Below are 55521 nucleotides of genomic sequence, written 5' to 3' on the forward strand. Positions count from 1 at the left end.
GGATGATTTCTCCTGATTTTTGAAGCTCGTAGGCCATACCATTTCGGGCAAAAATGACGTTAACATTTTCGAGAAATTCATTTCTTCCAGTATCAACATCAAAATCGTGAATATGAGTGTGACGGTAGAACGAGTGGTAATCATTGCCTTCTATAGGAGCTGCAACTTGTTTATAGCAAAATTGAAGTAAATCCATAACGACCACATAGTCTGGTATGAACGTAACTTGTGTTCTTGACCTGTAGCCATACCAATCTACATCTTCAGGATCGACTCCCAATGGCCATCCTATATTTGGTATCTCTGCCTGTAGTGCAGCTTTGAAAGTATCTTCATTTGTACCAATGCACCCTTGTCCGTCAGGGCATTCTTCTGGAAAATTTTTCCCAAAATAACCCTTCTTTACCAGAACATTGATGTATGAGACAAGCCCGGTCCAGACGGTCATAGAGACATCATTACTCGTTCTCGGTACAGAGCCTTTCTCTTTATCGCTAAAATATTCCACGTTCACCCCCGGAAGTTTATGACTTTCCGAAAATCTATGGCTGATTCAATTGTTGAGCAAGCATAATTGAGTAAATGCATTGAGATCGACGGAAAAAAACTATCCTGCACCCATTTTCGCTTCTCGCTCAAAGCCGACTGTCAGTTCAGGTCTGAGCTAATCCGCTTATGCTACACGGTGCCACAGCATTTGCAGCTTGTGCCGCTCAACGATGCTGATCTCCTGCCCTTGGCCCAGCGCGTCAGTTTTCCCCGCAACGGGGTGGCCGTGCGGGCCTAATTCCATTTCGTGATCGTGTTCGCCGGCTTCGTCCGTTTCGCCTTCCTGATAAGGGTCGAAGAATACCCGATTGTTACCGCCCAACTCATAATTACTGTTGCGTTTAGGTACGCCATGATGAACGTGTTTACCACCAGGCTTGGTGCGCTTCGTCCCAAGGTCGGTATCTTGTGCCGTCCCTGACACGCTGATTTCTTCCGCCGGCAGATTGGCACGCGCAATTGTCACGGTGTCGCTGCCACCCTGGGTGCCAACATCGGAGCCGTCTGCTTTCGCCGTTCTGATTGTCAGGTGTTCGCCGGCATACTCCCACGTTGACCACGGCCAACGTTCATTGGGATTTAAGTTCTGGTTGAACAGACGAGAAGATCCTACCGGGTTATCCAGCTCCCACGCCTGGCTCACTGCTGCGGCGACTGCGGCTTTGATTGCCGCTTTGATTGCTGCCGGCGTTGCGGCTAAGTCTTCGCTATCACTGTCCGTGTCATTGCTCAACTGGGTAAAACCTTTGGCTTTCAACGTAGCGTCCGGGTGATTGCGCGAGTGTTCATGGTCTGACAGTTGGTCATCGGTATAGTCTTTGACCTTTTCTTCCAGGGCATTAATGTCTTCGACCGTTGCCAAAATAACAGACGGATCAGCAATCAGTTCCACACTCGCTGTGCTGCTGACTTTCAACTGCATCCTGATGATTTGGAAGCGGCCAGAGCCTTCGGCCAGCAATGGCTTATAAGTTTCCGGCATATTGCCAACCGCGATGCATTCGCCATCCTCGGCGTAGAGCGCTAACTCGCGAAGCCAGAAGCCGCCAATTTGTGGCGGCATAATCATTTCAGCTTCAATAACGCTGGCGTCACTGTCAGCGATCACCAGCTTATTCAGTTCAGCCCGATATTGCTCGCTGACGAGTCTGGTATTGATAGCACTCGGCTGCGGTAGCCGTCCGCCACCGTCGCCGACGGCCATCTCTTTAATCGCTATTGGCGTGCCCGTGACGGCCGCGTTTGCCAGCCGTTCTGCGCCAGCATCGGTGATCACTGCGCTGTATTTTTTATCGTTCACGCTCAGGCCTCCATTATCCAGTTGTTTTCTCACGATTCATTAAATGGAGATCCCGCGGCGGCTGTAATATCCCTTGAAATACAGGTAAATCTGCATCAATTCTTCATCGCTCAGTACGCGATCAAAAATCAGGTCTGCATACTGGAGGTGCTTTGGTGAACCCTCAACACGACTTTGGCCGATGAAATAAGTGAGCGCCGGGTTTGCGAAAGAGGTTATCGGTAAACCGGGTGCTGAAACTTTTGCTTTTGCGTTGGTCAAATCACCAAGGTGCAGAGCGTTACCCAGATCTCTGCCATAGAAAAATGCCGGACTGCGGTCAGTGCTCAGCGTATTTAAGCCGGCGCTGTATGCATTGCTCCACGGACTACCATCCGCGCCGGTTCCTTTATAGTGCGAATACATATAGAGCGCTGATGGCGTAGGCCCTTGTGTTACCAGTGACTTGCCAGCATCGGCGCTGCCTTTGAAGCTCGAAATCAAAAAGCAGCGGCTAGTTTGCGTCGAGTCGGTATTGGTGGCGATTGAAATCAGCGTGGCTTTCTCGCTGGTCGGTACGCGAGTATCCAGGTAATTGTTAGTCGAAAATTCGAAAGCCTCGCCTTTCTGCGTCGGGTTTCCGTAGGCAATTGCTGGCGCGCCGCCGGGTGCCAGGTTGGCCGTCAGGTTTCCTCGGCCAAAGATGTTGGCATATTTCAACCCTTCGGTGCTGAAAGGGGGATTCCATCCATCCGGTTTTGAAATAAACGCGCCGGCAACGTTTGATTTAATGACCATGACCATAATAATTATTCTCCGATCTCGATCGGCTCACAGAATTGCACCGATGGGTTATTTAATGGGTAAGGTTTACCAACCAGTTCAGGTATATTTTCATCAGCATATTGCCCAGAACCTGCCTTGTATTCGTAAGTTGCCAGTGACGCAAAAGGATCGCTGTCGAACACATTCCCGTTGCCGTTATGGGTTGTTTTATCGCCATACCATAGTTTTGCAGCGCCTACAGGTTCAGCCGCCAGGGTGATTTTTATGATGGTGTCAGCGGCAATTTCTACGGATTCAATCGGGACAGCCGAATCTGTGGAGTCTGTGACGCGGAAACCCTTATCTGCATATATCGTCGGCGTTCTTCCCACATACGCGGGGCGGAATTGCAGGGGTGGGCTGGGGACGTGATACAGCACATAGATGGTTCGACCGATACGGATGATTCGGATAGGGCCGAGTGCCTCCCATCCCTGGCCCTCGTTCAGCACGCGGTGCATGACCTTGGCAAATTGCATGTCCATCCAGCGGTAGCCATTACTGGTCAAATGACCGCCTTTATCCGGGTATGGATAAGATGGGGTGACAAGGTATGCATTCTTATTTTCCTTGCAGAATTCCCACTGCGCCATGCCGATAGCCAGATCGTATTTATCGACGGTATAGCCGCCGCCGGTCTGGTACATGAATATCGCAGGTGGGGATTTCTGGCCGGCAATACCATAGGCCATATTGTTGGTCATGTTCGGGAATAGCGTCTCTAGTTTCCCTCTGTAACCCGTCTTGGTTTGCACGCCGCCGCGTGTCCCGTTGTAATTCCACTCACCTTGGAGAAAGATAAAGGCAGCAATGGCATAGCTGACACCCATCTGATCGGCAATATTCTTGACCTGCTGAACCGCCTGTAGGGGACGCTGATAAAGTTCTGGATTTGCACCTTTTGATAGTTCTTCAATGGTTCGTCCATTAACGCCGGTGCTTGATACAACAAAACGCCGGGTTGGGTCTTGCTCCAGACAGTTCTTTTGCAGCCAAAGCTTGCGAAGGAAGTTCCCGAGTGCCGCGCCGCCTTCACCTTCATTACCCGCGCCTGGTTGCAAAGCGGCGGTTTCGTCATTGGTGATTACACGATCACCTGAGCCGGATTGCACCACAGCTTTTAATGGCTTCAACACCGCTTCGCCGAGTGGGACAAATTCGGGAGCGGTGCGGCTGGAAGGGCGCACGCTATCACCCAGCATCAAATTATCATACCCGGCGATCGGCTCATCGCTGAGCACGGGCCAGCCCTCCTGCTGCGTGCCGAGGCTTTGACTGTAGATCACCAGATGGTTTAAGGCGGAAACTAGGCGCTGAATGTCGGCGTTATACTGGTCGCGCACTGATTGCGAATAGGCTTTGTTTTGCGCGTCGTAAGCGACGAGATCAAACTCAGCCGCAGCACTGCCACCGCCGAGCAGGTTCCCATCGAGATCGATATAATCTTTAAAAAAACCGTCGACGTCTTCAAGCCGTAGCCAGGCCTCGTGCGTTGTTTGGGTTGAAAACGCACCGTGCCCTTGTAGCGCACCCGGTGCAACGTCGCCCGCAGCGCTGACAATCTCAACAATAAAATCATCGATGTCTTGATAGATCACACCAGGCCGATCGCCCACATGTGTTATTTTCAGGTCATCAAGAAAAATACCCTGGGGAGAGAGCAGGCTTTTAATTGTGCCAAATGCGCCATTATCAAATAAACGCCACACCGAAAAGTAATCATCATCAACAATATCTAGCAGAAGATTGCTGATTTCCTCATTAACGTGAAAGTAATCCGTGACCTTTTTTACCAGTTCACCTGACGGTAATGTTCTTCCGGTTGGCGTGGCTTGACCGTCAATATTTTTATATTCAGCTACCCAGGCATCGGCGTTTTCAATACGTACAGAGAAACGTGCGTTTAAGGTGATAATGCCGTCATTAATTTTGGCCTGCGCTTTTTCCTCATTATCAAAAGGCTGCTCGCCAACGGATAGCCCTTCAATAGCCTGTTTTAAATATTGGGTGCGATTCGCCAACTGCTGCGGCTGGATATTAGCAACACCGTCACGACCACCTTTTACTTTATCCCCACGCTGAATTTGATAAACGCTCTCTTCCCAGCGTCCACTTTCGGTAATTTTTGTCATATTACTCCCCGGAGTAGTGATAACTGCCGCTGAAATTTGCAACGCTGTTGTATTTAATGCTGTCGTCCGGCTCGTAATCGGCGGGGTAGACAGTGACGATATCGCCGTCATGCACAGAGACGGCGGAATAAATAAAGCCGCTGACCTTTGTCGCGATACTCAGTTGCGCAATGTGTCGGCTAACGGGTCTGGCATCACCGATCAACCGTTCAAGCTCACGGACAATTTCCTCTGTGATCCCGACGTCGTTCACGTCGATAGTGAGACGGAACGTGCCGCGCGGGTCGGCGACCTGCCACCATTCGGCGATTGACATTGAATAGCCCATGGCCTCAATCACGCGCCGGATGGCGGCGATCGTTCCCTTGCGGCGATGGATATAAAAGGCGTCTTTGACGGCCTTGCGCTTTTCCGCTGGCGTCCATTTCTCATCCCAGCGATCGACCGAAAAAGCCCAGGCCAGATAGGGCAGGAACTTGACCGGACAGCGGTCAGGGTTCCACAGGTCACGCAGTGGGGTATTCAGATCGCTGATGCCGGCGCAGGCTTGTGCCGCGCGTCGTTCAAGCGGGGTCGAACCTGACGGCAACAGGCTATTCATCGGAACCGCCGATCCGGATGCGGTAATCGGTACAGTTGGCCGCCTGGGTGCGGTCTAACACCACGTCAGCCAGGGGGGCCGCCAGTTCAACGCGTTGCACGCCCTGGGTATGCAGCGCCGCATAGATGGCCGACAGGCGAATATCTCGGCCTAGTCGGCGTTGCTCGTTGATGTAGCTTTTAAGGCGCAGTTCAGCATCGGCCATGATGGGTTCGATTGCCGGGCCGGGGTAGACATACAGCGTGGCGTCGATCTGGTAATTGACGATCTGGGCGGATTGCACGGTCAACCGATCAGCCACCGGGCGAACTTCCTCGTCATTCAATGCGGCGCTGACGGTGGCCAACAGTTCGGGGGATGCGGTGCCGTCACCGTCGCGAGACAATACGCTGATCGTGACTTCTGCCGGGGCGGGACTGATGGCGGAGGCATCCGCGACTTTGCCGTCCGCACTTTGTGCATGAAACTCATATGCCCCGGTCGGGCCGGCGACGCTCATCCCTTCAAAGGCCGCCGGGATGCGCTGGCGGTAATCGGCGTCCGACTCCTTCACTTCCTCAACTGGCGGGATAGCTTCGTCATCTGCCGGGACGATCGTTAATCGTGGCGTGTTGTTGTTTGCACCAAGCTGTTCAAGGTCATTGCCGATGGCGTAGGCCACCATGACCGCCTGCGCAGCTTCGTTGACGCGCTGGCGCAATAACATCTCCCGATAAGCTGACTCTTGCAGGATTTTGACGATCGGCTCGGATTCAAAACCCAATGTGCGGCGTACCGCCTCCCGTGCTTCTTCGGGATACAGGCTGATTAACCGCTCTTTTCGTTCGGAAAATAGCGTCTCAAAATCCAATGCCTCAATGACATTGGGGCGGGGGAGTTGGCTCAGATCAATGGTGGCCATTATTGCCCCCTGACAGGTAATGAGAACTGGATACGCCCGGCGGTGTCCGTTCGGTTGCCGACCAAATCAACCACCATTTCCCCGTTAACGCTGGAAGCGAGATTGATCGCAGTGAGGGAAATGCGGGTTTCCCAGCGCAGAACCGCACCATAAATGGCGGCCATCATTTGGAGGTTCAATGCGGGGTTTTGTGGCTGGTCAATCAGGGTCGATAGCTGCGAACCGTAGTCACGACGCATGACACGACTACCGACAGGCGTGATCAAAATATCGCTGACCGACTGACGGATGTGTTCGATCTCGCTGATAGCCTGGCCATCGTTACGGTTCATGCCGAGATACATCATGATGCTGGCCCCCCGGTGCTGCCGCCGCCGTTCTGCACGTTGCCGTGATAATGGATGTGGATGATCACGCCGTTGGAATTAAAGCTGCCGCCGGTGTGGGTGATATTCCCGTACATTTCGCCGCCGTATTTGAGCAACAGTGAGCCGGCAATCAATTTATTGGTGCATTCCACGACGGGCGCATCCAGGGTGATCATCTGGCTGGCCGTCACCATCACGACGTTGGCGGTGGCGCTGATTTTTTCAGAGGCCTGAATATCGGCCTGTTTCATACCTTTTGCCGTCAGCGTGCCGTTTTCTGGTTCGTACTCAATGACAGCGCCGTCCGGGAAATCCAGGCGGACAGCATCGGGTGACGCCGAGGCGGCGGGATACTGATCCGAAAATACCCCCGGCAGTACAAAACCGGTGGTCAAATCACCGAAGATGCTCAGCACAATTACCTGTTCGCCAACCGATGGGGCAGACCAAAAGCGCACGCGACCGGCACGCAGCGTCAACCAGTTCAGCCAGTCGGTTTCATTTTTCCCGATTTTCACGCGGCACAGGCCTTTGGCCGTGTCCACTTCGGAGACGGTGCCAATGCGCACAATGTTAGCCAGGAGGCGTTTTAGTTCGGCGATGGATGCTTTCATGCTGCCAGTGTGCCGCGTGCGGGCGCGTGGGGCATTTTGTGTGCCTTGTGCCAGCGATGGCACAAGGCGGTGACGTGGTCAGAAAGGCGGGGTGATTATTTGGCGATGTGCGTCAACGCCAGATCCTTAATCCATTCAATATCGGCATCGGTGAAGCCCAACAACTGCCGGCGCGCATAGCGCACGGTGGGGCCGTCTGGGCTGACTTTATCCCGCAGGCCGTAATGGTGGACGGCGGATAAATTGGTCACACCGGGGGCAAACGTTACGGCGGCTTCATCGGTGTTGGATTCTGTTTTCATAAAACGCGCAGTGCGCAGCCGGGTAAACATCTTGCGGCGGTTGCGCCCGTGCTTGTCCTGCCGTTTGTTTTTACGCGGTATGTACGGCGAACCGTCCGGGTTCTTCTGTTCCTGAATGTGCTTTTGCTGGCGCTGGCGCAGCTCTTTGGCCACCTGGCGGGTAAATACCTGGCGGGACTGCGGGGAAAGCTGCTGGAGCAATACGGACAGCGTTTCGTCCAGCGCCTGGAAGTCGCTTAAGCCGCCCATGCTGCCACCATGCGGCCTTCCATCCAGATTTCATAACTGCTGAGGTCGCTCGGCGGTGGCGGCGGTTCATCCACATGCCTGACGTTCAGCTTGCCGTTGTCCTCGCCGACGATCACACGTTCGGTCAGTTTCAGATCAATGCTGATATCCCGCGCGGCATTATTCAGGAAATCGGCTTCAAAGGTGAAGCCATCGCCGCGTTTATCCGGGTTGGCCATGATATCGGGCTGATGGGTACGCAACCAATGCAGGATGGGCACGATCAACAGATTGGCGTCATCGGCATAGCTGGTCACGATAAGGTTCAGCGTGTACTGATATTCAAAGGACAGCGACGGGGCCAGGGTGGAATAAATCACCCCTTTATCGATAAAAATGTGCAGGCAATCGGGGTTTTGCTTCACATACTTTACGGAACCGCTCAGGGCCGCGCGAAGTGAGTCCGGTTTTAACATGATCGCTCCTACGGTTGCGCCAGGCAGACGTTGTGGATGTAGTCTTGCAGGCCCGCTATTTGGCTGTGGGCGGTTTCAATTCGCTTTCTGAGGGTGTAATAATCCCGTTGAGCGGCGTCAGTAAGTCGGGGGCCGTCTGCATCAGCCAGGCCGGCGGCGGCGGCGGTTGGGCATGTGGCACTGAGCCGCAGCCGGCGACGGCCATCGGCAACATCACGCTGCAAATCATCAATTTTACTTTTCGCATCGGTTAATTCCCGGCTTCTGTTTTCGTCTATGGCAGCAACAGCACGCTGCGTCTTGTTTTGCCAATCAATCTGGCGGGTCAGCTTACCGTTGGCATCCTGCAATGTGTCGCGCACCTGGCGCAGCCCCTGATTGCTGTAGAGCAGGAAGGCCAGCAGGCAGAGCAGGATCAGGACGATGACGGCAATCATACGGGTCATTTTTGGCCCCAGGCGCAGACTTCATGCTCTATATCGCGGCGGTTCATCAGGCCTTTCCACGGTTTGCCGCCGGCGTAAATCCACTGGCGAAGGCCAGCACACGCGCCGGCTGCGTCGCCGGCATTCAGCTTGCGCAGCAGGGAGGAATGCTCAAAAGCGTAAACGCCCACGTTGTAGCTGAAACTGATCAGCGCGGCTTTTTGGTACTCCGTCGCCGGAACCTTTACCGACCGCTCAACCGAACGGGAAAAGGGGATCAGGTCTTTATCCAACATGGCCTTGCATTGCGCCAGGCTGTAGCGCTTGCCGGGGATAATATCGGCCCCGGTGTGGCCGTAGCAGACTGTCAACACGCCTGCGACGTCGCGATAGGGTTCAAGCCTGACGCCTTCCAGTTCGGGGATCATTAATGTGGCGATCGCCACTGCGCCAGTACCGGCAGCGCCAAGCAAGCTTTTCCGCAAGGTAGATGACATCGCCATTATTCGGCCTCCTTACGGAACAGGCGGCGCTTTACCGGCGGTTCAGTGATGATCCCGGCGCTCACCCCTTTCTCATAGGCTTTGGTGCGCCGCCAGTCGAAATAGGTCTGCGTGAGATAGGTGATCAGGCCCAGGATAAAACCGCCGATCACCGCAACCTGATTCCAGTCCACATGGCGGAACCAGTCGACCAGACCGCCGGTGCAGAGTCCGCCGGCAATGCAGTAGTTAAGACCGGCGGCAAGTTTTTCCGTCATAATTTTCATTCTCCACCTCCCGCCCGCAGGGGGTTAATCCCATAATTGAAGGGTTTGCACCGATGCGGCCTGAATGATATCCGGCATGTCTACCGGGCAACCGTGGGGCAGAATTGGCCCCCGATCGGCCAGGCCCGGATTACTCAGCAATACCTGCTCGGTGACACCCTGTGTTTTGCCGTAATAGCGCTGGCACAGTGCATCAACGGTGTCACCCTGGTGCGCATAGACTTTCATCAGATCAACTCAATCGTCATGCGCGGCAGTGCCTGGCAATCATTAATGGCCCAATCCGCATCGCGGCGCAGGTCGTCAACGGTTGGCTCCAGCGATTCGGCCCGCTTGTTGCCTGAATTGGTGGCGTCAAAGCTGCGAAATCGCTCGGTAAGGCTGGCCTGTGTCAGACAAAACACCGCACGGCGATAAAGCTGTACGCGGGTACTTTCATCATCCAGACGGTCGGCAGGAACCTGATCCAGCTCGCTATATCCCGCGCTTTGTTGCTGTTTTCGCCAGTTGGCCAGGCGATCGTTAACTTCATTGATGGCATTGCGGGCAGCTTCCAGCAGGCGCGGCTGTGTGATCGTGCCGTCCTGGCGCATATCTTCCCGGTACTGTTTCAGGTCGATATCCGGCCAGAAACCCGTATTTTTGATCACCGTGCTGGCCGGTGGCACGGGAGCCGGTGTTAAATCAATTTCCAGATTGTTGCCGGGGTTATGGTCGCCCGGTGCGGGTTCAATCGCTATGCTGACCATGGTTTTTTCTCTGTGAGTCGGGCGGTGGACGGGAGCGTTGATACGGTTAAAACCTGTCGCGGCTCCCGTGCCGCCCTCGCCGGGGGCGATTCGTTAACTAGCTGCTTTGATCTGTTTTTCCAGTTGCTTAATGTCAGATTTCACACCGGAATTTTCATCTTTCAGCAGGGCCTTTTTTAATGTGTCCAGGGCAAGCACGTTGTCACCGTCTTGACGCAGGGCATACCCGGCGAATTTATACAGCCGGGCTTTGACCTTGTCCGGCATATCCTGCCCTGTGAGCAACTGCTGAGCGCGGAGTAACTGCGCGGTATCCAGCGGCTTATTGGCCGTCATGCTGCGTTGTGCGGCGGCGGCCAACTCTTCGGCAATCAGGCAACCGGTAGAGCGTTCGAAGCCGTCCGGGGCAACCAAATCATGCTTGATGGCGTATTCACCGATATTCAGCGCGGTTTCCATGTCGCCCACGTCCAGCAACCAGACCAGCACGCGCATCAAAATGGCGTCCTGCCTGCCAGCATCACTTTGCAGCACACCGGCCACCCACGGCATGTACGTGGGGATCATGCTGCGTTTCAGTTCCGCCTTGGTGTCGTGGGACTCAACACCGCTCAGCCTGGCCAAGTCCTGCTGCATCTTGAACAGCAGCAGGTCATAGTTGCCCAGGTGGCTCAGGCTGGCCGCCTCACTCAGTGAGGAGGATTGCTGCGCTGCGATATATTGCTTATGCCTGCGTGCCGGACTGGTCATGGGTTAACCCTCCGTCGGTGCCGGTGCGGCTGGTTTCAGGATGTCGATGTTTTCGATCAGTGCGGCGCATTGGTAATCTTCCACCACATAGGCCTCGTTGACCGATTCGTAGTTTTCAATGCGATCGCGCTTCGGGTTGTCGATGATGTGGCGGAGGCGGGTGCCGTCCTGCCAGTAAATAGACAGGTTATCCAGACGGGTGATCAGAATGGTGTTATCCGGGAAGGAAGGGACGCGCACCGCCTGCAACCCACCGATGCGTTTTTGCGAGATAATGACGTCTGCCGCCAGCATTTCGCTGTTTTCCTGCTCTTTGTTGACGATAGGGAAGTATTTATCCGCCAGCAGGGAGCGCCCGACGATGGCGACCAACTCGGTGTCGTCCTGGAACCAGGCGGCGATCAGTTCGTTGACGGCATCCATAACGAGGGCGTCCAGGTTGTGATAGTCGCCAGTTTTGCCGATGCGGATTTTTTCTGACACGACAGCGCCAGCCTCATCCAAAATCTTTGACATCACCTGATCCGGCGCGCCTTTGCGGATTTTTTCCAGCCAGCCAATATTCACGTCCTGCAACAGCTTGTTGACGGTGAAATCGGACGTTTTTGCACGCTTTACACCGTTCCAGCCGATCATGATGCGATCCAGCGCCTGACGTTTCACAATCTGGTTGCGAATTTTGACCTGGAAATCCTTGAATTTGGCCCATGAATCCAGTTTTGAGTATTTCAGCGCGGTGTCAAAGTTGGTCTGGGTACACATGTAGCCTTGTTCATCCAGACTGGTTGGATCGATGGGTTCACGGTCTTTTTCATCGGTGTTGGTGGTGCTGGCAACCGGGCGATCAATCCCCAGGCCGATTTTGTCACCGCTTTGTTCATCAACCGGGACAATATTGATTGTTTTCAGGAAACCGCTGCTTTCCTGGATTTTTTCTTCCAGGGTTTGGCTGACGGACGGCTCCACGGTGAACTTTGCCGCCACATCCAGGGCATCAATGCCGTTGATGTTTGCAATCTGGTTCACATACTTCTTGTACTGCTCACGGGTTACCTTTCTCATTTCTCTTTTCCTTTAATCGGCTAGAACGGTGCTATCACCGCCTGTAATTGGTTGCTTAACAGTCGGTTAGCTCGGCGCTTTCGCCACCCGTTGACAGATCGCGGCGCTTGTCGCTGCGGTCGGTTGTGCTGAGTTTGGTTTCCAGCCCAGAAAATGCCGTCTCGCTGGCGGTCAGTCGGTCTGTCAGCTTTTGAATGGTGTCTTTCACGCCATCCAATCCGGAAAGTTTTTCCTCGGCCTGCTGCTGCCTTTCGGCGACCAACTCCACGGCCTGGTGAACATCGATAAAGCGCGCATCATCAGAGGCCTGCCGCTTGCTGAACATGGCTTTAATGCTGGCGAGCAGGTTCGGCTTATCGGTTTCCGGTGTTTCGAATTCGAGGGTGGTTTCTTCGGCGGCAGAGAAAAACAGGCCTTGCTGCGCCAGGTGGTTTGAGCTGAATTTCATTGCTTCACTGCCGAGTGACGCAGGGTTATCCGTGAATGCGAGGCCAGTCAGATAGGCTTTGTTGGTATCAGCGAATTTTTCGTAATACTCAATGCTGGTGAAAATCTTCTGACGCTTATTGTTCAACTGCACCAGGCCATCCGTCGCGTCAACCTGGGCGTAGAGCGCCAACTTGCCTTTTAGCGGGCCATCGTTGATTTCACCGGTACTCAGGGACAGCACATCACCATAAGCACAGAAGGTGCTGTCAGGAAAAATGCTCAGGTAATGCTCAAGGTTGACGCGTGCCGGCTTGAACTGTTGGTTATAGGTTTCGGCCATCTCTTTGATGTGCTGGCGCTGGATCTGACGGCCATCACTGGTTGCCCCCTCGACGGCGACACGGAAAGATTTTGAAATTGGCATTGGATAAGCCCCGATCATGTAAGCGAATGTGGCCGGTGTTGGCCGTGTTTGGCTTATGTTGGCGGGGGGCTGGAATGGGGACAACGCGGCGGCTTTGTGTGGTCAATGGCACAAGGTGCATTAAGGGTGTTGGCGGTAGCGGGTAGGTAGCCTTTCGGCATTGAAACGTTGAAATTCAGGCTGATTACGCATGAGTGCTATTACTATCAGTGCCGATTTGGATCCCCGTCGTCAAGCGATGTATCTCTACTGGCAGGGGCTGCGAGTGACCCGCATCGCCGAGATGATCGGGGAGAAGTCCGTCACGGTACACAGTTGGAAACGCCGCGACAAGTGGGACGATTACGGCCCGCTCGACCAGATGCAAATCACGACCGCCGCCCGCTACTGTCAGTTAATCCTAAAGCCGGAGAAAGAAGGGCGCGACCTTAAAGAGATTGACCTGTTGGCCCGCCAGGCAGAGCGGCACGCCCGCATAGGGAAATACAATGACGGCGGGAATGAGACAGTTCTGAACCCCAACATTGCCGCCCGTAACGCCGGCCCGCGCAAACGCACGCAGAAAAATGCCTTTACGGATGAGCAACACGCCCGGCTGAAAGAAATCTTTCTTGAACAGATGTTTGAGTATCAACGCAGTTGGTACCGGGCTGGGCTGTCGAAAGAATTCCGTATCCGCAATATCCTGAAAAGTCGCCAGATCGGCGCAACCTACTATTTTGCCCGTGAAGCCCTGATCGACGCCCTGGACACGGGACGTAATCAGATGTTTGTTTCTGCCTCAAAAGCACAGGCGCACCAGTTCAAAAACTACATCATGGCGTTTGCCCAGGAGGTTGATGTTGAGCTGCGCGGGGAAACTATCATCTTACCCAACGCGGCGGAAATGCACTTCCTGGGCACCAACTCCAACACCGCCCAGGGGCGACCGGGCAACCTGTATCTGGATGAATATTTCTGGATCCCGGGCTTTAAGAAGTTGCGCCGGGCCGCATCGGGTATGGCGTCGCAAACACGCTACCGTTCAACCTACTTTTCCACACCGTCCAGCATGACCCATGAAGCCTATTCATTCTGGAATGGCACGTTGTTTAACAAGGGCAAATCGAAAGACAGACGCCGGGAAATTGACGTTGGCTATAAACGCCTGGCCAGCGGCCTGCTCTGTGAAGATAAGCAGTTTCGCCAGATTGTCACCATTGAGGATGCGTTACGCGGTGGCTGTGACCTGTTTGATCTGGATGAATTGCGCGAAGAGAACAGCGATGAAGACTTTGAAAACCTGTTCATGTGCAACTTCATTGATGATACCGCATCGGTGTTCCCGATGGGGGAAATGCAGCGTTGCATGGTCGACAGTTGGGAGCATTGGACGGACGTTAAACCCTTCGCATTGCGCCCGGTGGCGGCGCGGGAAGTCTGGATCGGTTATGACCCGGCCAGTTCTGAAAACGGCGATAGCGCTGGCTGTGCGGTCATCCTGCCGCCGCTGATTGCCGGCGGCAAGTTCCGCGTGCTGGAGCGCCATCAATGGCGCGGCATGGATTTTTCCGCCCAGGCTAAAAATATCAAGGCGCTGACCGAGCGCTACAACGTGACCTATATCGGCATCGATAACACCGGCCTTGGCCGTGCGGTGTCACAACTGGTGCGTCAGTTCTTCCCGGCGGTTAACGCCATCAACTACAGCCTTGAAATGAAAACCGACCTGGTGCTGAAAGCCCGCGATGTGATCCGCTCCGGCCGCCTGGAGTTCGACGCCGGCGCGCTGGATATCGCCCAGGCGTTTATGTCCATCCGCAAACAGATGACCGCAACGGGCCGGCGGGCAACCTATGTCACCAGCCGCGCAGAAGGCGTCAGCCACGGTGATGTGGCCTGGGCGGTAATGCACGCCTTATTCAATGAACCGCTCGAAGGGGCAACCGGTAGCAATACAGGTTTTATGGAGATTTTTTAAATGAGCAAACGCAACCGGGGCCGCAAAAATACCCAGCCGATCATGCAGAAAGAAAGATGCGCGCAGCATGTTGAGGCCTTCACCTTCGGCGACCCGATCCCGATGCTGGATCGGCGTGAAATCCTGGATTATTTGGAATGCAGCATTGTTGACCGTTGGTATGAGCCGCCGATCTCTTTCAGTGGCCTGGCGAAGACGTTCCGCGCAGCAGTGCATCACAGTTCACCGATCACCATGAAGCGCAATATTTTGGTGAGTATGTTCAAGCCTCACCGGCTGCTGTCAAAGCAGGATTTTAGCCGCTATGCGCAGGATTTTATGGTGTTTGGCAACAGCTTTATTGAGGGGCGCTATAACCGGTTGGGCGGCCTGATGAAACTGGCCCCCAGCCTAGCGAAATACACCCGCCGTGGGGTTGAAACTGATTCTTACTGGTTCGTGCAATCGTGGATGGAGCCGCATCAGTTTGCGGAGGGTTCTATTTTCCACCTGTTGGATCCTGACATTAACCAGGAGATTTACGGTGTTCCCGAATACCTTTCCTCGCTTAACTCCATCTGGCTTAACGAGGCGGCGACGTTGTTCCGCCGGAAATACTACCTCAACGGCAGTCATGCCGGGTTTATCCTGTACATGAACGATGCAGCGCACAAGCAGGAGGATATTGATAATCTGCGTAAAGCGCTGAAAGAGTCGAAAGGGCCGGGTAACTTCCGAAACCTGTTTATGTATGCCCCTGGCGGTAAGCCGGACGGGTTACAGCTGATCCCCCTGGCCGAGGTTGCAGCAAAGGACGAGTTTTTGAACATCAAGAACGTGACCCGTGATGATCAGCTTGCCGCCCAGCGCACGCCACCGCAACTGATGGGGATTTTGCCAAACAACACCGGCGGTTTTGGTGATGTTGAGAAAGCAGCGCGGGTATTCGCAATTAACGAGCTGGCTCCGCTGCAAGAGCGGTTGTGTGAGCTAAACGAATGGGCAGGGGAAGAGGTGATCAGTTTCAAGCCTTATGAACTGCTGAAATCAGAGACATAAGCTATTGGCTCAATAAATATACAGACCAATGTTTGGTTTTGCGACTTTTATGTGCGTGAGCTGAATATTATCCGACGGTAGGCTTTGTGCTAGAAGCGGGCATTTCTGGGAACATAGTGTGTTAATCCATGTGTGCAGGTCAGGCATTTCTACTCTACATTTAGTGAACAATCTTTTGATGCGTATGTTGTAAAGACTCATTGCTCTGAAATACAAGCTAAAAGAGGGCCGCTCGGAAGATTAAAGCCAGAGATAGAGGTTGGAAGATACTCGCTATAGAGTCGTATGATTATAAGTCTCTGATATAACTTGGAATATAAATTCCATATGCTAAATATAAGATTAAAAACACGACGACTAATATCCCTGGGTTTTTGTTTTTACATTCCTGGGTGTTGACTTTTTTATCCTGGATTGATAGATTTGTACAAAGACAACAATCCTGGAGAAAACCACCAATGACCGATGATGTTTTGCCTCAACCATTAACTGGGCTACTGGATGATTTACTGGTTGTAAGCTCAGGTGCAGAGAAAGATTACAACGTATTTATTGGACATAATCTTGGGGAACGAGTTTTTTTACTATCCGTCCCTATGCGAGGGTTCTATGAAATGTCAGAAGTTGCTAATGAACAATATCGTGAAGGAATTGAAGTAACACAACGAAAACTTGATCAGACGCATGCAAATAAATTAGCTTTATATATTTTAAAAGGGCTTGTTTCCTCAGCTATCACTTTTAGAGAAAACACTGGAAAACCCTCGATAAAATCTCTTCTTGACATACAAGAAAATCTTGGAAAGCAGCCTTATCTTGCATTGCAGCCCATTGTAACCAATGTTAGAGATATCGGACTTAAAGGAAATAAATTAAGAGCGGAAAGGTTATTATCTACCTCTGATAATAAAACCGCTTGTTTTAAAGTATATCTGGCTCAGAATAATATTCTTTGGGTGGTAGACGGCCAACACCGCCGTGAAGGAATGAAAATTGCGTTTGAATTTATCGAGCAATTATTAAGAACACATTCTTACCCGAAGAAAAAAGGCGTATATTCTCCTCCTGATGAACATTTGGATTTGAGCAGTGGCGAAATAGCTGCCTGGAATGCAATACTCGAAGCTAGTTCGGCGTTTTCTACTGTAACAGTTGAGATGCACCTGGGCCTTGATATAGACCAAGAACGCCAATTGTTTCATGATTTGAATAATCTTGGCAAGAAAATAGATAAGAATTTAGCTTTAAAATTTGACAGCGCAAACCCAATAAACTCATTTATAAAAGGCAAGCTTATTGATGAGTTAGATATTAAGGTTACCGATATAGAACAGAAGGATTGGTCTAAAGACGATGGTAGTATTTTATTAAAAGATATTACGGCAGTAAATGCTATTTTGTTCTTAAACAAAACCAATATATCAACAGCAACCCCGGACGTTAAAGATAAGTTTGTCGTTGCAACTAAATTTTGGTCATCTGTTCAAGCAATTGATGGTTTCGGACAAGAAAAAGGAAAAGAAAGAACCGTAGCACTTCAACCTGTTGTTTTAAAAGCACTGGCAAAGTTAGCTTTCGATTTTAATTTTAGTAAAAGGAAGGCAAGCAATAGCGATGAGCTATATGAGACCTTGTTAGATGGAATAAGTAATTTAGACTTTTCACACCAAAATAATATCTGGCAATATTACTCCTTGCCAGAGAATGAACGTGAAAGCTTGTTCCCGGGTTTAAGTGAATATTTGCCTGATTCAGCGAGTGGGAACCGTGATATTGGTAGCATGCAAGGAGGGGTAATGCGTTTTGGTGCAAAACATAACGATATATATCCGATCATCGGCGATATGATTCGATACATGTTAAAATTACCAAATCGCCATCAATAATATTTATATTATTGGAAATAAAATAAAGCCAAATAAAAAACTCTCTCCTAATGAGGGTTTTTTTATAGAAATTTTAAAATATCACATGCTGAATTATCACCAAAAATAAAAGTTTCTGGTATTAGTGATGAAATACCAACATATGAAATTCTTTGCAACTGGATCGTGCTATGTCCGTTTATCGCTCTTAATCGATTGTCAGATTTAATCGCTTTCGACCACATAACAATGTCAGATACTCTCTGAGTAAATACATGTTCAGTTAGTTTCTTGTTGGTGTTTAATATAATAGGAGAAAGATGGTTGTATCCATCTTGTTCATATGAAGATACATTGCCGTGTGTCTTTGTGACATGTCACAGACGATTATTTTTATGAAAATGACACGTCACACAACTATTGAAAATAAAATATTTACGTGGCAAGGTGTTTTTACATCATTCGGCATGCCCTGTCCTGGTTCTCTTATCTAAAACGTATTTTTTATCGGGATAGAACTGGATTTTAAATAAAAAACACTGCATATCCTAAGTGCAACAATCCGCACATTTTCTTGCATGTCTAATCACACTTCTAGACCATAGACAGCAAGGGATTGAAGTGTTTTACCTACTGCATAGAAAGTGAATTTTCAAGTATGCAGCGCGGGGGCGGGGGGGACGGCACGGATTAGGAGAACGATGGGGATCTTTTCTCCCGCAATGGCTAAAAAATGATACCTCTTATGCACGGCCAAAACCCCTGTGTAGTCAGACACAATGTGGTAGCGTGAAATGAAGAAAAGCGCCTTGCTACGTGGTGTAGAGACGCTTATGCGGAGGCTGTGCAGATTGTTTATACTATCCCATGGTCAGTAACTTGTTTTTTACACCTAGATTCAAATAAGACGAATCATTTCTTCTATTGATTGTTTTAGTTCAGCCTCTGTATATTTCTGAGATTGCATTGTTACGTTTTCAGGATGATGTATATGATTACGAATGAAGGTTTGTAAGGTTGCAGCAATTGGTGGAAGTGGGTTTCCTCCTCTTTCCTTAGTCCATTGTTTACTAAGTGCGATGCCTTGGCCGTTAAGCCATTGCTCAAAGTTATTCACCGCATACTGCCCACTTTGCTCTTGTAAGTGTCCATATAGTTCATTATGCAAATCCACAGTTGGTAAATTATATGCTTTGAAGCTAATTTCCCCCCAGGACGGACTCCATGGGAACATAGGTGATATGTCAGCTCTTGAAATATAGTTTCTATTGTTATCTTTATTGAAAATAAAAAGACCCGCATTCTTTAAATTAGTCGAGGACAACATAAATGGAGAGTGAGTTGTAACAAAAACCTGTTTGGTTTTTGAAATAACCATCAGAGCGTCTAATAATTTTTTTTGCCCTGAAGGATGTAGGCAAATTTCAGGCTCATCTATGAATAAATAAAATGGTTTGGATACGGCAGCATTAGCAGCATTAGCAGTTATGTCAGCATAAACTTGTAACATAGAAAGAGCTACAGCTCTTTGCATTCCGTGACCTTTTTCATTCATGGGGACAGAAACACCATCATCAATAATCACACTTGCAGTTTTGAAAAAGTTTTCAATTTGCAATTCATCAAAAGAAAATGAAATATTAGCGGCGCCGAACTGAGATGAGAAAACAGTCTGAACCTTCGCTTCTATTTGAGATATATTTGTTCTTAGTTGAGATGCTGGGTTGTTAAACAGTCCGTGATAGCTACTTTGGAAACTTTGATACTCAGGTGTATTTACATGCCCAAGGGCTATTTCTTTCAGCAGAGAACCGCAAAGAGTAGATGCACCAAATTTAGATTCATCGTTAGGGTTAGTATCTGCCCAGATGAAGTTGTTATCATAAAGTTTTTTGAATGGCGCATCGATTCCAGAGGGGTTTGAGTAAGTTTGCTCGGCTTCACTCCAAAAATTTATTCTCTTAACTTCATCAGGATTGTTGTTATTCCATGAACGCTTTACTTTAAAGCACTCATTTGCACCATCATTAAACACATTATTTATAAAGGATTGTATTTTGTTTGTTTGTACATGAGTATTTACGATGTTAGTGATGTTTCCTGTATATGTTACCTCTATTGAAAGGTTATCAAATACGGTGGCAGGATCAGATCTGTTTATGAGCTCTCCAAGGTTTTTTTTCGAACTATCTTTTATAAAATCCAAAGATTCAAAAATGGTAGACTTACCGGCGTTGTTCTCACCAACAAAAACATTTAACCCACTTCCTTCTGTAGTTCCATCAGGCATATTGAAATCAATGCTATGACTCCCATGAAAACCCTTGAAATTTTCGATAGTTATTGTTCTTATAAACATAGTTAATCCTTGTTATTAATTTAAAGTCGAAGTTAATTCCTTCAGTAATGACACACGCATCCAAAAAAATTGGGCAGCATCCTCTTTTTTATATGATATATAAGATAATAATTTACGCATAGTGATCTCCAACACAGATTCGTCGAATACTTCCAGTTATTGCATGAAACTGCATATTTTATATTTTAGAGTTAATTATTTAAATAACTATAATAACATTTGTTATTTTGTTTTTTCATAATGATTTCAGCATTAGTCGTTTGTAACCCATAGTTTGCCAACATTGCGTATCCCCCTGCATGCAGCACCCGCTCGGATCGCCCGGTAATGTGTCCCCACACTTCCCGCAACTGCTTTTTCGCAGTTCTGATAGTTGTTTATGCAACGACTTGTTGTCCTGCCTGATAAGGCCAATCAAGTATTCGGTTACCTCGTAAGGTTCCCTGGCTATCCGGCGCTGCTGGCAGCCCTCCAGAATCATCGCGACTTCTTGGCTGTCTACGCGTAGGGTGATCGTAGTGATGCCGTTCGCCTTATCACGCTGGCGCTGGGCGCGTTTACGTTCTGCCGATGTGGTCATGCTATTCCTCCGATTTTTGTTTCGCTGCTTCTTTTCTCAGGTGGTCGCCAACCACGCGTGTTTGTTCCGGTACCTGCCGATGCCATAGCGCAGTGAGCCGCGTCAGCGCGGTAGTAGCTGCCGGCGTTGTTTGCTGATACAGACAACCGTCGGCCCGTGCCCGGTAGCGCTGACCGTCGATAGTGACCGTTGCGCCCCTGGCCATCGATTTCAGAATGCAGGCATCCAGGCTGAAACCGATGGATTCGGCGAAGCTGCCGATCTGGCGTTCCAGCTTGCTGAGTGGCCGCTTGATTGTGTTAATGCCAGCGCTGGCCGTAGGTGGCCGGTGATGTTCAGCTTCCTGCCCATCATCCAAACTGAAATAAGCCAGGGCGCGTTGCTCCTGTTCGTGGCGCACCTGTTCCCGCCAGCGCTTATTGCTGGCCAGGTCTGGCAGTACCGACCTTATTGGTGGCAGATTTAGCCCTTCGCCAGGCAATGCAAAGCCCTCGGCGACGGTCATAAATGGATTTTTCACGGGTTCTGGCGGAGCGCTGCGTATTCGCCGGAGCATCAACCGCCGTTCCTTGTCGGTTATTCGCTCAAAATCGAGGTTTTCAGGCGGTGGCGCTGGTTCCTCAACCTGTTTGTTTTTTAGCCTTTCCGGCGACACCGTACAGTTATTGACAGAACTCCAAGAGGGCGCAGGCGCGCCCTTAACGTCAACGGCCAGGTCAACGGCACGGGCCGGAACAAACTTCCATTCCTTCGTGCGGGTGATAATTGGGGTATCCATCCCGACCGGTGGTGAAAACACACCCCGTATCCGGATCACGTCTTCGCCATAGTCGTTAGTGGCTTCTGCCGGCTCGTAGTAGGAGCGAACGATCAGGTCGTCACGCCGAACAAAGGGGCCGCCCTGGGTGTTGACGTATTCAGCCCAGTGGCCATAATCGGCGGCATCATGTACGGCGGCAAACTCGACACTGAGGCCTAGTGCGGTTTCATGGTCAGCCATGCGGCGCAATTCGCGGTAAACCGTCACCGGTGCACCGCCGATAAACTGAAACTGTCGTATACGCCAACGGGCTGCCCAGGCTGATACTGCCGGAGCAATTTCTTTCAGCTCTTTACCGCTGTCGTCGTCCAGTTCGCCATCAAGCGCGTAACCGTCGATATTCTTTGATATGTATTTGGCGATGTAACCGGTGGCGCTGCCTTTTTCTGGATCTATGGCTTCGGCGTGGAAACGGGCTTTTCTTGAGCGTTCGCTGTAAAGCTCGTCAGTGTCTTCCGCACAGGCATAAGCGCGCAGGATATCGCGCACCTGGTCAACTACCTCGGGCCGCATGAATAGCAGCATATGCCAGTGAGGCGTGCCGTCACCGTGCGGCTCAGCCACACGGATCCCGAAGATACGAAACCCTTTACGATGTAGCTTGGCGCGTGCGCGTTCCCACACATTACGCAGATAGCGCTGCGTTTCTTCCGGGCTGGCTCCACACCATTTGCGATTGCGGTGGCCATGTCTGTTGGTGGCATGGAAGCGGGAAGGGGCTGTCAGGGTGTAAAACTCCCCCACGAACCCCATCTCGTTGCAGATATCCTCAAAACCACGAATGCGGTTCATCAGCTCGCACCGGCGAATGGCTGGATTTGCAACGCTGTGATCGTATTTGTCGATCACCGAAATGCGGTTGCCTTCGTCGTCTTCCAATTCCATCGATTTTAAGAATTCACGGGTGCGGCGTTTTTGCTCCCGCCAATCGCTGACGGTTGGCCGGCTGGCATAGGGCGTCGCTTTTTTGCTGACGTGACCAATGGCAATATGCAGGTGCTCTTTCCAGCGGTCGGCATGGCGTCGCAAACGGCGCAGCCACCAATCTTCTGACATCATGCGCATGATTGCCGGTGAGGTGTTCTCCACTGTCATTTTCCAGCGGGCCACCTGGTAGGTTTTCCACAGTGGCGGTTTTTGCTTAAACCTGCGGGTGAGTGCGGCAGCCCCTTTATATAGCGCCATGACGTTCAATAATTCAGAAGATCGGCCAGTCTCTTCGTCGATTACGCTCAGTTCCTGCTTGATGATAGCGGCGATATCTTTCGCCAGCAGTTCAATATCAGCGCGCCCGGCGTCCGGCAGATGGTTAAAGCGGTGGCACAGGGCGGCATCGCTGTTGTTATCGGAAGCGCGGTATTTATCACTAACGAGATCAAGCCGTGGCAATACGCGCTCAACAAAGTTTTTCGTCAAGTACGCATTGCCCCGGCGGATGCCCTGGGATTCTTCCAGCTTGTTGATGTGGTAGCGCACATCGCGTTGGATCAGCTGTGGTTGTTGTTCTAACAGATGATGTGCGTGCAGGGTGGTGGCGATCTGCTCCTCGGTCTGTTTATCGATCTCGGCCGGTCTGTTCAGCGACGGATCGATAACCGGGAGCGGGGCGTTCCATGAGAATGCCCACTCACAAGCAGGCGCGCCGCTGCCAGGGTATGGCAGCGGTGGGGTGGGAGCGTGACGGCAACCGGAATTTCTAGCCATGCATGGTGGCCTGGTGCTTTACCAACGTGAATTTGATCAAAGCTTCTTCCTCACGCTGATTGTTTCACCCGGGCCGATCATCCTTGTAATCTCCACGAGATTTTCAGCTCGGTACTGCTTACCGTTTTGCATCATCACGAAATACTGCCCCTCATTAGTTGTTGAAGGGTGGAAGTAAGCGATGTCTTTTTGTTGAACAACAAAATCGCGAGAATTACAGTTGAATGTAAAAACGCCAGTTGGCGCGGCACAGGAGTGTGTTTTCATACGGGCGTCACTCGGTACTACTCGGTTTGATTTTTTGCATCCAGCCAGCGTTAACATCCTCATTTCGTGGTGAGGGCCTCCCCTGGAACTTCATATGCTGGGATTTGGCTTCACGTATTGCTTGGCAGTGCACGCAGGTAGTGACGCCATGAATTAGGCGTCTGCGAGGTTCAGGAATAGATGAGCCACATTCTTCGCAGTGAAGTGCCGAAGGTCCGCAAGGCTGTGAGCGAGCGTTTTTGATTTGAGCGTCAAGAATTAGCTGATGCCGTTCCTGTGCCATGTCGATTTGATCCGCCATCAGGCATCCTTAGTCGTAGTTGCGTTCTTCTGGTTGCATACACTGGCGGTTAAATACCCGGCAGAACTTGCAATAGCGGTAGATAAATAAGCCAACCAGACCAAAGGCGATAACAGCCCAGATGCTGGCTATGGTGATGGCCAGGCCTAAACCCGTCATTTTCGGTACTCCACGTTGTAAGTTTCGTGAGTCATTAACCGCCAATCCTTACCGCCATTTTTACTCAGCAAGCGCCAGCGATAACCGATATCTATTTTCAGGTAGCCGTGTGGCTTAATACGGCGAAACACTCGATTACCTCGGCGAAACTGAGCTAATAAAGAAATGGCTTTGCGGTAGACGTCAGGTTTGGCAGGAGTGCCTGCAAGAGTTATCACAGTGCAACCCCCTGAGATTTACTGGCTCCAACATTTTGACGGGCGCTTATCCAGCTTTTCGGCATGGAAAGAATTTGATCGCGGGAAGCATTGTCGGCTTCCAAACGTTCAATCCGAGTGCTCAACAGCTCCAGAAGCTGCAACCGCGAGGCACGGCGGGCTTCTGTTAGTAATTCCATTAACGCAACATCGTTCATAAAACCCCCTGAATTTAGGATGTGGGAAGCCCGCCACCAGAAGGCAGCATTTGTTATTTCGAGTGGTTATATATTTCAATAAGCAATTATTAGTGCGCACTGGAATATGTGCCGGTTTTATCCATGCCGGCTCATGGTTAGGTCAATCTATCCGCTCTATTGCAGCCCATTTATTTATTAGGGCGCGACCGGATTGGTGCGATTGTCCTTAATGTTCCGGGATTACGCGCCCGGCCGCGTTGTGGTATCTTCGCCATGCCCGCCACGTTCTGCCAGGAACACGGGCATGACAATCCCCCACGAGAAGGAAGAATGTAATGAATAAGCGTTTTTGCATTGACGACTCTGTAAAACATCACGTCCCACACAGACAATATGATGAACCGGCTATTCCCGAAAAAGGTCGGGATGACCAAGACGACAAGGAATAAAAAATGACCGAGCAGCTGAGCAAAAGTACAAAAGCGCACATGTATGATTGCTACTACCGCGAGCAAATGACCACCAAACTGAATAAAAGCTTGTTTAACCTGGTGAGCTTCATTCAGGTAATACTCGGTAGTACAGTGATGGCCGATGTTTTTAACGGTTGGCTGCTTGGTTTTCTTATTATGATTCTGTCTTCTTATCTGTTCGTCTATAAACCGAGTGAATATGGCGCAGCTGCTAAACAGCAAGCGTTCGAATATGAAAAAATCATTCATCGTAGTGTCTCGATGAGTGAGTTGGATATCAAATCTGCATTGGCTGAATTGTCTGAACATGATTCTGATATTCCTGGTGGTTTGATTAAACCGGCCTATATTCGAGCTATTATCGCTGCTGGCTTTTCAGATGATTTTGTTAGCCAGCAGGTCCAAACGCTTACTCTAAAAGAGCGCTTATGTGCTTTTCTCAGCGGTGGTATTCCACGGTAAGACTAAATCCCATTTAAGAGCACACCCCACGACGCCAATCGCCCACACGTTAATGGAAGAGGTGTGCTCTCAGATAGGGCCGGTTATACCGGCACAACGAAGACTGACAGTAATTTATAAGCAGCTAAAAATATAAACATACCTGCTAGGATCCTTTTAACAACGGGCCATGAGTACTTCACGAATCCCGCTCTAAGTTCTTTGAAGCTTTTTATCCCGCAGCTGTCAATAAGGCCCCATAGCATCAGATACATTATTGCTATGTACCAGGCGATTAAGAACGCAAGACCGTCATTCATAGAAGCCCCTAATTGAGTTGCGGCGATGGGATATCGCCATTGTTGCAGCGAGACACCAAGCTATCGATCACCGCAGCAGCTACACCATCGCCTGCGGCTTCTGCGGCACTAAATAAGCCAGTAAGGCCAATGCTCAAACGGAATGCGTGATCATTCAGTGAAACAGCCCGCACAGCTGGAGCGATAGCGCTGGCTGCATTGATGTTTTGGGCTTTGGCGTGGTACTGCGTCAGCAGATCATCAACCAAAATGATGTAAGCCTGTTTCATGCTGCCACCTGTTGTTGTTCGTAAAGTTGGTCGATGTAATCCGTTGCCAGTGCCTGTGCATCGAACAAGCCGTAAGACTGATCGCCTTGGCTGATCTCATACCTGGCGCAAAGCGTTACAACAGTGTGCGGACGGCGAGTAATAACAAAACCGCGATAGCGTGATGAATTACGACTAATTTTGATGATGGCATGTTCGCTGGTTCGCATTTTTCTGCCTCAACCCATTCGTTCAACAAATTTCTCAGCGTGGCGCTTGGCGTTCAGATAGATGGCGTAAAGATTGACGCGACGCTTTGCACCTGGGCGCGCTTGCAAAATCGGCAGGGCACCGGTATCGGCCTGTGTACGAATAGTTTGTATGTTTTTCCCGATGCGCAGGGCGTAGTCAGAGATCGACTCTTCCAACAGGTCACCAAATGGATAATCAGCCGGAAGTTGGTTTTCCCTTACCCCAATCACCTTTTTTTGTCGGTTTTTGTTCATAGTGATACCCTTTAAGATCACGCAGATTTAAGTTATTGAAGGTTCATATTTATGAACCAAGGTAACGATAGTTCATAGGAATGAACCATGTCAAGCATTCTAAGCGAGAAAGTGAAGGCGATCCGGAAGAGTGAAGGGGTAAGCCAGAGCGAATTTTGCGACATAACAGGCATATCAATTAGTACTGTGAAGAAGTACGAAACGGGGTTGATTGAGCCAGGCGGCGTGACTCTCATGAAGATTACAAGCAACCCGCGATTTAAGAAATATACTATGTGGCTAATGACAGGGGATGTCGCGCCGGAAATCGGACAGATTTCACCTGCTCTCTCCCCTGATGGGCTAGGAAGCACATCCAGTCCCCAAAAAGGCCAGAAGGTTGGATAATTGCTTGGCGTATAAAGAATTCTTGGGGTAAGGGCGGAATTTGTTTCGAAAGGAATCTTTGGGATGAGTATTAAATCGCTCGGTGCTGAAGGCTATATGGTGGACGTACGCCCCCAAGGTCGGACGGGTAAGCGTGTTCGCAAGAAATTTAAGACGAAATCCGAGGCACAGCAATTTGAACGCTGGGTTATCGCGACGCAGAACAATAAAGACTGGGTAGATAAACCAGCTGACCAACGGCCATTAACGGAATTGATAGACCTTTGGTTTAAGCATCACGGCCAGAACCTAAAAGATGGCGTGAAGATTGAGCATAAATTGCAGGTGATGGCGACCAAAATGGGCAACCCCAAGGCATGCCAGATCACCCGATCTTTCTTTTCTGATTATCGAGTGCTTCGCCTCGCCGAAGGCAGAAAGGCAAAAACCGTCAATCTCGACCAAGAAAAGCTGGGCGGGGTGTATTCCGTTCTCATCGATTTGGGGCTTTATCACGGTGAACATCCGCTCAAAGAGATGAAAAAAATTAAGCTGCCGGATCAGGAAATGGGTTTCTTAACTCATGACGAAATTTGGCAACTGCTAGACCGGCTGGAAGGTGATCATCTGAAGGCGGTCAAGTTGTGCCTGGCAACAGGGGCACGCTGGGGGGAGGTGGTCAAAGTTCGGCGGGAAGAGGTGATCGGCAATAAGGTGACTTACCTCAACACCAAGAACAGCAAAAACAGAACTGTCCCGATCTCAATCGAACTCTGCAAAGAAATCACTTCTGGGGTCAAGGCTGGGCCAATATTCGCCGAACTCAATTACTCGTATGTGAGGACGTGCATCAAAGAGGTCGCCCCTGGCTTGCCAGCAGGGCAGGCCGTTCACGTTCTGCGCCATACCTTCGCTAGTCACTTCATGATGAATGGCGGCAATATTCTGGCGCTACAGCGAATTCTGGGACACTCAAGTATTTTACAAACAATGGCTTATGCGCACTTTGCGCCTAATTATTTGGAAGATGCAATTAGATATAATCCTCTAAGTAACTATGAGAAAATTTGATTTTGGAAGGTTTTATATGTTGAATGATTATTTTTTTGACTTCTCAAGTTCTGACTTTTTGTTCTTCACGCCCTTAAAGGAGGACTCGTCATTTTTACCAATTACGGTTATTTTTGCTATTGGATTGTTTTTTCTAAAAGAAGTTTTTGAATTTGTTAAAAAACATAAAGCAAATAATAGAAAGATATTTGCAATGAAAAGATTGTTTTCAAGAGAGTGCGAAAAAAATTTGTGGACTGTAAAAATATTACGCCGTGTTCTAAGTGAAATTAATGAAGAGTATGAGAACGGGAAAGAGGTAAAGTTGAAGTTTAGTGAGCATGAGCAAGGCTACGTTTATATTTATAAAGATGATGGTTCAATGTCAGGTCTTTCGATAACCAAAACGCGTAGAGAACTAATGGATAAGAATCTAATGGAAGCGGCAGTTTCAAGCGAAGCATTATTTAAAAAATTAGAGGGTGCTTGTGACGCATTGGCAGAGTTAGAGCATATTAGAGACTCTTTCCTTAATATTGAAAACTCAAGTAAAGAGTTTGGTAACCCACTATTGGCTGGTTTTTTGGGTTATGCTTTGGAAGAAATACTGACTATCCAACAGTCTTTAAATGACCTATATAAATATTGCACAGGAAATGAGCTTGAAAACGCTCGTCTTCGTTAGTTCCTGTTCTAAAGGATGATATTTCGAGTCAAACTAGTAATCCTCCGCCTGTTAGAGGAAATACCACTATGTTACTTGGTGAGAGATGTCCACATTTTGACCCTAACACCCACGCTATACCCATTTTAGGCAGGCAGTTACAAGTACCTAACTCATTGATATTATTGTAACTGCTTGTTTTTATTAGCGTCACGATGGCGGCGAAAGCCTCCCTTTTTTGTGGGCGTGGGTTTATTTTTCTGCGTGTTTTTGCAGGAACTGTTCAAACACCGCCAGGGTGTCGCTGGAAATGTGGTGCTCAATCCCTTCGCTGTCCAACTCCGCCGTTTCGTTCGGTACCCCGAGGCACACCAGCAGGTCGACGACTATCCGGTGACGACGGCGTACCTTCTGCGCCAGTTGTTCACCTTCCTCCGTCAGAAAAACCCCTCGATAAGGCCGTGACTCCACCAGACCCGCACTCTTGAGCCGGGCGATGTTCTTGATCGCGGTCGGATGCGACACACCGAAGCGTTTGGCGATGTCAGTGGTCCTGGCCTCGCGGGTAGTGACCAGCAGGTCGGCTATCAGCTCGACATAATCCTCAATCAGCGCATTGGATTGCGCCTCACGAGCGCGGGTGAAGCGCAGGGCATGTTCAGCCTCGTCCGGCATTTCGGCCACAACGGGGCGATCGGCGTCATCTGGTGCGCTTGTTGCCATAGTCTGAGACGTCCTTTAAACGTAAATCCAGTGAGTTGCAGATTAATGCAGTTCCGCCATACGTTAGTCCAAAGGCGACGCATTATCAATTCGCCAGGCGCATCGGGTTAAAATTAGAAATATTTGTACACAAAGGTAGAGTATCTTCCATTTTGCATAAAGTGTAGCCGATGCTACATTGCTGAGAGTGTTGGGTGAAAAATAACCAGAAAAAGATTGAGGGTAAATCATGCGTGATGCGGCAACCACCACATCGTTAACCGAACGAACCAATACGGCGATAGGTAACGCGCTTGCCGGGCGCAAGCGTGGCGCATTCACGCCGCTGCTGTTCGCGGGGCCAGCGGTGATTGCCTCCATTGCTTATATGGACCCCGGTAATTTCGCCACCAATATTCAGGCCGGCTCGAAATACGGTTACAGCCTGTTGTGGGTGGTGGTGATGGCCAACCTGATTGCAATGCTGTTCCAGGCGCTGTCGGCCAAGTTGGGTATCGTCACGCACCGCAATCTGGCAGAGATGTGCCGCGATCAATTTTCGCGCCCGGTGGTAATCGGCATGTGGCTGCTCAGTGAAGTGGCGGCGATGGCAACCGATCTGGCGGAGTTCCTCGGCGGGGCTATAGCGCTTGCCTTGCTGTTCCATATGCCGCTGTTGCCGGGAATGGGGGTAACCGCGGTCATCACCTACGCTTTGCTGATGGTGGAGAAAAAAGGATTCCGCCCGGTAGAGCTGATGATCGGCGGCCTGGTCGCGATTATTGCCCTGTGTTACCTGGTCGAGATGTTTATTGTGCCGGTGGACTGGGCTGCGGCGGGTATGGGCATGGTCACGCCGCAGTTGCCGGATGCACAGGCGTTGACCATCGCGGTGGGGATTATCGGCGCCACGGTGATGCCGCACGCCATCTTCCTGCACTCAGGGCTGACTCAACACCGTGCGCCGGCCAGTGACAGCGGTGAAAGGCGCAAGCTGCTGCGCTTTTCCAATATTGAAGTGGTGATTGCCTTATCTGTCGCCGGGCTGGTGAATATCGCCATGGTGATTATGGCCTCCAGCGCCTTCCATGCAGGAAACAGCGACGTGGCGGAGATTGGCACCGCATACCATACGCTGACGCCGCTGTTTGGCGCTGCCGCTGCGGGCATCTTCCTGATGTCGCTGATTGCTTCCGGCATTTCCAGCTCGGTGGTGGGGACGATGGCCGGCCAGATGATCATGCAAGGGTTTGTCGGTTTTCGCATTCCGGTATGGGTGCGCCGTATGGTGACCATGGTGCCGGCGTTCATTGTGGTAGCTCTGGGGGTTAATGCCACCGACGCGCTGGTTTACAGCCAGGTCGTATTGAGCCTGGCGCTGCCGGCGCCGATGATTGCCCTGGTGATGTTTACGCGTCGCCGCGACATCATGGGCGAGTTCGTGAATAGCCGCCTGACCAGCCTGGTGTCGATCATAGGTACGGTGATTATTATTCTGCTCAACATGGTGCTGCTGCTGCAAACTTTCGGTGTCGCCATTCCCGGTCTGGGCTGATGCCAAGCCGTGCAGCCTGTGCTGTCACGGCTTGATATCACCACGTGAAATCATCGCCGCTATAAATTCCCTACGCCACCGTCGATCAGCAACTCGCTGCCCACCATAAAGGCAGACTCATCCGATGCCAGGAACACTGCCGCCTTTGCCAGCTCCCATGCCGTACCCATACGGCCGATCGGCACCAGAGCGCGGATCTCGTCGCGCAGCGCCTGCTCATCGGCATCTTTTAACCCCAGCTTGCCCAGCGCCGGGGTTTCTGTCGGGCCGGGGCTTAGGCCGTTAACCCGGATGCCGCGCGGATGCAGTTCGCCGGAAAGCGTTCGGGCCAGCGACAACAGCCCGGCCTTGCTGGCGGCGTAAGCGTTGCTTAGCGGCAGCCCGATATGCGCACTGACCGAACCGCACAAAATAATCGACGCCGGATTAGCCAACTGTGGCAGCAGCGCCTGGATCAGGAAGAACGGACCCTTCAGGTTGATGTCCATCAACCGCTGATAGCTTTGTTCATCCCACTCTTGCAAGGGATGGTGCGTGACGTCACCGGCGTTGATATACAACACGTCGAGGCGCGGCCAATGGTTGGCCAACTGCTGCGCCAATGTGCGTTGTTCAGCGATATCCCCGGCGTCGTTGCGTAATAACAACACGTCACCCAGTTCTTTTCCCGCCGCCTCGAGGCCACTTTGGCTGCGCCCGGTGATCGCCACCGTGGCTCCTTCGGCGATAAACTGACGCGCCGTTTCCAAACCAATGCCGCTGGTGCCGCCGGTGATCAACGCGTATTTGCCTTTAAGTCGTGACATAGCCCACTCCTGTTTATTGTCGGTACGGCCATTATTTGCGCTATAGTATCCTTTGCATAGTAGGCACCTTTTGGATACTAACGGGCGAAGAGGGATGAAATGAGCAAAGCTGGGCTTTCCGCCACGGAAAATAATTTAGCCGGGTTACCGGCAGCGGGCGAACCTTGCCCGATGGTGGACTTCGTGAATCTGGTTGCAGGGAAGTGGGCGATCCCCATCCTTTACCGATTGATCTTGATCGACAGCCCGGTGCGTTTCAGTGAACTGCAACGCGCGGTTGCGCCGATTGCCCAGAAAGAGTTGACGCGCCAACTGCGGCAGTTTGAGCAGCGCGGTCTGGTCACGCGGCAGGTGTTTCCGGAGGTCCCGCCGCGTGTTGAATATCAGATTACGTCGCTGGGTAAAACGCTGCGCCCGACGCTCGACTCCTTGGCTAACTGGATGCGAACACACGCACCCCAGTTAATTGAGGATTAGTCGCCGATACCCGGTGGATTGATGGTGGAGCGTGGGACCTTTTCATCCTGTTCCCCCCAACGGTCCAGCACCTGCGCATATTCTCCGCTGACGATCACCCCGTTGATGGCGGCGTTGATGGCCGCCACCAGACCGTTGTCTTTTTTGGTGGTGACCGCCACATAGGCCACGTTGGGGCCGATGCCGACCATTTTGGTTTTGCCGGTCAGTGCCGCCTTGTAGGCTCCGGTCGAGTGGGGGCCGAAGTAGGCGTCGACGCGTCCGGATTGAATGCTCAGGTTGGCCGCCGCGTCATCGGTGACATAAATCGGTTGCACCGGCGGCAGGCCGTTGGCGCGGTTCTGTTTATCCCAACCCAACAGGATGTTTTCCTGATTGGTACCGGAACCGACAATGATTCGCAGCCCGGCAACGTCTGCAGGTTGGTTGATTGAATTGATTTTACTGGTGGATTTTACGTAAAAGCCCAGCGTATCCACCCGGTAGGTGGCGAAATCAAACTTGGTTTTGCGCAGTTTGGTCACGGCAATATTGAAAATGGCGGCGTCATACTTACCGGAACTGATCCCGAGTGGCCAATCCTCCCAAGAGGTGGGCACCAGATTTAATTCCAGCCCCAAGCTGTCTGCCACCAGTTGTGCAATATCCGGGTCACTGCCAATCAGCGTTTTATTGTCTTCGGCAAACAGCGCCAGCGGCGGGGAGTTTTCAGAGGCCACCGCGACGGTCAGCTTGCCCGGTACGGCAAAAGGGTAATTGGCCGGTATCAAGGCGACGGCAGCCGGATTCTTCGCCGCCCGCACATGTTGTTGGTTGGCCTGCAGATCGATAATGCTTTGGGTTTCGGCCATGGCATGGCCGCACAGCAACAGCGCGCTAAGCGCCAGGATTTTGAATCGCATGTTATTTTCTATCCGTTGCTAATCATAGGGTTACTATTGGCGGCGGCCGCGGGCAAGTAAAGCAACAATAGTGAATAACCAAAGTGAAAAAATCAGATATGCGCTGCCGGGAACGACGTAATTATTCTGGCTGGTTGCCTGATTCTGCATCACTCAACGCGGAAAGTGCGCAATCAGGTTGAAAGCAGTAGAATTTGTCACTCATACTGCGTACAGCTTTTTTCCCTCTACAAGGAACGCCAGATGGCCGAAGAAACGATTTTCAGTAAAATTATCCGCCGCGAAATCCCTGCTGATGTGGTCTACCAGGATGAACTGGTCACCGCTTTCCGTGATATTTCACCTCAGGCGCCGACCCACATTTTGATCGTTCCGAATGTGCTGATCCCGACGATTAACGACGTAACCGTGGAGCACGAAGCTGCACTGGGCCGCATGATCACTGCCGCAGCAAAAATTGCCGAGCAGGAAGGCATCGCCGAAGACGGTTATCGCCTGATTGTTAACTGCAATCGCCATGCCGGCCAAGAGGTCTATCATATTCATATGCATTTGGTCGGTGGCCGTTCATTGGGGCCGCTGCTGTCACGCTAACCGAGGTCAATCATGCGCTATAGCAAATCCCTGCGTTGTCTGATGGCGCTGGCGTTACCCGCCGTCGTTCTGATGGGCTGCAGCAGCCCGAAGGGCATCGCGGTTAACGAAGGACAAACGGTCGTGATGGATTCGCCGGTGCTGACCGCGGGCATTCTGGCCGACAATCCGTCGATTTCGGATGCTTCCGGGCGCGTGATGGCCACTTCGGAGCTCAGCAACAGCCAATCCACACCGGTAACGGTACACTATCGTTTCTACTGGTATGACGATCAGGGGCTGGATATCCGGCCTTTTGAGGCGCCGCGCACCATCACTATTGCGCCAAATTCAGACGCCACAATTTACTCGCTTAACGGCAATCTCGATGCCAAACGCGTGCGTCTGTATCTATTCTTGTAAACTCTTGGTTCAGTGGAGAGGGATTAATGAAAAAGTATCTATTTGTGGCGCTGGCCGCGTTGACGTTAACCGGCTGTCTGTCGCGTCCGCCGGAACCGGAACAACCGCAGCCGCCGGTGACCGTTGAGCCGGTAACGCCGCCGATCGAGCAGCCACAACCACCGGTTAGCGAGACGGTACCGCAACCGCCGAAAATTCAGCAGCTCGATTGGCTGAGCAGCGTGCAGCCTCTGGTGAACCAGATGCTGAAAGCCGATGGCGTCAATCCGGGCAGCGTGCTGTTGCTCGACAGCGTGAAGAACAACACCAACGGCGCATTGCAGACGGCGAAAGCGACCTCGGCACTGCACAAGGCGTTAGCATCTAATCAAACCTTCTCCATCGTGCCGGAAGCGCAGTTGGTCAGTGCCAAACAGACGCTGGGCCTGTCGGCAGATGACAGCCTGGGTTCACGCAGCAAAGCCATTGGTCTGGCGCGGATCGTCAGTGCACAGTACGTGCTGTACAGCGACGTCAGTGGCGACGTGAAGTCCCCAACGTTGGATATGCAACTGATGCTGGTGCAAACCGGTGAAATCGTCTGGTCAGGCAATGGCGCCGTTAAACACTGAAGCCACATTGCGAACGCTGATTGAGAAAGAACTGCCGGCGGTGAAAACCGCCGGTTGTCGTTTCAGCCCGGTGCAGGGCCTGACCGGCGAGAGTTGGCGTATTGAAGGCGAAGGTGTGCAACTGTTGGCGCGTCAGCAAAGCCCAGAGAAAAGTGCGCTGGGCGTCAGCCGTCGGCGCGAGGCGAGAGTGCTGCATCGCAGCGGACAAGGCATCGGACCACAGGTTTTAGTGCAAAATAATCAGTGGATTATCCTGCAGTGGCTCGATGGTGACGTTGTCACAGATGCGGATTTTTCTCGCCTTAATGAGCGGGGCGACTTGGCGGCGTTGATGGCCAGCTTGCACCGGCAACCCCCCAGTGGCTACCCGTTGAACCTGCATCGGCAGTTTATCCGTTACTGGCAGCAACTGGATGGTCGGCGTTTGACGCCGGCCTGGCTGCGGTTGCATCAACATTTTCTGCATCGTCGCACACCAACGCCGTTGAAACTGGCGCCGCTGCATATGGATGTTCATCCGGGCAATTTGATCGCTCAGGGGGAAAGCCTGCGGCTGATTGACTGGGAGTATGCGGCAGACGGCGATATTGCGTTGGACATCGCCGCGTTGTTTTGCAGTAACGCCTGGTCACCCGCGCGCCGGCAGCAATTTTTGCAGCATTATGCTCGCATCGGTTACTTTGATTTGCCGTTGCTGAGCAGGCAGGTACAGCGCTGGTTGCCATGGGTGGATTACCTGATGCTGCTCTGGTTTGAAGTGCGCTGGCAACAGACCGACGATCCTGAATTTTTGCGCTGGGGCGCAGTGTTGCACCGGCGTTTTTGTTTAACATCCCCATGTTCTGAATGAATAATGAAGTGAGGTGGCCGTGGGCCCAGTAATGTTAGATGTCGCCAGCTATGAGCTGGACGCAGAAGAACGTGAGATCTTAAAACACCCGCTGGTGGGCGGCCTGATCCTCTTCACCCGCAATTTCCATGATGCGCAGCAGTTGCGTGAGCTGGTGCGGCAGATCCGCGAGGCTTCCCACGATCGGCTGGTGGTGGCAGTAGATCAGGAAGGCGGCCGCGTTCAGCGTTTCCGCGAAGGTTTTACCCGCCTGCCGGCGGCACAGTCATTTGCCGCCTTGAATTCTGCCCATGAGGGCAAACGTCTGGCGCAGGAGGCCGGTTGGCTGATGGCAGCGGAAATGATCGCGCAGGATATCGACATCAGCTTCGCCCCGGTGCTGGATATTGGCCATGTCAGCGCCGCGATTGGTGAACGCTCGTTCCACAGCGATCCAACGCAGGCGTTGGTGATGGCTGAGCAGTTCATTTTGGGCATGCACAGCGCCGGTATGAAAACCACCGGTAAGCATTTCCCGGGGCACGGCGCCGTCAGCGCGGATTCCCACAAAGAAACGCCGCGCGATCCACGCCCGCTGGCGCAGATCCGTGAACACGATATGGCGATCTTCGGTGAATTGATTAACCGCCAACTGCTGGACGCCGTAATGCCGGCGCACGTAATCTATACTGAAGCAGACTCGCGTCCGGCCAGCGGCTCACCTTACTGGTTAAAGCAGATCCTGCGTCAGGAGTTGGGCTTTGACGGCGTCATTTTCTCGGACGACCTGTCGATGGAAGGGGCGGCGATCATGGGCAGTTATGCCGAACGTGGCCAGGCGGCGCTGGATGCCGGCTGTGACATGATCCTGGTGTGCAATAACCGTGCAGGGGCGGTCAGCGTGCTGGATAACCTGTCCCCGGTCAAAGCAGACAGGGTGAAGCAGTTATATCATCGCGGTCAGTTCACCCGTCAGGAGCTGCGTGATTCTGCGCGCTGGCAGCAGGCGCATAAGGAACTGAATGCGCTCAGCGAACGCTGGGAGGAGCACAAACAGCGTAATGCGGGGTGAACCCAGGGCGTCGTAATGCGGCGTAAACGATGAGGGCTGCGGCGCGGCCCTCAGCTTGTTGCGAGGATCCACATGATTATCTATCTACATGGCTTCGATTCAACCAGTCCCGGCAATCATGAAAAGGTGTTACAGCTCCAGTTTATCGATCCGGACGTGCGCTTTATCAGCTACAGCACCTTGCATCCACGCCATGACATGCAGCATTTGTTGAAAGAGGTGGACAAGGCGGTCCAGCAGGAAGGGGATAAACATCCGCTGATCTGCGGGGTGGGGCTTGGGGGCTTTTGGGCCGAACGTATCGGCTTTCTGTGCGGCATTCGACAGGTGATCTTCAACCCCAATCTGTATCCTGAAGAGCATATGCAGGGCAAAATCGACCGCCCGGAAGAGTATCGTGATATCGCCACCAAGTGTGTCGAAGGCTTCCGCGAAAAAAATCGCGATCGCTGCCTGGCGGTACTTTCTCGTCACGACGAAGTGTTGGACAGCCAACGCAGTGCGGAACTGCTGCACAAATACTATGAAATCGTCTGGGATGAGCAGCAAACCCACAAGTTCAAAAACATCTCGCCGCACCTGCAACGTATCAAGGCGTTCAAGACCCTGGTTTAACAGTTTTATAACGCCCGAGGTCGCCGCAATGCTTGCTTTCGCCAGGCAAACATTGCGGTATTTCTTGCTCAAAAAGCGCCGTTTGGCCCGTTGGACGGTAAAATTTGAAACTGTGACCCAGCGCTAACTATTTGAATCACAATCCTCAAAAATGCCCTTCGTCCAGCCTTTAACCAAAAAAATTTGATGTACATCAATTTTGGTATGACCAAATAACCCCCCATGCTATTCTGGCTTTAGATAGCAGGTTTAATTTACGCGAACCCTATGTATTCTAAGGATATTATTTGTTTACCCTTAGGCAACAATTGGTTCACATTTAGGGGGTTATTTTGACAACGCCAAAGAAAAAAATCGTCATCGTGGGCGGTGGTGCCGGTGGTCTGGAACTGGCGACCAGCCTGGGCCATAAACTCGGTCGTAAGCACAAAGCAGAAATCACGCTGGTGGATCGTAACCACAGCCATCTGTGGAAACCTTTGCTGCATGAAGTTGCAACCGGTTCCCTGGATGACGGCGTTGACGCGCTGAGCTACCTGGCGCATGCGCGCAATCACTCTTTCAGCTTCCAACTGGGTTCGCTGACCAACATCAACCGTGAAACGAAAACGCTGCACCTGGCGCAAATCTGCGACGAGCAGGGCGGCGAATTGGTGCCGGAGCGCGAGTTGTCTTACGACATTCTGGTGATGGCGCTGGGCAGTACCTCGAACGATTTCGGCACTGCCGGCGTCAAGGATCACTGTATCTTCCTGGATAACCCGCACCAGGCACGACGTTTCCACAACGAGATGTTGAACCTGTTCCTCAAGTTCTCGGCGCAGCCGGGGCAAAAAGAACGAGTGAATATCGCTATCGTTGGCGGCGGCGCCACCGGCGTGGAGCTGTCCGCCGAGCTGCATAATGCGGTGAAGCAGCTGCACAGCTATGGTTTCGAAGGCCTGGACAACAGCGCGCTGAACGTAACGCTGGTCGAAGCGGGCGAGCGTATTCTGCCTGCGCTGCCGCCGCGTATTTCCGCTGCGGCACATCAGGAACTGAACAAGCTGGGCGTGCGCGTGCTGACCAACACCATGGTCACCAGCGCGGATGCCAACGGCCTGAACACCAAGGGCGGCGAATTTATCGACGCTGATTTGATGGTGTGGGCGGCAGGTATCAAGGCACCGGACTTTATGAAGGACATCGCCGGGCTGGAAACCAACCGCATTAACCAACTGGTGGTAGAGCCAACGCTGCAGACCACGCGCGATCCGAACATTTTCGCCATCGGCGACTGTGCGTCATGCCCGAAAGAGGGCGGTGGTTTTGTGCCGCCGCGCGCCCAGTCGGCGCACCAGATGGCGTCACGCTGCTGTACCAACATTCTGGCGCTGATGAACGGCCAGACGCTGAAGCCGTACGTTTACAAAGATCACGGTTCGTTGGTGTCTCTGTCCCGCTTCAGCACCGTGGGCAGCCTGATGGGCAACCTGATGCGCGGCTCGATGATGGTGGAAGGCCGCATTGCGCGCTTTGTCTACATCTCACTGTACCGCATGCACCAGGTCGCTTTGCACGGCTACATCAAAACCGGCCTGATGATGCTGGTTGGCGGCATCAACCGGGTGATCCGCCCGCGTTTGAAAATGCACTAACCGCCCCGTTATCGACCACCCACGCCGGTTCGCCCGCGTGGGTTTTTTTATGCCTACAACCGCAAGAACGGGCAGGCAGCAGCTGATTATTCAGCACAATGTCCCGTCGTTATGGGTAAAAGTCTTAAGAATCCTCCTAAACACTGGGGGTAAGTGGGATTTCCGGCATTTTTGGTCACATTGTCTTATTGCGAGGTTCTGGAACATTGTGCAGACTTTCTCTCGTTTACAGACGGCGCGTCGCGCACGCCGTAAACCGGAATACCACGTGCCGCCAATGCGCAAAATAATAAGCGCGGTGCAATGTAGGTAAAGTCCCCGGTACAAATGCGTGGTAACACTTTCAGGAGGATTTCCTGTGAACAAGTCAATGTTAGCCGGTGTGGGTATTGGTATTGCAGCCGCTCTGGGTATTGCTGCGGTTGCCAGTCTTGACGTTTTCTCTTCCGGTCCGCAATACGCGCAGGTACTTGCCGCAACGCCGATCAAAGAAACCATCAAAACCCCGCGTCGGGAATGTCGCAATGTCACCGTCACTCACCGTGCGCCGGTGCAGGACGAAAATCGTATTGCCGGCTCCGTGCTGGGTGCGGTCGCCGGCGGCGTAATCGGTCATCAGTTCGGCGGGGGACGTGGACGTGACGTCGCCACGGTCGTCGGCGCATTGGGCGGCGGCTATGCCGGTAACCAGGTGCAGGGGGCGATGCAGAATAATGACACCACCAGCAGCACGCAGCAGCGTTGCAAAACGGTCTACGACAAATCACAGAAGATGCTGGGTTACGACGTGACCTACAAGATTGGCAATCAGCAGGGCAAGATCCGCATGGATCACGATCCCGGCACCCAGATCCCGCTGGATAAAAGCGGCCAGCTGGTGCTGAACAAAGCCTGATCGCCCGATAAGAATTAAACCCGCGAACAGTGTTAGTTCTGATCGTTTAACCCAGTTAAGCGAGCGGCATTAATATTGGCGCGGGTTTCTGTCTATTTACTCCCCGCCGTTTTGCCTTCAGGCCAGTACTGACGCTATTCCCACACTAATGTATCCGTGCGATTTATCCGGGCATACCTTCAATAATGCAACAGTGTTTGTTATATTATTGTGCAGTTGAGTGGGTGTGATGGCGTTATCTCACACCGACCCAGTCCAAGTATTTAGTCTCCCGGAGACAGAGATAAAAACATGTTAGATTTTCGCTTTCCGACTGCAATGCAAATGGTACTTAGCGTGGCCGTGGCTGAAAAGCTGGGTGTGCGTTCGACCAGCGCGGTGCTTGCCGCCGGTCTGGAAGCTAACCCCAGTTTTATCCGCAAGCTGATGGTGCCCTTGACCAAAAATGGCATCATTGTCTCGACCCTGGGCCGTAACGGCTCGATTCACCTGGGGCGCCCGGCGGAGCAAATCACCCTGAGGGATATCTATCTGTCTGTTATCGATGACAAACGCATTTGGGCCGCCCGGCCGGAAGGGCCGGCACGTTGCCTGGTCAGTGCCAACGCCTGCTGGTATTTCAAGTCAGTGGTGAACGAAGCGGAAGAGGCATCGTTGAACGTACTGGCGCGCTACACGGTGGCGGACTCTCTGGCTGAACTGGAGCGGGGCGATAAGCGTGCCTGCGCAGCGTATGCGATGCAAGACGTAGACGTAAAAGACGAAGAGACAGCGGAAAAATAAATCACGCTAAACGCTAAAACAAAGAAAAAGCCCGGTTTTTAAACCGGGCTTTTTTATGGCTGACAAAGTCCTTTGTCGTTTAAAACTCTGATCTTGGGATGAAAATACACAAAGAATTATGTCTTCTGCTCTATCCCAAACATCCGAAAATCCCATTTTTCGGGTGTTTGTCATCAGACTAAGCCCGGTGTTTAAACCGGGCTTTTTTATGGCTGACGCAAACGCAGCGTTATGCCGTTTGCTGGCGTAGCTTACGCGTGACCATACGACGCAGGGTCACGTAGAACACCGGGGTCAGGAACAACCCGAACAGCGTGACGCCCAGCATGCCGGCAAACACCGTGATACCGGTGACGCCGCGCACTTCTGCACCGGCGCCGTGTCCCAATATCAGGGGAATGGTCCCGGCGATAAAGGCGATAGAGGTCATCACGATCGGCCGCAGTCGCAGACGGCAGGCCTCCAGTGCCGCTTCCATGATGCTTTTGCCCTGCAGCTCAAGTTCGCGGGCGAACTCGACAATCAAAATGGCGTTTTTACAGGCCAGCCCCATCAAGACCACTAACCCCACCTGGACGAACACGTTGTTGTCGCCGCCGGTCAGCCAGACGCCGAACAGCGCCGACAGCATGGTCATCGGCACGATCAGGATCACCGCCAGCGGCAGCGTCCAGCTTTCGTACAGCGCCGCCAATGCCAGGAAGGCTAACAGCACCGCCACCGGGAACACAATAATCGCCGCATTGCCCTGGGTTGACTGTTGGTAGCTCAGGTCGGTCCATTGGATGTTCATGCCGTTCGGTAACAGCTTATTGGCCATCACCGTCAGCTCGCTCATTGCCTGTGATGATGACAACACCCGAGGATCGGCATCGCCAATCAGGTCCGCCGCCGGGAACCCGTTATAGCGGATCACCGGGTCCGGGCCGTAGGTGGTGCTGATACTGACCATGCTGCCAATCGGCACCATTTCACCCTTATCGTTGCGGGTGCGCAGGTTGGCAATATCTTCCACGCTGTCGCGGAACTGACCATCGGCTTGGGCCATTACCTTCCAGGTGCGGCCGTAGCGGTTGAAGTCATTGATGTATGACGAACCGAGATAGGTCTGCAGCGTGCTGAACAATGCGTTAAGCGGTACGCCTTGTGCCTTGGCCTTGTCGCGGTCAATTTTCGCGTCCAACTGCGGCACGTTGGCCTGATAAGACGAAATAGGGAAGCCCATGCCCGGCGTTTGCATGATGGCGCCCGACATCGTATTGATCGCAGTTTGCAGCGCGCCATACCCCAGACCGGCACGATCCTGAATATACAGCGAATACCCGGAACCCTGACCGATGCCGAGAATGGGCGGTGGCATGATCGAGAAGGCGAAGCCTTCCTGGATTTGTGAAATCTTGGCGTTAATTTCGGCGTTAATCTGCGCCGCACTGCGGGTGCGGGTGTTTAACGATTCAAGCGCAAAGAACACGGTACCGGTGTTGGGCGTATTGGTGAACTGCAACGCATTCAATCCGGGGAAGGAGACGGCATCGGTTACGCCGTCGACGCTCAGGCCGATGGCGCTCATCTTGCGGATCACCGCATCGGTACGCTCCAGTGACGAACCTTCCGGCATTTTCACCCCGCCAATCAGGTAAAGTTTGTCCTGAGTCGGGATAAATCCGCCCGGCACGGTTTTAAACATCACCCCGGCGGCACACAGCAACAGTACGTACACCACAAATACCGCGCCACGCTTGCCTAATGCACGAGAAACCCCACGCTGATAACGCTGCGAACTGTTGGCAAAGAAGCGGTTGAACGGACGGAACAGCCAACCGAATAACCGATCTATCAGGCGTGACGGCATGTCCTTCGGCGCACCGTGTGGTTTGAGCAGCAGCGCGGCCAATGCCGGTGACAGGGTCAGCGAGTTGATGGCGGAAATCACGGTCGAAATGGCGATAGTGACGGCAAACTGCTTATAAAACTGGCCGGTAACGCCGGAAAGAAACGCCATCGGGACGAACACGGCACAGAGCACCACGGCGATGGCGATAATCGGGCCGGAAACTTCGCGCATTGCCTGATGCGCCGCCGCCAGCGGCGACAGGCCTTCTTCAATATTACGCTCGACGTTTTCCACCACCACGATGGCGTCGTCGACCACGATACCGATGGCCAGCACCAGCCCGAACAAACTCAACGTATTGAGCGAGAACCCCAACAGATAGAGCGCAGCGAAGGTGCCGACGATGGAGATCGGAACCGCAAGCAGCGGGATAATCGAAGCACGCCAGGTTTGCAGGAACAGAATAACCACCAGTACCACCAGCAGCACCGCTTCAAGCAGGGTATCTATTACCGAGCGGATAGAATCGCGCACGAACACCGTAGGGTCGTACGGCGATTCCCAGCTCATGCCGTCCGGAAAGCGGGTCGACAGCTCGGCCATTTTGGCCCGCACCGCATTGGACAGTTCGATGGCATTGGCACCCGGTGCCTGGAAGATACCGATCCCGACCGCATCCTTATTATTGAGCTGCGCACGCAGCGCATAGCTGCCGGACCCCATTTCAATTCGTGCTACGTCACGCAGGCGGACGATCTCGCCGTTGTCGCCGCTTTTGAGGATGATATTGCCGAACTCTTCCTCGGTTTGCAGGCGGCCCTGCGCGTTGATCGACAGCAGGTAATCACTGCGGGTCGGCATAGGTTCCGCACCCAACTGGCCGGCGGAAACCTGCACGTTTTGCTCCTGCATGGCAGAAACCACGTCAGAGGCCGTCAGCCCACGTGAAGCGACCTTGTTCGGATCCAGCCAGATGCGCATCGCATATTCGCCCGCACCGAAGATCTGTACCTGACCGATCCCCGGCAGACGGGCCAGCTCATCCTTGACCTTCAGGGTGGCGTAGTTGCGCAGGTAAAGTGAATCGTATTTGCCGGAAGGGGAGACCAGGTGCACCACCAGCGTCAGGGCCGGAGATTGTTTCTGGGTAGTGACCCCTTGCCGCCGCACATCCTCCGGCAGGCGTGCTTCTGCCTGCGCCACGCGGTTTTGCACCTGTACCTGGGCCTGGTCAGGATCGGTACCCGGGCGGAAGGTGACGGTAGTTACCAGTACGCCGTCAGAACCGGCCACTGATTTCATGTACATCATGTTTTCTACGCCGTTGATCGCCTCTTCCAGCGGCGTAGCTACCGTTTCGGCGATCTCTTTCGGGTTGGCACCCGGGTATTGGGCGCGCACCTGTACGCTGGGCGGCACAACGTCGGGGTATTCGCTGATCGGCAACAGCGGGATGGCAATCACGCCGCCGACAAAAATCAGGATCGACAGCACCGCGGCAAAAATCGGTCGGTCGATGAAAAAACGGGAAAAGTCCATGGCTCAGAATTCCTGCTGGGGCTTAGTTAAGCGCGGAAGCATCGGCGTTGATCGCCACGGTTTTTGCTGCAACCGGCATGCCCGGCATAAACACTTTTTGCATACCGTCGACGATCACCCGGTCGCCCGCAGACAGGCCTTTGCGGACAATCCGCAGCCCATCGGCCTCGCGGCCCACCTCGATGTCTCGGCGCTGCGCCTTGCCGTCTTTATCGACGATATAAACAAACTTGCGGTCCTGATCGGTCATTACCGACTTGTCGTCAATCAGCATGGCGTTGAACACGGCGCTGCCGGGCATCTGCACCCGTGCAAACAGCCCAGGCGTAAAGCGGCGCTCGGCGTTTTCCAGCAGGGCGCGCATACGAATGGTGCCGGTGCCGGCATTCAGCTGGTTATCGGTGAAATCCACCACGCCCTGATGCGGGTAGCCGTTTTCGCCCACCAGCCCGACCTTTACCGGCAGTTTTGCCGTGCGTCGGCCATCACTCTGGTAACGCAAGAAGGTGGCTTCATCGACGTCGAAATAGACGTACACCTTATCGAGCGAGACCAGCGTGGTGAGCACGCTGGCGCTGTCGCCGGCGGTGACCAGGTTACCGGCGGTGATCATGGCGCGGCTGGCGCGACCGTCGATCGGTGCGATCACTCGGGTAAAGTCGAGATTCAACTGTGCCATATCGAACTGGGCCTGGGCTGCCAAAACGTTGCTCTGTGCCTGGGCGGCGGAGGAGCGGCGTTGTTCCCATACCTCGGTCGAAATCGCCTGGCTGCCAATCAGTTTCTCGGTACGGCTGGATTCGCTGCGGGCCAGCGCGGCCTGATTGCGTGCCCGTACCAGTTCGGCCTGAGCCTGTTCGCGGGCGGCGCGGTAGGTGCGATCGTCGATGGTAAACAGCACCTGGCCTTTCTTGACTTCATCGCCTTCGGTGTAATTCACCTTGTCGATATAGCCGGAAACCCGCGGACGCAGCTGCACGCTTTGTACCGCTTCGATTCGGCCGTTAAAGGCATCCCATTGGCTGATGGGTTTAATGACCACCTCGGCGGCGCTGACGGCAGGCGGCGGGGGAGCCGCATTCTGAGCGACGCTGTTATCACACCCGGCCAGCAGCATGGCCAGCAGCGCGATTGCCGAGAGGCGTGCGCCGAAACCGATAGCGTTCTGACGGCCTGGAGAGGGGAACAATGAGTTTGGCTGGCTTGGCATTCTTTTTATTTCCAGTGGGTAAGCACGATCAGGCCATACACCCGGCCCTGTTATCCGGGTAACAACTCTGGCCTGAGGCCGGCGGCAGTGCGGTTGCACCGTCATCGGCGCAACGGTTAGGTTTTGAAACACATTGTTGTCACATTAATGTATCAATATCGGTTACATTAATTGGGTGGATTATAGAAGTGCCCCTCCGTTAAATGCAATAATAAAAATTGCATTTAGTGCGAAACTGCTGCAACGTAATGACATCGGGCAGCGGAATTACCTGCCAACGTCATGGGAGCGTCAGCATGAACAGCACGGGTTTTATTACTGATTTGATTGAGTGGATTGACAATAATCTGGAAGAGAAGCTGGATATCAACACCGTGGCGGGGCGCGCGGGATATTCCAAATGGCACCTGCAACGTATGTTCAAGCGCCAGACCGGCTATGCGCTGGGGGAGTATATCCGTATGCAGAAGCTGAGGGTTTCAGCCGAGCGCCTGGCCAACAGCGGCGAGCCGATCGTCAGCGTGGCGATCTCACTCGGCTTCGATTCGCAACAGTCCTTCAATCGCAGTTTTAAACGCCATTACGGCCAAACCCCGGGCGACTGGCGCCGAGGCGGAATGCAGCCGCACATGACGGCCAACCGCCCACACTGAGGCGGATTACAGACAAAAAAAAGCCTGAACTTGCGTTCAGGCTTTCTCTTTAAAATATGGCGGTGAGGGAGGGGTTCGAACCCTCGATACACTTACGCGTATACACACTTTCCAGGCGTGCTCCTTCAGCCACTCAGACACCTCACCGTATTTTGTTGTTGCGTACTCACTGGTGCAACGGGGCGCTACTATAGGGAGAGAGGGCGATCCGGTCAAGCAGAATTTCTTGGTTTCGGCGCGTCCGGTTAACCTGTGTTCGCTTTGCCGAAAACTACGGCGAACCGCACCGGCGGGGAGTCTCGCTGTGGAGTTCCTGTACCGCAGACAACAAAAAAGCCTGAACTTGCGTTCAGGCTTTCTCTTTAAAATATGGCGGTGAGAGAGGGCTTGATTCGCTGCGCTCACCCTACGGGCCGCCTTTGGCGGTCCAAAACGCAGGCGTTTTGTCAAACCCTGTCGAGGGTTCTCGCCCTCTCGGATCCTGCTTTATAAAAGCAAAAAAGCCTGGACGCGAATCCAGGCTTTCTCTTTAAAAGATGGCGGTGAGAGAGGGGTTCGAACCCTCGATACACTTTCGCGTATACACACTTTCCAGGCGTGCTCCTTCAGCCACTCAGACACCTCACCGTTTTACTTCATCGCCAACGCGTTGCGCTGTCGACGGGCGCTAATGTAGGAGAATCTGATCCCAGCGTCAACCCTCTTGTGACATAACCATGACTGTTTAGCTAAACTTGCAGCAATTTGCTGATTTCCCGAGCAATCGACCACCGGGGGACACACCTCCGCTGGACCGTCATGGGGTTAAATTGCCTCGCGGGCTAATATTTGTACATTTTGGTATTGGTTAGCTCAATATATCAGCAGTAGAATTATCCGTAGTGCAGTTATATGCATTAATACTGGATTATTAGTCATATGTGTCGCTAAATAGATTGGCGCAGGCACGGCGGTTTTGGCAAGGAATATCACACCGCCGGGCAGGTTGCCGGGCAAGACGCCGGCGATAACGCAGACAGGGACTGACCAATTAAATAATAATGCAGTAGAGGTTCATTTTGACTCCATCGGACTCCACAACGGCAGCGCCGCAGCGCCATGCCATCCCCCCGGGTGCCGGGGCACTGTTCTTTATCCAAATCTTCGCCACGCTGGGTTTTGCCGTGCTGTATTCCACGCTGGTGCTCTACGCCACCAAGCGCCTGGGGTTCAGCGAAGGCAGCGCCAACGCCATGATGGGCGTATTCGGTGCGTTCAACTACGGTTTGCATATGTTTGGCGGTTACCTGGGCGGGCGCTTCCTCAGCAACCGCAATCTGTTCGTGCTGGGCATGGTGCTGCAGGTGATCGGTTGTGCGTTGATCGCTGTGGCGGGTGTTTGGGGGCTTTATTGGGGTCTGGCGATGTTCCTGACCGGCAGTGGGCTGAACGTCACCTGCATTAATATGATGCTGACCCAGCGCTTTAAACCGGATGACGATCGGCGCGAATCGGCCTTTTTATGGAACTACGCCGGGATGAACCTGGGGTTCTTTGTCGGTTTCAGCGTGGCCGGCTACTTCCAACTGACCGAAAACTACCGTGCGCTATTCCTGTTCGCCACCTTGGGCAACGCGGCGGCGATCGTCGTCGCCGTCAGCCGCTGGCGCATACTGGCCGATCTTAACACCCCGCTGCACGATGCCAGCCGTTCGCAATATCGCTGGCGCATGCTGGTCGGGCTGGCGGTGTTGGTGGCGCTGGTGCCCATCATCCGCGTCATGCTGACCCATGCCGAGTTCAGCGGCCATTTCGTGATTGGCCTCGGGGTGCTGATTTTCCTGATGCTATGCGTGGTAACGCTGCGTCACCACCCGCGTGACGAACGCCGCCGGATGACGGCTTACCTGATCCTGGCGTTAGGCTCTTTGGTGTTCTGGGCGCTGTACCAGTTGGCGCCGATGGGGCTGATGCTGTTCTCCGAACACAATATCGACCTGAACGTTTATGGCATTCAGGTAGCGCCGCAGTGGATCCAGAACATCAATACGCTGGTTATTGTGGTAGGGGGCCCGCTGATGGCCTGGTGGTTCAACCGCCTGCGCGCCCGCGGCTGCAATATCGATATTCCGATGCAGTTCTCCGGTTCGCTGTTCTGCATCGGGCTGGGCATGCTGGTGTTGCCATTGGGCATCAGCCTGGCCGGTGGCGACGGGCTGGTGGCGTTCAAATGGATCGCGATCAGTTACGTGTTGCAGAGCATCGGCGAGCTGATGATTTCCCCTATCGGTTACGCGATGATCGGCAAACTGGCGCCGCCGCGTTATCAGGGCGTGATGATGGGCTGCTGGATGATGGTCACCGGCGTTGCTTCGGTGCTGGCGGGCTATGTCTCCGGCCTGATGCCGGAAAACAGCGGCAGTACCCCGCTGCAGACCAACCCCGGCTACAGCGAGGTGTTTAGCGTATTGGGTTGGGGTGCCGCAGGCGTTGGCGTGGTGATGCTGATTTTGATCCCGCTGCTGCGTCGCCTGATCCGGCATGACGCTCCTGCCGCTGCCTGAGATCCCGCAGCCTAAAAACAGCCCCACTGGTCGGGGCTGTTTTCATTTTGAGCTTTAGCGCTTGCATCTGCCGGCGAATCGCGGAAGTCTGGATGCAAATGCATAAAAACAGACGGGAGCCGCACAGATGAACATCATTTTTTATCACCCTTTCTTTAATGCCCAGGACTGGCTGACGGGCCTATCGCAGCGCCTGCCTCAGGCGACGGTGCGCGCCTGGCAACCTGGCGATGATCGCCCGGCGGACTATGCGCTGGTGTGGCGCCCGCCCTATGAGATGCTGGCGAATCGCGGAAAGTTAAAAGGGGTCTTTGCCCTCGGAGCAGGGGTTGACGCCATTCTTGAGCAACAGCGTCTGCACCCCGGCACATTGCCGGCCGGCGTTCCGCTGGTGCGCCTTGAGGACACCGGCATGGCGCAACAGATGCAGGAATATGCGCTGAGCTATGTGCTGCGTTATTTCCGCCGTTTTGACGAGTATCAGTTGCTGCAACAGCAGCAGAAGTGGCAACCGCTCGATCCCCATCAGCAGGATAATTTCACCATTGGCATTCTGGGGGCCGGGGTGTTGGGAAAAAGCGTGGCGCAGAAACTGACGGAGTTCGGCTTCAACGTACGCTGCTGGAGCCGCAGCCCCAAACAGATTGCCGGCGTGCAGAGCTTTGCCGGCGCAGAGCAACGCGCCGCATTTCTCGATGGCGTGCAATTGCTGATCAACCTGCTGCCCAATACGCCGGAAACCGCCGGGATCCTCAACCGACAACTGTTCGCGCACTTGGCGCCTGGCGCTTACCTGATCAACCTGGCACGTGGCGCGCATCTGGTTGAGGACGATTTACTGCAGGCACTGGAGCAGGGCCAAATTACCGCCGCCACGCTGGATGTGTTCGTCGAGGAGCCGTTGCCGCAGGCGCATCCGTTCTGGCGTCATCCGCGTGTCACCATTACCCCGCATATTGCTGCCATCACTTTGCCGGAAGCGGCGATGGATCAGATCGCGGCAAACATCCGCGCACTTGAAGCCGGGAAAACACCGGCCGGCGTGGTGGATGTGCAACTGGGTTACTGATCTTTCGGTGATGCACCTGCTAAGCTAAATAAATAATAAACCGCGCCGGCTGCCGTATTTGTGGCTGGCCGCCAAGAAGGAGAAGCAATGTACCCCGTTGATTTACATATGCACACCGTTGCCAGCACCCACGCCTACAGTACGCTGCATGACTACATCGTCGAAGCCCGGCAAAAGGGCATCAAACTGTTCGCCATCACCGACCATGGCCCGGATATGGCCGATGCGCCGCATTATTGGCACTTTATGAACATGCACGTGTGGCCACGTCTGGTGGACGGCGTGGGTATCCTGCGCGGCATCGAGGCCAACATCAAAAACCTGCAGGGCGATATCGACTGCACCGGTCCGATGCTGGATAAAATCGACGTAATTATTGCCGGTTTCCACGAGCCGGTGTTTGCGCCGCAGGACAAAGCGGCCAATACCGAAGCGATGATCGCCGCGATGGCGCAGGGGGACGTGCACATAATCAGCCACCCCGGCAACCCAAGATACCCGATCGATATTGCGGCGGTTGCTGCCGCAGCGGCCAAATACGAAGTGGCATTGGAACTGAACAATTCGTCGTTCACCCATTCGCGCAAGGGCAGCGAGGACAACTGCCGGGCGATTGCCGCCGCGGTGCGCGATGCCGGTGGCTGGTTAGCACTGGGTTCTGATTCGCATATTGCCTTTTCGCTTGGGGGATTCGAGCACTGCGAACGCATCATTGCCGAAGTGGAGTTCCCGCAGGAGCGAATCCTGAACGTGAGCCCACGCCGCCTGCTCGATTTTCTAGAACGTCGCGGCAAGCCGGCGATTGCGGAATTGGCCGATTTGTGACATCGTCCCGGCAAATTTTTCCGTATTGTATAAGGCATTATCATGAATGAGTTTTCCGTAGTTTGCCGCGTGCTGGGGACGCTGTTTTATCGTCAGCCGCAGGATCCGTTACTGGTGCCGCTGTTTACGCTGATCAAAGAAGGCAAGCTGCAGCAACACTGGCCGCTGGAACAGGACGAACTCTTGGTGCGCCTGCAGCAGGGTTGTGACGTCAACCTGCTGTCCAGCGACTTCAACGCCATGTTCGTCGGCAGCGAATGCAGCGTGTCACCTTTCCGTTCGGACTACGTTGAAGGGGCAACCGAAGCGGAAGTGCGTACTTTCCTGCAGCAGCGTGGTATGCCGCTCGGCGAAGCGCCGGCCGATCATTTCGGCTCTTTGCTGCTGGCGGCCTCCTGGCTGGAGGATCAGTCCCAGGAAGACGAAGCGCAGGCGCAAATCACGCTGTTTGACGACTATCTGCTGCCATGGTGCGGCCGTTTCCTGGGTAAAGTGGAAGCGCATGCCACCACCGGTTTCTACCGCACCTTGTCGCTGTTGGCTCGCGAGTCGATTCAGGCGATGCGTGACGAACTGGCGGAGTACGAACAGGAAGAAGAACAGCCGGGCGAAGAGGGCGAACAGCCTTAATCCGGTAGTGGCCGGCTGGCGCCTGATGGCGAAGTCGGCCTTTTCCCGCCATCAACGCTCCCCGCTACACAGGTTTTCATCCCCCATACGTAAACTGACAAAAAATCCCCTAATCTGACGCTTTACCGGCGGCCTGGCCTTTCTGTGCCTGCACGCCTTGTTTCCTCACGCAAAGGGTAAAGCATGAAAAATAACTGGATGCAGCAGATCCAATCGATGATTGGGCAAAAGGCCGGTTCAATCGGCGGTTCGGAAGGTATCGGCAAGCTGCTGGCCCCGACTGCGTTGGGTGGTCTGGTGGGCGTTTTGCTGGCGAATAAGTCTTCGCGCAAGCTGGTCGGCAAATTCGGTAAGAATGCGTTGATTATCGGCGGCAGCGCAGCGGTTGGTGCAGTGCTGTGGAATAAGTACAAACAACGGGTGAAAGAAACCCACCAGAACGAACCGCAGTTTGGCCTGCAGACCACGCCGGTGGACCTGCGTGCCAAACGCCTGGTGCAGGCGCTGGTGTTCGCCGCCAAAAGCGACGGTCATATTGATGCGGAAGAAAAGCTCGCCATCGACCACAGCCTGGAACAGCTGCAGGTAGGGGAAGAAGCGCAAAAATGGGTGCAAGAGGCGATCGATCAGCCGCTCAACCCGGACTTGATCGCCCAGAGCGTGAAGAATGAAGACGAAGCGCTGGAAGTGTATTACCTGAGCTGCATGGTGATCGACGTGGATCACTTTATGGAGCGTGGTTATCTGGATGCCCTGGCGCAGTCGTTGAAGATCCCGGCGGACGTGAAGCAGGGCATAGAAAACGACGTGAACGAGAAAAAACGCGAGCTGGCGTAGCGCCGCTTGGCAAGCCGGGGGGAATCGTGTCACTCTTGCCTTAATCAAGGTAAGCGGATGATTTAACAATGATGACCCCCCCTAAGGCAGAAAAACGTCCTTATCCTATTACCGTTCACGGCGACACGCGTGTGGACGACTACTATTGGCTGCGCGACGACGATCGCGCAGACCCGCAGGTGCTGGACTACCTGCAGGCGGAAAACGCCTTCACCGACGCGGCGTTGAAACCGCAGCAGGCCCTGCGCGAAACGCTGTATGAAGAGATGGTGGCGCGCATTCCTCAACAGGAACATTCGGTACCCTATGTCAGAAACGGTTACCGCTATCAGACGCGCTTCGAGCCGGGCAATGAGTACGCGATTTATGTGCGTCAGCCGCAGGCGGAAAGCGAGCATTGGGACACCCTGATCGACGGCAACCAGCGCGCCGAGCAGCGAGAGTTTTATACCCTTGGCGGCCTGGAAGTCAGCCCCGACAACCAAAGACTGGCGGTTGCGGAGGATTTCCTCTCCCGTCGCCAATACGACATTCGTTTCAAAAACCTCAGCGACGACAGCTGGACCGACGAAGTGCTGGAAAACACCTCCGGCAATTTCGAATGGGCCAATGATTCAGCCACCGTTTATTACGTGCGTAAACACGCTAAAACGCTGTTGCCGTATCAGGTCTATCGCCACGTGGTGGGCACCGATCCGCAGCTTGATGAATTGATCTACGAAGAGCTGGATGACACCTTCTACGTTGGCCTGGAGAAAACCACCTCCGAACGTTTTATTCTGATCCATCTGAGCAGCACCACCACCTCGGAAATTCTGCTGCTGGACGCCGATCGCGCCGACAGCACGCCACAGATGTTTGTGCCGCGCCGCAAGGATCATGAATACGGTATCGATCACTATCATCAGCACTTCTACATCCGTTCCAACAAGGACGGCAAAAACTTCGGCCTGTATCAGAGTGAACAAGCAGACGAAGCGCAGTGGCAGACGTTGATTGCTCCCCGCGTAGAAGTGATGCTGGAAGGCTTTAGCCTGTTCCGCGACTGGCTGGTGGTAGAGGAACGCAGCGAGGGATTGACCCAACTGCGACAAATCCACTGGCAGAGCGGCGAAGTGAAGCGTATCGCCTTCGACGATCCGACCTACACCACCTGGCTGGCATACAACCCTGAGCCGGAAACCGATCTGCTGCGCTATGGTTACTCCTCGATGACCACGCCCACCACGCTGTATGAGTTGAATCTCGACAGCGGTGAACGCGTGATGCTCAAGCAGCAGGAAGTGAAAAACTTTACCCCGGAAAATTACCGCAGCGAGCGAGTCTGGGTGAAGGCGCGCGACGGTGTCGAGGTGCCGGTTTCGCTGGTTTATCGCCCGGACAGCTTCGTGCACGGCAGCAATCCGCTGATGGTGTATGGCTACGGATCCTACGGCAGCAGCATGGATCCGGCCTTCAGCGCCAGCCGCTTGAGCCTGCTGGATCGCGGTTTTGTCTTTGCGCTGGCGCACATTCGCGGCGGCGGCGAATTGGGGCAGCTGTGGTACGAAGACGGCAAGCTGTTCAACAAGCAAAATACCTTCAACGACTTTATCGACGTGACGGAAACCTTGATTGCTCAAGGGTACGGCGATGCCAAACGGGTATTCGCCATGGGCGGCAGCGCAGGCGGCTTGCTGATGGGCGCGGTGATTAACCAGGCGCCACAGCTGTTTAACGGCATCGTGGCGCAGGTGCCGTTTGTCGACGTGGTCACCACCATGCTCGACGAGTCCATTCCGCTGACCACCGGGGAATATGACGAGTGGGGCAACCCGAACGAACGGGCTTATTACGACTACATTTTGCAGTACAGCCCGTACGATCAGGTCAAGGCGCAGGATTACCCGCATATGCTGGTCACCACCGGCCTGCACGACTCGCAGGTGCAGTATTGGGAACCGGCCAAGTGGGTAGCGAAATTGCGTGAGTTGAAAACTGACGACCGCCAGCTCCTGCTGTATACCGATATGGACTCCGGCCACGGCGGCAAGTCCGGGCGTTTCAAGGCCTACGAAGATATCGCGCTGGAGTACGCCTTTATTTTGGCGCTGGCGGAGTAACCTTCTGGCGGGCGGCTGGCGCTGCCCGCTTTCTTCAGCCGATCAGGTAGTATTTCAGCGTGTGTTTCATGTCCGGGCTGAGATCATCAATGGATTTCAGCATCCAGCGCAAATAGCCGGGATCTTCCTGAGCGATGCGATCAATTTCCTGCCCACGGTATTTTCCGAACTTAAACTTCTTCAACAGCACCGGTTGTTCGGTGATTTGCGCCATTTGCTCCGGCGTCCAGCCTGAATCCTTGATGATGCGTTGCAACAGCGCGGCGGTCACGTAGCAGTCGTACAACGCCCGGTGCGGATACAGCGTGGTGTCTTGCGGCAATTGAACATCAAGATTGAGCGCGTAGCGCAGATATTGGTTGCCGTATTTGATGTCCGGGTACAGGTTACGGGCCAGCTTCATGGTGCAGATCCAGGCGCCGTTCATTTCCGGCAGTACGCCGCGATCGAAAGCCGCATTGTGAGCGACATAGTAGGGGCTGCCGAGATAGCGCCCGATCGCCACCGCGATACGCGGTTTCCCTTCGACCATCTGCTCGGTAATGTGGTGAATGGCCATGGCTTCAATGCCAATCGGCCGATCGGGACTGACCAAATCGCTCATGGGATTGGCGATTATCCCGTCAATCAGATCAACGGAGGCCACCTCGACCACGCCGCCTTCCAGCCCGCAGGTTTCAGTGTCTATTACGCGTAAATTCATGGTTTCCTCAGGATGGCTGTACAGGCTTAGCTTAACGGGCCGTTACGCCAATGCCAACCTTAGAAAGCGGGGCGTTATTGCAGGCAACAAAAAACCCGCCTTGGCGGGTTTAACTACGGTTAGAAGTTCGCTTACTCGCCGGACGATTGTCCTTTCTTGGCGCGTTTGTCTGCGCGTTTTTCAGCAGGGGTTTTCAACGGCTTCTTCTTCGCATTTTTTTTGCTATCCATTCCCTTACTCATGATGGCCTCTCAGTTACCTATGGTTGGGTGGGTTGCTCAACCATTAACCCCCTTACGCCTGCGGGATGCAAGCATGAAAGCGCTCGTTTTGATTAATCGATTGTTTATAGGGGGAATTTTGTTTTTCAGGAATAGCTGCTGAAAATGTTTGATATGTTATAATATAACAATTAAATCCTAACCGGAGAGCGCCATGACAGTCGTTTCCATGTTAAACCAGCAACAGCTCCTGGCCATGCCGGAGTCTGACTACATGAACCCGGCGCAGCGGGCATTTTTCCGCCAGCGCTTGCTGGACGAGCAGCAAAAACTGCTGCAGCACATCGAAGCGTTGAAGCGGGATATCGACAGCGGGGAAGTCTCGGGTGACGAAGCGGACAAGGCCGCGCGTGAAGAAGACTTGCGGTTGCTGTTTCGCCAGTTGGATCGCGAAAGCCGTTTGCTGCCGAAAATCAGCGCGGCGTTGACGCGTTTGTATAACGGTGACTATGGCTATTGCCGTGAAAGCGGGGAGCCTATCGGCCTGGCGCGCTTGCTGTTGCGGCCAACGGCGGAACTGAGCATCGAAGCCAAAACCGCACAGGAAATGCGCGAGCCGCATCTGCGTAAGCGTGGCTGATTTCACGGCTGGCTCCCAGGAGCCAGCCGGTATTTTGTCGGCAAGTCGTATTCATTTTAAGCAAACGAACCTTAACTTGTTGGGGAACGTAGGAGTTTTCAGGTTTTACCGTTGACCAAATGAGTGGCTTCGGCTTTGATGAGGGTATGACCCACAGAGAGACGGAAGCGCCATGGAACAATTACGAGGTTTGTACCCGCCGTTAGCAGCATATGACAGCGGTTGGCTGGACACCGGAGATGGCCACCGGATCTACTGGGAACTGAGCGGCAACCCGAACGGTAAACCCGCAGTCTTTATTCACGGCGGGCCGGGTGGCGGTATTTCTCCTTACCACCGCCAACTGTTCGATCCGCAGCGCTACAAGGTATTGCTGTTCGATCAGCGTGGCTGTGGCCGTTCCAAGCCGCATGCCAGCCTGGACAACAACACCA

At 53.2% G+C, this 55521-nt stretch carries 62 protein-coding genes and 2 tRNA genes (2 of these 64 cut by a window edge); 27 read left to right on the top strand and 37 right to left on the bottom strand.

Going from position 1 to position 55521, the window contains the following annotated elements; translation table 11 throughout:
• The 18 genes from LQ945_RS22895 to LQ945_RS22980 all read right to left on the bottom strand — a co-directional run.
• Positions 1–508: the 5' portion of a stationary phase or STEss regulating sigma factor gene (locus LQ945_RS22895; protein ID WP_270101803.1), read on the bottom strand. The gene continues 413 nt to the left of window position 1, outside the view; 508 of the gene's 921 nt are visible here — the first part of the coding sequence; it begins with the start codon at positions 506–508; the stop codon falls past the left edge of the window.
• 165 nt (positions 509–673) lie between these two features.
• Positions 674–1849 (bottom strand): phage tail protein, encoded by a 1176-nt coding sequence (locus tag LQ945_RS22900; protein ID WP_270101804.1) that lies wholly within the window; start codon positions 1847–1849, stop codon positions 674–676.
• A gap of 39 nt (positions 1850–1888) precedes the next feature.
• The gene (locus tag LQ945_RS22905; RefSeq protein WP_270101805.1) at positions 1889–2632 is read right to left on the bottom strand and encodes a hypothetical protein; all 744 of its coding nucleotides are present in this window, start codon (positions 2630–2632) and stop codon (positions 1889–1891) included.
• A 5-nt stretch (positions 2633–2637) separates the two neighbouring features.
• The gene (locus tag LQ945_RS22910) at positions 2638–4785 is read right to left on the bottom strand and encodes a hypothetical protein (protein WP_270101806.1); all 2148 of its coding nucleotides are present in this window, start codon (positions 4783–4785) and stop codon (positions 2638–2640) included.
• 1 nt (position 4786) lies between these two features.
• On the bottom strand, positions 4787–5386 hold the full coding sequence (locus LQ945_RS22915) for a phage tail protein I (RefSeq protein ID WP_270101807.1): 600 nt from the start codon (positions 5384–5386) through the stop codon (positions 4787–4789).
• Positions 5379–6287 (bottom strand): baseplate assembly protein, encoded by a 909-nt coding sequence (locus LQ945_RS22920; RefSeq protein ID WP_270101808.1) that lies wholly within the window; start codon positions 6285–6287, stop codon positions 5379–5381. Before LQ945_RS22920 ends, LQ945_RS22915 begins: the two co-directional genes overlap by 8 nt.
• Positions 6287–6634, bottom strand: a complete 348-nt coding sequence (locus tag LQ945_RS22925) for a GPW/gp25 family protein (protein ID WP_270101809.1) — start codon at positions 6632–6634, stop codon at positions 6287–6289. Before LQ945_RS22925 ends, LQ945_RS22920 begins: the two co-directional genes overlap by 1 nt.
• Positions 6631–7269 (bottom strand): phage baseplate assembly protein V, encoded by a 639-nt coding sequence (locus tag LQ945_RS22930; RefSeq protein ID WP_270101810.1) that lies wholly within the window; start codon positions 7267–7269, stop codon positions 6631–6633. The genes LQ945_RS22925 and LQ945_RS22930 overlap by 4 nt, the downstream gene beginning before the upstream one ends.
• A gap of 95 nt (positions 7270–7364) precedes the next feature.
• Entirely contained in the window at positions 7365–7820 is a 456-nt protein-coding gene (locus tag LQ945_RS22935; RefSeq protein WP_270101811.1) for a phage virion morphogenesis protein, read from the bottom strand.
• The gene (locus LQ945_RS22940) at positions 7808–8275 is read right to left on the bottom strand and encodes a phage tail protein (RefSeq protein ID WP_259216830.1); all 468 of its coding nucleotides are present in this window, start codon (positions 8273–8275) and stop codon (positions 7808–7810) included. Before LQ945_RS22940 ends, LQ945_RS22935 begins: the two co-directional genes overlap by 13 nt.
• Positions 8276–8283: 8 nt before the next feature.
• On the bottom strand, positions 8284–8721 hold the full coding sequence (locus LQ945_RS22945) for a lysis protein (RefSeq protein WP_270101812.1): 438 nt from the start codon (positions 8719–8721) through the stop codon (positions 8284–8286).
• Entirely contained in the window at positions 8718–9203 is a 486-nt protein-coding gene (locus LQ945_RS22950; RefSeq protein WP_270101813.1) for a lysozyme, read from the bottom strand. The genes LQ945_RS22945 and LQ945_RS22950 overlap by 4 nt, the downstream gene beginning before the upstream one ends.
• Positions 9203–9469 carry a phage holin gene (locus tag LQ945_RS22955; RefSeq protein ID WP_099062514.1) on the bottom strand — a complete coding sequence of 89 codons (267 nt, stop codon included), beginning with the start codon at positions 9467–9469 and terminating at the stop codon, positions 9203–9205. The genes LQ945_RS22950 and LQ945_RS22955 overlap by 1 nt, the downstream gene beginning before the upstream one ends.
• Before the next feature lie 24 nt (positions 9470–9493).
• The gene (locus LQ945_RS22960) at positions 9494–9697 is read right to left on the bottom strand and encodes a tail protein X (protein ID WP_049211534.1); all 204 of its coding nucleotides are present in this window, start codon (positions 9695–9697) and stop codon (positions 9494–9496) included.
• A complete protein-coding gene (locus LQ945_RS22965) occupies positions 9697–10218 on the bottom strand; it encodes a head completion/stabilization protein (RefSeq protein WP_270101814.1) in 522 nt (173 codons plus the stop codon). Before LQ945_RS22965 ends, LQ945_RS22960 begins: the two co-directional genes overlap by 1 nt.
• Positions 10219–10311: 93 nt before the next feature.
• Entirely contained in the window at positions 10312–10968 is a 657-nt protein-coding gene (gpM, locus tag LQ945_RS22970; protein ID WP_270101815.1) for a phage terminase small subunit, read from the bottom strand.
• A 3-nt stretch (positions 10969–10971) separates the two neighbouring features.
• Positions 10972–12030, bottom strand: coding sequence for a phage major capsid protein, P2 family (locus LQ945_RS22975; protein ID WP_270101816.1), 1059 nt, complete (start codon positions 12028–12030; stop codon positions 10972–10974).
• A gap of 55 nt (positions 12031–12085) precedes the next feature.
• Positions 12086–12883, bottom strand: a complete 798-nt coding sequence (locus tag LQ945_RS22980; RefSeq protein ID WP_270101817.1) for a GPO family capsid scaffolding protein — start codon at positions 12881–12883, stop codon at positions 12086–12088.
• A 190-nt stretch (positions 12884–13073) separates the two neighbouring features.
• Between LQ945_RS22980 and LQ945_RS22985 the strand changes: the two genes are divergently transcribed.
• The 3 genes from LQ945_RS22985 (at position 13074) to LQ945_RS22995 (ending at position 17767) form a co-directional block, all read left to right on the top strand.
• Positions 13074–14843 (top strand): terminase large subunit domain-containing protein, encoded by a 1770-nt coding sequence (locus tag LQ945_RS22985; RefSeq protein ID WP_270101818.1) that lies wholly within the window; start codon positions 13074–13076, stop codon positions 14841–14843.
• Positions 14844–15881 (top strand): phage portal protein, encoded by a 1038-nt coding sequence (locus LQ945_RS22990; RefSeq protein ID WP_420136171.1) that lies wholly within the window; start codon positions 14844–14846, stop codon positions 15879–15881.
• 458 nt (positions 15882–16339) lie between these two features.
• Positions 16340–17767: a DNA sulfur modification protein DndB gene (locus tag LQ945_RS22995; protein WP_270101819.1), complete on the top strand. Its 1428-nt coding sequence runs from the start codon at positions 16340–16342 to the stop codon at positions 17765–17767.
• A gap of 877 nt (positions 17768–18644) precedes the next feature.
• On the opposite strand, the gene LQ945_RS23000 is transcribed toward LQ945_RS22995, so the two are convergent.
• The 8 genes from LQ945_RS23000 to LQ945_RS23035 form a co-directional block, all read right to left on the bottom strand.
• Positions 18645–20105, bottom strand: coding sequence for an ATP-dependent nuclease (locus tag LQ945_RS23000; protein WP_270101820.1), 1461 nt, complete (start codon positions 20103–20105; stop codon positions 18645–18647).
• Between the two features lie 235 nt (positions 20106–20340).
• Positions 20341–20685, bottom strand: a complete 345-nt coding sequence (locus LQ945_RS23005) for a hypothetical protein (protein ID WP_270101821.1) — start codon at positions 20683–20685, stop codon at positions 20341–20343.
• 1 nt (position 20686) lies between these two features.
• A complete protein-coding gene (locus LQ945_RS23010) occupies positions 20687–23209 on the bottom strand; it encodes a replication endonuclease (protein ID WP_270101822.1) in 2523 nt (840 codons plus the stop codon).
• A gap of 36 nt (positions 23210–23245) precedes the next feature.
• Positions 23246–23533, bottom strand: coding sequence for a hypothetical protein (locus LQ945_RS23015; protein WP_270103036.1), 288 nt, complete (start codon positions 23531–23533; stop codon positions 23246–23248).
• Positions 23484–23777: a TraR/DksA family transcriptional regulator gene (locus LQ945_RS23020; RefSeq protein ID WP_333482953.1), complete on the bottom strand. Its 294-nt coding sequence runs from the start codon at positions 23775–23777 to the stop codon at positions 23484–23486. The genes LQ945_RS23015 and LQ945_RS23020 overlap by 50 nt, the downstream gene beginning before the upstream one ends.
• Before the next feature lie 9 nt (positions 23778–23786).
• Positions 23787–23936, bottom strand: a complete 150-nt coding sequence (locus LQ945_RS23025; RefSeq protein WP_270101823.1) for a hypothetical protein — start codon at positions 23934–23936, stop codon at positions 23787–23789.
• A complete protein-coding gene (locus LQ945_RS23030) occupies positions 23933–24154 on the bottom strand; it encodes a hypothetical protein (protein WP_112362394.1) in 222 nt (73 codons plus the stop codon). The genes LQ945_RS23025 and LQ945_RS23030 overlap by 4 nt, the downstream gene beginning before the upstream one ends.
• Complete coding sequence (locus LQ945_RS23035) at positions 24151–24351, bottom strand: hypothetical protein (RefSeq protein WP_270101824.1); 201 nt, start codon at positions 24349–24351, stop codon at positions 24151–24153. Before LQ945_RS23035 ends, LQ945_RS23030 begins: the two co-directional genes overlap by 4 nt.
• A 434-nt stretch (positions 24352–24785) precedes the next feature.
• Here LQ945_RS23035 and LQ945_RS23040 point away from each other — a divergent pair, with 434 nt between their 5' ends.
• A complete protein-coding gene (locus tag LQ945_RS23040; RefSeq protein ID WP_112362392.1) occupies positions 24786–25268 on the top strand; it encodes a hypothetical protein in 483 nt (160 codons plus the stop codon).
• A 307-nt stretch (positions 25269–25575) separates the two neighbouring features.
• Here the strand turns inward: LQ945_RS23040 and LQ945_RS23045 are convergent, their stop codons facing one another.
• Genes LQ945_RS23045 through LQ945_RS23055 form a run of 3 tightly spaced genes read right to left on the bottom strand, consistent with a single transcriptional unit; the run spans position 25576 to position 26321 of the window.
• A complete protein-coding gene (locus LQ945_RS23045; protein WP_270101825.1) occupies positions 25576–25836 on the bottom strand; it encodes a hypothetical protein in 261 nt (86 codons plus the stop codon).
• Positions 25833–26045 (bottom strand): hypothetical protein, encoded by a 213-nt coding sequence (locus LQ945_RS23050; RefSeq protein ID WP_270101826.1) that lies wholly within the window; start codon positions 26043–26045, stop codon positions 25833–25835. The genes LQ945_RS23045 and LQ945_RS23050 overlap by 4 nt, the downstream gene beginning before the upstream one ends.
• Positions 26046–26054: 9 nt before the next feature.
• Positions 26055–26321: a DNA-binding protein gene (locus tag LQ945_RS23055; protein WP_270101827.1), complete on the bottom strand. Its 267-nt coding sequence runs from the start codon at positions 26319–26321 to the stop codon at positions 26055–26057.
• Positions 26322–26408: 87 nt separating this feature from the next.
• Here LQ945_RS23055 and LQ945_RS23060 point away from each other — a divergent pair, with 87 nt between their 5' ends.
• The 3 genes from LQ945_RS23060 (at position 26409) to LQ945_RS23070 (ending at position 28422) form a co-directional block, all read left to right on the top strand.
• A complete protein-coding gene (locus LQ945_RS23060) occupies positions 26409–26708 on the top strand; it encodes a helix-turn-helix domain-containing protein (protein ID WP_262016629.1) in 300 nt (99 codons plus the stop codon).
• Positions 26709–26771: 63 nt separating this feature from the next.
• Entirely contained in the window at positions 26772–27758 is a 987-nt protein-coding gene (locus LQ945_RS23065; protein WP_270101828.1) for a tyrosine-type recombinase/integrase, read from the top strand.
• Between the two features lie 16 nt (positions 27759–27774).
• Positions 27775–28422 (top strand): hypothetical protein, encoded by a 648-nt coding sequence (locus tag LQ945_RS23070; RefSeq protein WP_270101829.1) that lies wholly within the window; start codon positions 27775–27777, stop codon positions 28420–28422.
• Between the two features lie 231 nt (positions 28423–28653).
• On the opposite strand, the gene mntR is transcribed toward LQ945_RS23070, so the two are convergent.
• Complete coding sequence (gene mntR, locus LQ945_RS23075; protein WP_020826347.1) at positions 28654–29124, bottom strand: manganese-binding transcriptional regulator MntR; 471 nt, start codon at positions 29122–29124, stop codon at positions 28654–28656.
• A gap of 229 nt (positions 29125–29353) precedes the next feature.
• Here mntR and LQ945_RS23080 point away from each other — a divergent pair, with 229 nt between their 5' ends.
• The gene (locus LQ945_RS23080; protein ID WP_044549837.1) at positions 29354–30658 is read left to right on the top strand and encodes an Nramp family divalent metal transporter; all 1305 of its coding nucleotides are present in this window, start codon (positions 29354–29356) and stop codon (positions 30656–30658) included.
• A gap of 59 nt (positions 30659–30717) precedes the next feature.
• Here LQ945_RS23080 and LQ945_RS23085 read toward each other — a convergent pair whose 3' ends face one another.
• Positions 30718–31464 carry an SDR family oxidoreductase gene (locus tag LQ945_RS23085; protein WP_044549838.1) on the bottom strand — a complete coding sequence of 249 codons (747 nt, stop codon included), beginning with the start codon at positions 31462–31464 and terminating at the stop codon, positions 30718–30720.
• Positions 31465–31563: 99 nt separating this feature from the next.
• Between LQ945_RS23085 and LQ945_RS23090 the strand changes: the two genes are divergently transcribed.
• Entirely contained in the window at positions 31564–31941 is a 378-nt protein-coding gene (locus LQ945_RS23090; RefSeq protein ID WP_081835841.1) for a winged helix-turn-helix transcriptional regulator, read from the top strand.
• Here the strand turns inward: LQ945_RS23090 and LQ945_RS23095 are convergent.
• Positions 31938–32843, bottom strand: coding sequence for an ABC transporter substrate-binding protein (locus LQ945_RS23095; protein ID WP_270101830.1), 906 nt, complete (start codon positions 32841–32843; stop codon positions 31938–31940). The genes LQ945_RS23090 and LQ945_RS23095 overlap by 4 nt on opposite strands.
• A gap of 243 nt (positions 32844–33086) precedes the next feature.
• On the opposite strand from LQ945_RS23095, the gene hinT reads away from it, so the two are divergent.
• From hinT to LQ945_RS23140, 9 genes are all read left to right on the top strand, one after another.
• Entirely contained in the window at positions 33087–33437 is a 351-nt protein-coding gene (gene hinT / locus LQ945_RS23100; RefSeq protein ID WP_020826355.1) for a purine nucleoside phosphoramidase, read from the top strand.
• Between the two features lie 12 nt (positions 33438–33449).
• Complete coding sequence (locus LQ945_RS23105) at positions 33450–33839, top strand: YcfL family protein (RefSeq protein WP_262241181.1); 390 nt, start codon at positions 33450–33452, stop codon at positions 33837–33839.
• A 26-nt stretch (positions 33840–33865) separates the two neighbouring features.
• On the top strand, positions 33866–34450 hold the full coding sequence (gene lpoB / locus LQ945_RS23110) for a penicillin-binding protein activator LpoB (RefSeq protein WP_269936046.1): 585 nt from the start codon (positions 33866–33868) through the stop codon (positions 34448–34450).
• Positions 34431–35300, top strand: a complete 870-nt coding sequence (locus LQ945_RS23115) for a phosphotransferase (RefSeq protein WP_270101831.1) — start codon at positions 34431–34433, stop codon at positions 35298–35300. Before lpoB ends, LQ945_RS23115 begins: the two co-directional genes overlap by 20 nt.
• A gap of 31 nt (positions 35301–35331) precedes the next feature.
• The gene (nagZ, locus tag LQ945_RS23120; RefSeq protein WP_269936045.1) at positions 35332–36351 is read left to right on the top strand and encodes a beta-N-acetylhexosaminidase; all 1020 of its coding nucleotides are present in this window, start codon (positions 35332–35334) and stop codon (positions 36349–36351) included.
• Between the two features lie 72 nt (positions 36352–36423).
• Positions 36424–36966 (top strand): alpha/beta hydrolase YcfP, encoded by a 543-nt coding sequence (ycfP, locus tag LQ945_RS23125; RefSeq protein WP_269936044.1) that lies wholly within the window; start codon positions 36424–36426, stop codon positions 36964–36966.
• Between the two features lie 332 nt (positions 36967–37298).
• Complete coding sequence (locus LQ945_RS23130) at positions 37299–38603, top strand: NAD(P)/FAD-dependent oxidoreductase (RefSeq protein WP_269936043.1); 1305 nt, start codon at positions 37299–37301, stop codon at positions 38601–38603.
• A gap of 358 nt (positions 38604–38961) precedes the next feature.
• Positions 38962–39498: a glycine zipper 2TM domain-containing protein gene (locus LQ945_RS23135; RefSeq protein WP_262241185.1), complete on the top strand. Its 537-nt coding sequence runs from the start codon at positions 38962–38964 to the stop codon at positions 39496–39498.
• A gap of 291 nt (positions 39499–39789) precedes the next feature.
• Complete coding sequence (locus LQ945_RS23140; protein ID WP_182825622.1) at positions 39790–40281, top strand: RrF2 family transcriptional regulator; 492 nt, start codon at positions 39790–39792, stop codon at positions 40279–40281.
• 229 nt (positions 40282–40510) lie between these two features.
• On the opposite strand, the gene sdeB is transcribed toward LQ945_RS23140, so the two are convergent.
• Both sdeB and LQ945_RS23150 read right to left on the bottom strand, forming a co-directional pair.
• Positions 40511–43654: a multidrug efflux RND transporter permease subunit SdeB gene (sdeB, locus tag LQ945_RS23145; protein ID WP_182825621.1), complete on the bottom strand. Its 3144-nt coding sequence runs from the start codon at positions 43652–43654 to the stop codon at positions 40511–40513.
• A gap of 22 nt (positions 43655–43676) precedes the next feature.
• Positions 43677–44771, bottom strand: coding sequence for an efflux RND transporter periplasmic adaptor subunit (locus LQ945_RS23150; RefSeq protein WP_370570058.1), 1095 nt, complete (start codon positions 44769–44771; stop codon positions 43677–43679).
• Between the two features lie 389 nt (positions 44772–45160).
• On the opposite strand from LQ945_RS23150, the gene LQ945_RS23155 reads away from it, so the two are divergent.
• On the top strand, positions 45161–45517 hold the full coding sequence (locus LQ945_RS23155) for a helix-turn-helix domain-containing protein (RefSeq protein WP_182825619.1): 357 nt from the start codon (positions 45161–45163) through the stop codon (positions 45515–45517).
• Between the two features lie 57 nt (positions 45518–45574).
• On the opposite strand, the gene LQ945_RS23160 is transcribed toward LQ945_RS23155, so the two are convergent.
• Both LQ945_RS23160 and LQ945_RS23165 read right to left on the bottom strand, forming a co-directional pair.
• A tRNA-Ser gene (locus LQ945_RS23160) sits at positions 45575–45664 on the bottom strand.
• A gap of 390 nt (positions 45665–46054) precedes the next feature.
• A tRNA-Ser gene (locus tag LQ945_RS23165) sits at positions 46055–46144 on the bottom strand.
• A gap of 431 nt (positions 46145–46575) precedes the next feature.
• Between LQ945_RS23165 and LQ945_RS23170 the strand changes: the two genes are divergently transcribed.
• The 6 genes from LQ945_RS23170 to LQ945_RS23195 all read left to right on the top strand — a co-directional run bounded on the left by LQ945_RS23170 (position 46576) and on the right by LQ945_RS23195 (position 53523).
• Positions 46576–48060: a peptide MFS transporter gene (locus tag LQ945_RS23170; RefSeq protein WP_044549861.1), complete on the top strand. Its 1485-nt coding sequence runs from the start codon at positions 46576–46578 to the stop codon at positions 48058–48060.
• A gap of 127 nt (positions 48061–48187) precedes the next feature.
• Positions 48188–49129: a glyoxylate/hydroxypyruvate reductase GhrA gene (ghrA, locus tag LQ945_RS23175; RefSeq protein ID WP_270101832.1), complete on the top strand. Its 942-nt coding sequence runs from the start codon at positions 48188–48190 to the stop codon at positions 49127–49129.
• Between the two features lie 87 nt (positions 49130–49216).
• Positions 49217–49954, top strand: coding sequence for a phosphatase (locus tag LQ945_RS23180; protein ID WP_044549863.1), 738 nt, complete (start codon positions 49217–49219; stop codon positions 49952–49954).
• A gap of 42 nt (positions 49955–49996) precedes the next feature.
• Complete coding sequence (locus LQ945_RS23185; protein WP_270101833.1) at positions 49997–50584, top strand: TorD/DmsD family molecular chaperone; 588 nt, start codon at positions 49997–49999, stop codon at positions 50582–50584.
• 183 nt (positions 50585–50767) lie between these two features.
• Positions 50768–51421, top strand: a complete 654-nt coding sequence (locus LQ945_RS23190; RefSeq protein ID WP_020826371.1) for a tellurite resistance TerB family protein — start codon at positions 50768–50770, stop codon at positions 51419–51421.
• 68 nt (positions 51422–51489) lie between these two features.
• Complete coding sequence (locus LQ945_RS23195) at positions 51490–53523, top strand: S9 family peptidase (RefSeq protein ID WP_262241193.1); 2034 nt, start codon at positions 51490–51492, stop codon at positions 53521–53523.
• A gap of 34 nt (positions 53524–53557) precedes the next feature.
• On the opposite strand, the gene exoX is transcribed toward LQ945_RS23195, so the two are convergent.
• Positions 53558–54226, bottom strand: coding sequence for an exodeoxyribonuclease X (gene exoX / locus LQ945_RS23200; RefSeq protein WP_044549867.1), 669 nt, complete (start codon positions 54224–54226; stop codon positions 53558–53560).
• A 435-nt stretch (positions 54227–54661) separates the two neighbouring features.
• Between exoX and dksA the strand changes: the two genes are divergently transcribed.
• The gene (gene dksA / locus LQ945_RS23205; protein ID WP_044549868.1) at positions 54662–55087 is read left to right on the top strand and encodes an RNA polymerase-binding protein DksA; all 426 of its coding nucleotides are present in this window, start codon (positions 54662–54664) and stop codon (positions 55085–55087) included.
• Positions 55088–55259: 172 nt separating this feature from the next.
• Positions 55260–55521: the start of a prolyl aminopeptidase gene (gene pip / locus LQ945_RS23210; RefSeq protein WP_270101834.1), read on the top strand. Its footprint extends 692 nt past the window's final position; the window shows 262 of its 954 coding nt (coding positions 1–262); its start codon is at positions 55260–55262; the stop codon falls past the right edge of the window.

This window comes from Serratia liquefaciens, from assembly GCF_027594825.1.
Lineage (GTDB): Bacteria > Pseudomonadota > Gammaproteobacteria > Enterobacterales > Enterobacteriaceae > Serratia > Serratia liquefaciens_A.

Excerpts from the sequence above, each read along its gene's own strand:
- LQ945_RS22905 (WP_270101805.1), bottom strand. The coding sequence starts at position 2,632 with ATGGTCATGGTCATTAAATCAAACGTTGCCGGCGCGTTTATTTCAAAA.
- LQ945_RS22910 (WP_270101806.1), bottom strand. The coding sequence starts at position 4,785 with ATGACAAAAATTACCGAAAGTGGACGCTGGGAAGAGAGCGTTTATCAA.
- LQ945_RS22915 (WP_270101807.1), bottom strand. The coding sequence starts at position 5,386 with ATGAATAGCCTGTTGCCGTCAGGTTCGACCCCGCTTGAACGACGCGCG.
- LQ945_RS22920 (WP_270101808.1), bottom strand. The coding sequence starts at position 6,287 with ATGGCCACCATTGATCTGAGCCAACTCCCCCGCCCCAATGTCATTGAG.
- LQ945_RS22925 (WP_270101809.1), bottom strand. The coding sequence starts at position 6,634 with ATGATGTATCTCGGCATGAACCGTAACGATGGCCAGGCTATCAGCGAG.
- LQ945_RS22930 (WP_270101810.1), bottom strand. The coding sequence starts at position 7,269 with ATGAAAGCATCCATCGCCGAACTAAAACGCCTCCTGGCTAACATTGTG.
- LQ945_RS22935 (WP_270101811.1), bottom strand. The coding sequence starts at position 7,820 with ATGGGCGGCTTAAGCGACTTCCAGGCGCTGGACGAAACGCTGTCCGTA.
- LQ945_RS22940 (WP_259216830.1), bottom strand. The coding sequence starts at position 8,275 with ATGTTAAAACCGGACTCACTTCGCGCGGCCCTGAGCGGTTCCGTAAAG.
- LQ945_RS22945 (WP_270101812.1), bottom strand. The coding sequence starts at position 8,721 with ATGACCCGTATGATTGCCGTCATCGTCCTGATCCTGCTCTGCCTGCTG.
- LQ945_RS22950 (WP_270101813.1), bottom strand. The coding sequence starts at position 9,203 with ATGGCGATGTCATCTACCTTGCGGAAAAGCTTGCTTGGCGCTGCCGGT.
- LQ945_RS22955 (WP_099062514.1), bottom strand. The coding sequence starts at position 9,469 with ATGAAAATTATGACGGAAAAACTTGCCGCCGGTCTTAACTACTGCATT.
- LQ945_RS22960 (WP_049211534.1), bottom strand. The coding sequence starts at position 9,697 with ATGAAAGTCTATGCGCACCAGGGTGACACCGTTGATGCACTGTGCCAG.
- LQ945_RS22965 (WP_270101814.1), bottom strand. The coding sequence starts at position 10,218 with ATGGTCAGCATAGCGATTGAACCCGCACCGGGCGACCATAACCCCGGC.
- gpM (WP_270101815.1), bottom strand. The coding sequence starts at position 10,968 with ATGACCAGTCCGGCACGCAGGCATAAGCAATATATCGCAGCGCAGCAA.
- LQ945_RS22975 (WP_270101816.1), bottom strand. The coding sequence starts at position 12,030 with ATGAGAAAGGTAACCCGTGAGCAGTACAAGAAGTATGTGAACCAGATT.
- LQ945_RS22980 (WP_270101817.1), bottom strand. The coding sequence starts at position 12,883 with ATGCCAATTTCAAAATCTTTCCGTGTCGCCGTCGAGGGGGCAACCAGT.
- LQ945_RS22985 (WP_270101818.1), top strand. The coding sequence starts at position 13,074 with ATGAGTGCTATTACTATCAGTGCCGATTTGGATCCCCGTCGTCAAGCG.
- LQ945_RS22990 (WP_420136171.1), top strand. The coding sequence starts at position 14,844 with ATGAGCAAACGCAACCGGGGCCGCAAAAATACCCAGCCGATCATGCAG.
- LQ945_RS22995 (WP_270101819.1), top strand. The coding sequence starts at position 16,340 with ATGACCGATGATGTTTTGCCTCAACCATTAACTGGGCTACTGGATGAT.
- LQ945_RS23000 (WP_270101820.1), bottom strand. The coding sequence starts at position 20,105 with ATGTTTATAAGAACAATAACTATCGAAAATTTCAAGGGTTTTCATGGG.
- LQ945_RS23005 (WP_270101821.1), bottom strand. The coding sequence starts at position 20,685 with ATGACCACATCGGCAGAACGTAAACGCGCCCAGCGCCAGCGTGATAAG.
- LQ945_RS23010 (WP_270101822.1), bottom strand. The coding sequence starts at position 23,209 with ATGGCTAGAAATTCCGGTTGCCGTCACGCTCCCACCCCACCGCTGCCA.
- LQ945_RS23015 (WP_270103036.1), bottom strand. The coding sequence starts at position 23,533 with ATGTTAACGCTGGCTGGATGCAAAAAATCAAACCGAGTAGTACCGAGT.
- LQ945_RS23020 (WP_333482953.1), bottom strand. The coding sequence starts at position 23,777 with ATGGCGGATCAAATCGACATGGCACAGGAACGGCATCAGCTAATTCTT.
- LQ945_RS23025 (WP_270101823.1), bottom strand. The coding sequence starts at position 23,936 with ATGACGGGTTTAGGCCTGGCCATCACCATAGCCAGCATCTGGGCTGTT.
- LQ945_RS23035 (WP_270101824.1), bottom strand. The coding sequence starts at position 24,351 with ATGAACGATGTTGCGTTAATGGAATTACTAACAGAAGCCCGCCGTGCC.
- LQ945_RS23040 (WP_112362392.1), top strand. The coding sequence starts at position 24,786 with ATGACCGAGCAGCTGAGCAAAAGTACAAAAGCGCACATGTATGATTGC.
- LQ945_RS23045 (WP_270101825.1), bottom strand. The coding sequence starts at position 25,836 with ATGAAACAGGCTTACATCATTTTGGTTGATGATCTGCTGACGCAGTAC.
- LQ945_RS23050 (WP_270101826.1), bottom strand. The coding sequence starts at position 26,045 with ATGCGAACCAGCGAACATGCCATCATCAAAATTAGTCGTAATTCATCA.
- LQ945_RS23055 (WP_270101827.1), bottom strand. The coding sequence starts at position 26,321 with ATGAACAAAAACCGACAAAAAAAGGTGATTGGGGTAAGGGAAAACCAA.
- LQ945_RS23060 (WP_262016629.1), top strand. The coding sequence starts at position 26,409 with ATGTCAAGCATTCTAAGCGAGAAAGTGAAGGCGATCCGGAAGAGTGAA.
- LQ945_RS23065 (WP_270101828.1), top strand. The coding sequence starts at position 26,772 with ATGAGTATTAAATCGCTCGGTGCTGAAGGCTATATGGTGGACGTACGC.
- LQ945_RS23070 (WP_270101829.1), top strand. The coding sequence starts at position 27,775 with ATGTTGAATGATTATTTTTTTGACTTCTCAAGTTCTGACTTTTTGTTC.
- mntR (WP_020826347.1), bottom strand. The coding sequence starts at position 29,124 with ATGGCAACAAGCGCACCAGATGACGCCGATCGCCCCGTTGTGGCCGAA.
- LQ945_RS23080 (WP_044549837.1), top strand. The coding sequence starts at position 29,354 with ATGCGTGATGCGGCAACCACCACATCGTTAACCGAACGAACCAATACG.
- LQ945_RS23085 (WP_044549838.1), bottom strand. The coding sequence starts at position 31,464 with ATGTCACGACTTAAAGGCAAATACGCGTTGATCACCGGCGGCACCAGC.
- LQ945_RS23090 (WP_081835841.1), top strand. The coding sequence starts at position 31,564 with ATGAGCAAAGCTGGGCTTTCCGCCACGGAAAATAATTTAGCCGGGTTA.
- LQ945_RS23095 (WP_270101830.1), bottom strand. The coding sequence starts at position 32,843 with ATGCGATTCAAAATCCTGGCGCTTAGCGCGCTGTTGCTGTGCGGCCAT.
- hinT (WP_020826355.1), top strand. The coding sequence starts at position 33,087 with ATGGCCGAAGAAACGATTTTCAGTAAAATTATCCGCCGCGAAATCCCT.
- LQ945_RS23105 (WP_262241181.1), top strand. The coding sequence starts at position 33,450 with ATGCGCTATAGCAAATCCCTGCGTTGTCTGATGGCGCTGGCGTTACCC.
- lpoB (WP_269936046.1), top strand. The coding sequence starts at position 33,866 with ATGAAAAAGTATCTATTTGTGGCGCTGGCCGCGTTGACGTTAACCGGC.
- LQ945_RS23115 (WP_270101831.1), top strand. The coding sequence starts at position 34,431 with ATGGCGCCGTTAAACACTGAAGCCACATTGCGAACGCTGATTGAGAAA.
- nagZ (WP_269936045.1), top strand. The coding sequence starts at position 35,332 with ATGTTAGATGTCGCCAGCTATGAGCTGGACGCAGAAGAACGTGAGATC.
- ycfP (WP_269936044.1), top strand. The coding sequence starts at position 36,424 with ATGATTATCTATCTACATGGCTTCGATTCAACCAGTCCCGGCAATCAT.
- LQ945_RS23140 (WP_182825622.1), top strand. The coding sequence starts at position 39,790 with ATGTTAGATTTTCGCTTTCCGACTGCAATGCAAATGGTACTTAGCGTG.
- sdeB (WP_182825621.1), bottom strand. The coding sequence starts at position 43,654 with ATGGACTTTTCCCGTTTTTTCATCGACCGACCGATTTTTGCCGCGGTG.
- LQ945_RS23150 (WP_370570058.1), bottom strand. The coding sequence starts at position 44,771 with ATGCTGCTGGCCGGGTGTGATAACAGCGTCGCTCAGAATGCGGCTCCC.
- LQ945_RS23155 (WP_182825619.1), top strand. The coding sequence starts at position 45,161 with ATGAACAGCACGGGTTTTATTACTGATTTGATTGAGTGGATTGACAAT.
- ghrA (WP_270101832.1), top strand. The coding sequence starts at position 48,188 with ATGAACATCATTTTTTATCACCCTTTCTTTAATGCCCAGGACTGGCTG.
- LQ945_RS23180 (WP_044549863.1), top strand. The coding sequence starts at position 49,217 with ATGTACCCCGTTGATTTACATATGCACACCGTTGCCAGCACCCACGCC.
- LQ945_RS23185 (WP_270101833.1), top strand. The coding sequence starts at position 49,997 with ATGAATGAGTTTTCCGTAGTTTGCCGCGTGCTGGGGACGCTGTTTTAT.
- LQ945_RS23190 (WP_020826371.1), top strand. The coding sequence starts at position 50,768 with ATGAAAAATAACTGGATGCAGCAGATCCAATCGATGATTGGGCAAAAG.
- LQ945_RS23195 (WP_262241193.1), top strand. The coding sequence starts at position 51,490 with ATGATGACCCCCCCTAAGGCAGAAAAACGTCCTTATCCTATTACCGTT.
- exoX (WP_044549867.1), bottom strand. The coding sequence starts at position 54,226 with ATGAATTTACGCGTAATAGACACTGAAACCTGCGGGCTGGAAGGCGGC.
- dksA (WP_044549868.1), top strand. The coding sequence starts at position 54,662 with ATGACAGTCGTTTCCATGTTAAACCAGCAACAGCTCCTGGCCATGCCG.